The sequence below is a fragment of the Bacillus sp. PK3-037 genome, from assembly GCF_054161355.1.
Map to the genome: position 1 here is coordinate 2,416,764 of NZ_CP096408.1, position 57,671 is coordinate 2,474,434.

Consider the following 57,671-nt stretch of genomic DNA (forward strand, 5'->3'; position numbering starts at 1 on the left):
TTTCCAGCGCAGCTCTAGCAATCTCACTTGCAGTCATGCTCTCCCCGGCATGCTTTTTCAGCGCTCTTCCGGCTGCCAAAGCGTAATTGCCGCCTGATCCAATAGCCAGAATGCCGTCATCCGGCTCGATAACCTCACCAGTTCCCGATACGAGAAGCAAAGTATCTTGATTCATAACGATCAGCATGGCTTCAAGCTTTCTAAGCACTTTGTCGCTTCGCCATTCCTTTGCAAGCTCAACAGCAGCCCGTTTTAAGTTGCCATTATATTCTTCAAGTTTCGCTTCGAACTTTTCGAATAGAGTGAAAGCGTCTGCAACAGATCCCGCAAATCCTGCGAGAACCTTGCCGTTAAACAGTTTTCTTACTTTTCTCGCAGTATGTTTCATGACAACAGCCTGACCAAATGTAACTTGACCGTCTCCGGACATTGCGCTTCGTCCCTTATGCTGTACTGCAAAGATTGTGGTCGCATGAAAAGATGACATAAAGGGCCTCCTTTAATTTTTCTTAAAAGCTCTTGGATGGTGAGACATATATGTGTTTCTCAACATTTCCTTCGAAACGTGCGTGTATATCTGTGTCGAAGACAGATTGGAATGCCCGAGCAGTTCTTGAACGCTCCTCAAATCTGCTCCTTCGTTTAATAGATGAGTGGCGAACGTATGTCGAAGCATATGCGGATGGATATGTAAAGTGCCGGACGCTTTTTTGACAAGCCCGCTTAAAATGTGCCTAATGCCTCGGGCTGTAAGCGGTCCGCCTCTTTGATTCACGAATAATAGATCATGAGGTTCTTTTGCTTTTTTCAGCAAGCACTGTCTTCCGCTATTCATATATAAATTCAACGCTTCGCGGGCGTAAGACCCAAAAGGGATATATCGCTGCTTCTTGCCTTTCCCGTGAACAAGCACTGTATCCATAAATAAATCAAGATCATGAACACTTATGGAAGAGCATTCACTGACCCTCATTCCGGTGGCATAGAGAAGCTCTAATAGCGCTTGATCCCTCATGCCGGTCGGCTGGCTTATATCTGAAACTTCAAACAGTTCCTCAAGCTCTTTTTGATATAGAAACTTCGGTATCCGTTTCTCTTGTTTCGGCAGATGAACAAGCTGGAACGGATTATCATCAACAAGCTTTTCTCGCATCAGAAATTTGTAAAAGCTTCTCAATGCAGAAATTTTTTTGCTGATTGTTCTTCTTGATAAACCCTTTTCATAGGCTTCCGTCAAAAAAATCCTAGTATCTTGATATGCAACTTCTTCAAATCCATTTATACCTTGAACGCGCAGGAAAGTCTCGAATTCTTCAATTGAATCCACATAATTCACAATAGTATATTGTGAATAATTTTTTTCAATTTGTAAATATTCAACGAATAACTTTACGAAATTCTTAACATTTTCCATGCCAAATACCTCCCCAGGAAGGGCTTTTAAATGGTATCACAAATCGCGATCAAGTTGCAATCAATACCTATATTGTTTTCGAAATTGTTTGAATTGTCTCGATCGCCCGATTTGCGTACTGTTCATTACGCTCTTTTTTATTTTTAATTTTAACAGGCAAATCTTTCAAAAGCCCAAAGTTTGCATTCATCGGCTGGAAGTTCTTCTGGTTTGTTGTTGTAATATAGTGAGCCATACTGCCTATTGCTGTTTCCTGAGGAAAAGTGACAAGCTCTTCTCCTAAAACAAGTTTAGCCGCATTAATACCTGCTACAAGCCCAGAAGCAGCCGATTCCACATATCCTTCTACTCCCGTCATTTGTCCTGCGAAGAACAAATCGTTCCGTTTTTTAAATTGGTAAGTCGGTTTTAACAAGCTTGGAGAATTAATGAATGTATTTCTGTGCATGACACCGTATCTGACGATTTCCACATTTTCAAGTCCGGGAATCAATTTGAGAACTTCCTTTTGGTCTCCCCATTTTAAATGAGTTTGGAATCCTACAATATTATAGAGAGTTCCCGCCGCATCATCCTGTCTGAGCTGAACGACTGCATATGGACGTTTTCCGGTAACAGGATGCTCTAATCCCACTGGCTTCATCGGTCCGAAAAGCATTGTTTTCTTTCCTCGTTTTGCCATTACTTCAATCGGCATGCAGCCCTCAAAGAAAATCTCTTTTTCAAACTCTTTTAACGGCACAGTTTCCGCTGATGTCAAAGCTTCATGAAAACGGTCAAACTCTTCTTCTGTCATCGGGCAGTTTAGATAAGCCGCTTCTCCCTTGTCATAACGGGATTTCAAATACACTTTATCCATATCAAGGCTGTCTTTCTCTACGATAGGCGCTGCTGCATCATAGAAGTATAAATAGTCCTCTCCAGTAAGCTCTTTTAACTGTGCAGACAATGATTCTGAAGTTAACGGACCAGTTGCGATAATCGTTGGCCCTTCAGGTATTTCTGTTACTTCCTCATTAACGACGGTAACGTTGGGATGGTTTTTCACCCGGTTTGTCACACTTGCCGCAAATTCATGCCGGTCTACAGCGAGTGCGCCGCCGGCAGGCACTGAGCATTCGTCAGCCGCAGCAATAATTGCTGAATCAAGCGCACGCATTTCTTCTTTTAGTACACCTACAGCGTTAGCAAGTGTATTGGAGCGTAAAGAGTTGCTGCATACCAGTTCTGCAAATTTATCAGTATGATGGGCAGGCGTCTGTTTGACTGGGCGCATTTCATATAATCTGACTTGAATCCCCCGTTTGGCAAGCTGCCACGCCGCTTCACTGCCTGCGAGTCCGGCTCCGATTACATTCACTGTTTGTTGGTTCATCTTTCACATCTCCTAGTTTATTATTCATTGTCTTCTTTTAACACACAAAGAAGGTGAGCAAGACCCTGCTCACCGCTACTTCTGTGGTTCTTCCTTATAATCGCATTCCACGCATTGGACTTGTATGCCTTTTTTGAGTTTTTTCTCAACAAGCATTTTTCCGCATTTCGGACATTTTCGTTCAATTGGTTTGTCCCAGGAAACGAATTCACAGTCCGGATAACGGTCACAGCCGTAAAAAACCCGTTTCTTTTTCGATTTTCGCTCAACAATATTTCCTTCTCCGCAGCTCGGACACTTCACACCGATTTGTTTAACAATCGGCTTTGTATTTCGGCAATCGGGGAAATTGGAGCAAGCTAAGAATTTACCGTATCGGCCCATTTTATATACCATAGGAGAACTGCATAATTCACAATCTTCTCCGGCATATTCTGGTTCAATTTCAACTTCCTTCATTTCTGATTCGGCTTTTTTCACGCGCTTTTCAAAATCGGTATAGAAGTTATCAATAATCTGTACCCATTCTATATTGCCTTCCTCAACATTATCAAGGTCTTTTTCCATTTTTGCCGTAAACTCAACGTTAATGATTTCAGGGAAAAATTCCATAATCAGCTCAAGCACGATCTGCCCTAATTCTGTGGGAACAAACCGTTTATTATCCAGACCAACATACCCGCGCCGCTGAATCGTATCAAGCGTCGGAGCATAAGTGGAAGGACGGCCGATCCCGAGTTCTTCAAGCGTTTTAACCAAACGGGCCTCAGTATAACGCGGAGGCGGCTGGGTAAAATGCTGTTCCGGTTCTATGTCCTTAGATAAAACAGTGTCTCCCTCTTGCAAGTCAGGCAGCATCCGGTCTTTTTCTTCCAATTGATCGTCTTTGCCTTCAACATACACTTTCATAAACCCGGAAAACTTGACTTTACTTCCGTTTGCACGAAAAGTCAAACCGTTGTTTGTCAAATCAACACTCATTGTATCTAAAACAGCAGATGCCATTTGGCTGGCAACAAAGCGCTCCCAAATTAATTTATACAGTCTCAGCTGATCTCTGCCAAGGACTGCTTTTAATTCACTTGGTTTTCTGAGAACCGACGTCGGACGGATCGCTTCGTGGGCATCCTGAGCATTTTCATTCTTTTTAGCGGGCTTTCTTTTGCCGCCTAAGTACTCTTTTCCGTACGTTTGATCAATAAACGCTGCCGCTTCATCAACTGCTGTATTGGAAATGCGTGTTGAATCCGTTCTCATATATGTGATCAGACCGACAGTTCCTTCTTTTCCAAGATCAATTCCTTCATATAATTGCTGCGCAATCATCATCGTTTTCTTCGCTCTGAAATTGAGCTTACGCGCTGCTTCCTGCTGAAGGGTGGAAGTTGTAAATGGCAAGGCCGGATTACGTTTACGTTCCTTTTTAGTTACTTTTTCAACTGTATACTTATTGCCTTTGAGCTGAGAAAGTATGTCCTTTACATCCGCTTCACTCTTTAAAGGAAGTTTTTTGCCGTTTTTACCGAAAAAGCCCGCTTCAAACGTCTCCTGCCCTTTTAAGAACGTGCCGTCTATTGTCCAATACTCCTCTGGCTTAAAGTCGTTAATTTCCTTTTCACGATCAATAATTAACCGGAGGGCAACAGATTGAACACGGCCAGCGCTGAGTCCTTTTTTGACTTTTTTCCAAAGGATTGGGCTGATTTTATATCCGACGAGCCTGTCTAATATACGTCTCGCCTGCTGTGCATCCACCAAATCCATATTGATCATGCGGGGATGCTTAAATGATTCTTTAATTGCATCTTTCGTAATTTCGTTAAACACAACACGGCAGTCTGAATGAAGATCCAAATCAAGGCTGTGGGCCAAGTGCCATGCAATCGCTTCCCCTTCTCTGTCGGGGTCGGCTGCGAGATACACTTTTTTAGCTTTTTTGGCAGCCGTTTTCAGCTCTTTTAATACCGGACCTTTACCTCGAATGGTTATATATTTCGGTTCGAAATTTTGTTCTATGTCAACTCCCATTTGACTTTTTGGAAGATCCCGGACATGTCCCATTGATGCTTTCACTTTATATTTTTTACCTAAGTAACGTTCAATCGTTTTCGCCTTAGCGGGCGATTCCACGATGACTAGATAATCAGACATTTTCATCCCCCTCAAGAGGTGTTCTCTCTCTTCAAGTATTTCAAATTTTTTTTGTATTTGCAGCTGTCTTTATTTGGCTTTCAACATTTCATTCTTTATGATGAACGTCATTATTTAAATAGAAAACAATATGCAACTTTAAATCCTCACTATTATTAAATATTACAATGCTGTTTGTCAAACGATAATTCAAAAGGGTTCCGTATATTGAACGTTTTTCTCAGGAAGCTCTGCATAAATATCCTCTGCTGACCATATGGCTTTAGCCCCCTCTTGAATCAATTTTATAGGACCTCCGGCGTAAGGATCAAATACAGAACCGGGTACGGCAAATACTTCTCTCCCTTGTTCCAGCGCTTGGTATGCGGTAATCAAAGAACCGCTTTTTTCTTTGCCCTGCACAACAATAATGCCCTCACTTAACCCGCTGATGATACGGTTTCTCATAGGGAAATGCCATTTTTGGGGTGTGGTTTCAGGTGGATGCTCTGACAGAAGAAGATGGTGTTTAGCCATGTGTTCTGCTAATTGAAGATTTTCTCGAGGATAAATGTTCTGAAATCCGCCTGCGATGACTCCGATTGTCCGCCCCTTCGCCTTAATACTTGCAGCATGGGACAATCCGTCAATCCCAGACGCCAGCCCGCTGACAATCACCCACTTTTTCTGGCAAAGCTCTATTGTAAGATGATTGACAACCCGGATTCCATAGGCTGTCGGATGTCTCGTACCTACAATTCCTATTTTTCTCCCTTGAGAAAGAAGGGATATATCACCTTTTGCAAACAGCACGGGAGGCGGATCATAAATGGTTTTCAGCCAGAATGGATATTGATCTGAGGATATTGGGATGACTTTAATGCCTTGCTGATGATATACAGAGAGTAAATGCTGAAGCTTTGGATATTGTTCTTCTATTTTATTTTTTAGTGCCGCAGCTCTTACTTTGCCGCGTGAAGCTGTTTCTAATGCACATGAAGGATTTGACAGTGACATTGACGGATCAGCTTTCCACCATTTTAATAGAAGAGACGGGGATAGTAATTGGTTGATTCTGCAAGTGATTAAACAGGCAGCGGCCTGATCCAATATGAGAACCTCCTTTTAACAGCAAAAGCAGGAACAGCCAAGATGGCTGTCCCTTCTCTATTAATGAGTTTTGCACGTTTCAAATAAATTCTTTTCTTTCAACACTTTAATTAATGTTTCTCCCATGACAGAAGGTGTCTCTGCAACTTCGATTCCGCATTCATTAAGTGTTTTGATTTTTTCATCAGCCGTGCCTTTTCCGCCGGAAATGATGGCGCCTGCATGTCCCATTCGTTTCCCTGGAGGTGCTGTTTTACCGCCAATGAATCCGACTACCGGTTTTGTCATGTTGGCTTTTACCCACTCAGCAGCTTCCTCTTCAGCTGTACCGCCGATTTCGCCGATCATGATAACAGCGTGTGTTTCAGGATCTTCGTTAAACGCTTTTAAAACGTCAATGAAGTTGGTTCCATTTACAGGATCGCCGCCGATTCCAACGGCTGTAGACTGTCCTACACCCGCTTCTGAAAGCTGATGCACTGCTTCGTATGTTAATGTCCCTGAACGCGATACAACGCCTACATGACCCTTTTTATGGATATATCCGGGCATAATGCCGATTTTACATTCATCAGGCGTGATGACGCCAGGACAGTTCGGTCCTATTAATCTCGTTTTCTTGCCTTCCATGAAGCGTTTCACTTTTACCATATCTAAAACCGGGATATGCTCTGTAATGCAAATGACCAGATCAAGCTCCGCATCTACCGCTTCCATAATTGCATCAGCTGCAAACGGTGCCGGAACATAGATAACAGACGCATTTGCGCCAGTCGTATGAACTGCATCAGCCACTGTATTAAATACAGGTACCCCTTCCACTTCAGTCCCGCCTTTTCCAGGTGTCACACCGCCCACGATATTTGTGCCGTATTCAAGCATCTGCTTCGTATGGAATAAAGCGGTAGAACCTGTAATCCCTTGTACAATAACTCTTGTATCTTTATTGATAAAAACACTCATTATTTGGTCCCCTGCCTTTCATTCTTTCCTATACTAAAGATACGATTTTCTGCGCGCCGTCAGCCATGGATTCCGCAGATGTAATATTTAATCCTGATTCACTAAGGATTTTCTTCCCTAGATCCACGTTTGTTCCTTCAAGACGGACGACAAGCGGCAATGTTAAACCGACTTGTCTTGTCGCTTCAACAACCCCTTCTGCGATGACATCACATTTCATTATGCCTCCGAAAATGTTGACGAAAATCCCTTTAACATTTTGATCAGAAAGAATGATTTTAAATGCTTCCGTGACTTTTTCTGCTGTTGCGCCGCCCCCGACATCAAGGAAGTTGGCCGGTTCTCCTCCATAATGTTTAATGATATCCATCGTGGACATTGCTAGTCCAGCGCCGTTTACCATGCATCCGATATTTCCATCAAGGGAAATGTAACTCAGATCGTATTTAGACGCTTCAATTTCTTTTGGATCTTCTTCGTCCAAATCTCTGTATTCCATAATATCTTTTTGTCTGTATAATGCATTGCTGTCAAAATTTAATTTCGCATCAAGCGCCATCACATTCCCGTCTCCAGTTACAACGAGAGGATTGATTTCGGCGATTGAGCAGTCTTTCTCAACAAACGCTTTGTATAGTCCAAGCATAAATTTAGCAGCTTTCCCCACAAGCTCTTTTGGAATATTGATAGCGAATGCAATTTCTCTAGCTTGATAGCCTTGGAGGCCAACAGCCGGATCAATGACAGCCTTTTTGATTTTTTCCGGTGTTTTCTCTGCTACTTCTTCAATTTCTGTTCCGCCTTCTTCAGAGGCCATCAGAACAATTCTTGAAGTGGCACGGTCAAGCACTAATCCCACATAGTATTCCTTTTTAATATCGCAGCCTTCTTCAATAAGTAAGCGTTTTATTACTTGTCCGTCCGGACCCGTCTGATGCGTAACGAGGGTCTTACCTAAAAGTTCTTCGGCATACGCTTTTACTTCGTCTAATGATTTTGCTATTTTTACCCCACCAGCTTTGCCTCGACCGCCAGCATGAATTTGAGCCTTTACGACATAAACCGAGCTGGATAAGCTCTTTGCTTTTTCAACTGCTTCTTCTGCTGTAAAAGCCACTTTACCTTCAGGAACAGATACCCCATATTTTCTGAGGACTTCTTTTCCCTGGTACTCATGGATATTCATTTCCCATCCTCCTAACTTATGTAACAAAACTAAAAATAGACTGCGCTTTCATTCTATATAATACTGGAAGAATTGTCTAGAGTTCGATGCAAAATCTTAAAATCCTTCTAAACATTCAAACTTTTATTTTATTAAAAACATAAATTTCAAGCGGAGAATGGGGAATATTTTAGCTATTTTTTATTTTTTACACTTTCGTCCAATCTGTAAATGAAAGAAAAAATCTCGGCTACCGTTTCATAAAGTGCTTCCGGGATCTGGTCATCCACAGTCAAAGGGCGCATTAATTCGACAAGGGTCCGATCTTCTTGGATCGGGACCCCCGCCTTTTTAGCTTCTTTGATAATGTTGTCAGCAACATGTCCTTTCCCGGTTGCAATTACTCTTGGCGCCTTGTCTTTTTTTTCGTCATAATGCAGAGCTACAGCTTTTCTTAAAGGCGTTTGCTCGTTCATATTTTCAAATCCACTCCCTGATCACTCATGCTTGTTATGTATTGATCAATTGTAGCCTTTTCATCAGATTGAAGGCGTTTTTTAGCGTTAACTCCTGAAAGACTGTAGAACATTTCTTTGAGCGATTGCTTGAGGGCGGGCACCATTGGATCGATTGCCGGCTGAAGTTCAAAGTCCGTCTCAATTGTAATCGTCATGACTTGCTGCTGTATCAGGCAGTCAACAACTGTTTCTTTTAACGTATCTAATTGCAGTAAAAACAAGAGCCGGCAATGGGAAGGATCGAGCTTTCCATCCGCTTCTTTTTGTCCTTTAAACAGAACAGTCATGTCCTGAACCCCCGATTTTGAAAACATCGGAAATGACATCACAATTTGGCTGTAGGAAGGATGATCCTGCTGCATGAGAAGCTGACCGTTTAATTTATGGAAGAGCTGATCCGCTTCCTGTTTGACAGGTTCCGCTAACTCATGTGACGCTCTGGCAGCATGAAGAGCCATCTTAACTGATTGAATATCATCGGGCAGCACTGAAGCACCTTGTTCAAATGCTTTAATAAAAGCAAGCTCATCTCGAGCGCCTATTGCCATTTTCACTTTGGATAAGAAGGAAAGAACATCTGCCTTATCCGCCAAATTAGGAGCTGTCTGCTGAACAGCCTTTAAAAACACTTCTGCTTCTTGATCCGTGACTTGCGCGGCCTGCAAAGCAGATGCTGCTGCTTCAGGTTTATTTTGACTTGAGGAAACAACAGACTTTATCCAATTCGCTGCTTCTTTTACGATTGGATTGCCGTTTTTATCCGCAGCTTCCGTCAGTGTGGCCAGCAGCCTTCCTGCTTCTTTCATTGGAATGTCTGAGACAGTTTTAGCGGCACCGTCTCGTATGTTTCGCTGCTCCTGCGGGTTTGCAGGCGCCCAGTTTGCCTTTCCTGCGGAGCCGTCTGCTGCGCTAAGCTCCCGGTTTCCAGCTGTACTGACTGAAGAGGCAGATCTGTTATGATCCGTTAACGAGATAAGCTTCTCGATAAGACGTTCTGCATGGACATCTGTTTCGCTATTAAAAAGTGCCGTAACGGCTTCTTTTAGCTTTGTCAGCGCCTGGCTCGGCTGAGGATTTTGATGAATAGCCTGAATCAGCTGAGATAGGTGCTGATGGAGAGGTACAGGCGATTTGACAGCATGAACTCCGCTCAAAACATCGGGGTGAACGGGGAGATCCCGCTTTAAGGCAAATAAAACTGTTTCGATGGCTTTTTTTGTGTCTGTCGCAGGCAGCGTGTCCATCCAGCGGACGGCTGTTTTGATATCATTTTCTGTGACGGGTGTTTTGCTTTTCAGCATTGCGCCTGCCAGCATAAGGGATGCGTTTGACGGCTTCACTGAAATAGCGTTCAGAAGCTTGCCCGCTGCATCCTGAATGGTTTTGGGATTTTGGTCAAAGCTTTGAACAACCTGGAGACGGCCTGTCTGTTCCGCTGGTTTTTTTTCGTAGGAAAACCAGTAATACGCCTGAGGACGAAGCTGGGTTTCAAGTTTGCCTTGAATCGTTTGATTCCCTACTTGGATCAGCGCATGCTGGTCCCCTAATAAACGAAGCACTTTCCCTAAAAGGAGACGCTTTACGGTATTTGATTCGTCGGTTGTATTTGATGTTTCCTGCGGAGCTGCAGTGTTTCCAAAAAGGTTTTTGAGCGCCTGCTGTACATCATTTCGTATGTTCATTTCAAAAGGTGCCTCCTTGTCCATTAGATTATCTGTAAGATTGAACAGGAGCGAAAGTTTTCCGGTGCAAGTCGGTCGGTCCATAAGCTGCGAGCGCTTCAAGATGCTCTTTTGTCCCATAGCCTTTATTTTTATCAAAGCCGTACTGCGGATACTTTTCGGCGTATGCGCTCATCATCCGGTCTCTCGTTACTTTCGCAATACACGCACCTGCTGCGATAGACACGCTCTTGGCATCACCTTTTATAATTGAAGACTGAGACGTATCGAGCGGCAGTGTCATCGCGTCAACGAGCAAATAATCGGGTGTATCGGACAAATTGCGGATTGCTTCGACCATTGCCAATTTTGAGGCTTCATAAATATTGATCTCATCAATAACAGATGCTTCTACAATTCCTATGCCGACTGCCACAGCATCTTTCATAATGAGATCGTAATATTCCTCACGCTTTTTTTCTGTAAGCTTTTTTGAGTCTGTGAGCCCAAGTATTTCGCATTCCTCAGGAAGGATGACTGCGCTGGCGACAACCGGTCCTGCCAATGGGCCCCGGCCTACTTCGTCTACTCCTGCAATAAAACGAAACCCCTTGTTTCTCGCAAGCCTTTCATAGGAGGTCATATTCACCCACTGTTCTTTTAGCGCTTTTTCCTTTGCGTGCTTTTTCAGCCATTGCTCTACAAGCGCTTGTACGCTTTTTCTCGGATCATTTTCACACTGGGCAAGAAATGGGTCCTGGTCATCTCTTACCTCTTGCAGACGGTCTCTAATGTCTTTTACGGTTAATGTATTCACTTTCTCTTCTCCCTTACTGTATGTATCGGTCCTGTCAGGAAAAAATAAAGACCCGCATTTCAGCGCGTCTTTACATCGTCGGCTGCTCGAATGACAGCCTCCCGAACTTTTCTGTGCGGATATCACGAATGATCACTTCAGTCGTTTTATCGTAGTTAATAAGCCCACCGCTCATGAGGCAGCCGCGTTTTTCACCTATTGCATCAAACAGCTCCGCGATGTCTTCAGGTATCTCATCGAGCCCGTAGCGTTCTTTAAGCCGTTCAGGATAATGTTCTTCGAGAAAACGGAGGCCAAACACGGCAACATCCTGAAGATTGATAATCGAGTCTTTAATAGCCCCCGTGACTGCCAGCCTCAACCCGACAAGCTCGTCCTCAAATTTAGGCCATAAAATCCCCGGAGTGTCTAAAAGCTCTAATTCTTTCCCGACTTTGACCCATTGCTGAGATGTTGTGATACCGGGTCTGTCTCCGGTTTTCGCAATGTTTTTCTTTGCCAGCCGGTTGATAAGCGTTGATTTTCCGACGTTCGGAATGCCGATGATCAGCGCCCGGATCGCTCTTGGCTTTACACCTTTTGCTCTCATCCGGTCAAATTTCTCCTGCAGGATATCTTTTGAAGCCGGAACAATTTGATTTAATCCTTGGCCATTTACAGAATTAATGGACAGAGAGCGGATTCCTTGGTTCTCAAAGTGCTCTTTCCACTGCTGTGTGACTGCCGCATCTGCTTTGTCAGCTTTATTTAACAGCATAATTCTCGGCTTATTTTTTAAGATGTCTTCAATCATTGGGTTTCTTGATGACATCGGGATTCTGGCATCTACCAATTCATATACAATATCGATTAATTTTAATTTTTCGGTTACTTCCCGTCTTGCCTTTGCCATATGGCCAGGGAACCATTGGATTGTCATGTGACACGAACACCGCCTTTATCTTCTGAGTGTGCAAGATTCTTAGTTGTTCTTTATGTATTTTACGATGCCTGACCGGCATTTTCAAATTCTGTATAAAAAAAGAGCTTGTTACTGGTAACAAGCTCTTTTCGTTCGTTATCATTATCGTCTGATTTCTTTAATACGAGCCGCTTTTCCGCGAAGTTCACGCAGGTAGTAAAGCTTAGCACGGCGTACTTTACCGTAACGTACAACTTCGATTTTCGCGATTTTTGGTGTGTGTACAGGGAAAGTACGTTCAACGCCAACACCGTAAGAAATCTTACGAACTGTGAACGTTTCGCTGATTCCACCACCACGACGCTTAATCACAACACCTTCAAAGATCTGGATACGCTCACGGTTACCCTCAACAACTTTTACGTGTACACGTAAAGTGTCACCAGGACGGAACGTAGGAAGATCAGTACGAAGCTGTTCTTTTGTGATATCTTCAATTAGTTTTTGCATCGTTTTCAACTCCTTCCAACAGATGCTCTTGGCCACAAAACCCGGCACAGCGGAACATCGTTTTCAAGCTTAAACGGATAAGCCCGTTCAAGCCACAAGTAGTATCTTATCACAATTTCATAGCCTATGCAATAAAATCTATTCTTTTTCCCATTCAGAAATCCATTTTCTTTCTTGCTCTGTAAGCGGATAGTCTTTCAGAAGATCCGGGCGTCTTAAATAGGTTCTTCTGATCGATTCTTTATTCCGCCATTCTTTGATTTTAGCATGGTTTCCTGATAGAAGTGTTTCAGGCACTTTTAAACCTTTATAATCTGCCGGTCTTGTATAATGCGGATGCTCCAAGAGCCCCGTACTGAACGAATCCTCTATGTGGGAAGCCTCTTTGCCAAGCACACCCGGAAGCAGCCTGACGACACTGTCAGCAATCATCATCGCAGGCAGCTCACCGCCTGTCAGAACGAAGTCGCCAATTGATATTTCATCTGTCACCAAATGCTCGCGGATTCGCTCATCATAGCCTTCATAATGGCCGCAGATAAACAGCAAATGCTCTTCCTTTGCCAATTCCTCGGCTTTTTTTTGGGTGAAACGCTCACCTTGCGGGCAGACGAGGATAACGCGCGGCGGACTGTCGGCTTTTGAGGCCAGATCCTCAACCGCGTCAAAAACAGGCTGAGGCTTCAGAACCATACCTGCTCCGCCGCCGTAAGGATAATCATCCACTGTATTATGCTTGTTATCAGAATACTCCCGGAAATTGACGATCTGGAACTGCACTGCTTCTTTTTCTTGGGCTTTTTGAAGAATGGATGAATCGAGTACCCCTTCAAACATTTCAGGAAACAGCGTCAAAAAATCGATTTTCATTCGTCTATTAATCCTTCCATGAGTTGAATCTCAATTTTCTTTTCGCTGACATCAATCTGTTTGACGACTGATTCAATGTAAGGGATCAGCGCGTCTTTTTTACCTTTACGCCCGATTACCCATACATCATTGGCTCCCGGTGTTAAAATTTCTTTCACCTTTCCAATCAGTTCACCTTCTTCGGTAAAAACTTCACAGCCGATAATTTCGTGGAAATAAAATTCTCCTTCATTCAGCTCACCCAAATCCTCTTCAGGAACTTTGATGATGGCGTTTTTCAGTTCCTCTACTTCATCCAGGCTTTGTCTTTCTTTAAACTGCAGCAGATGAAATTGCTTATGCAGCCTGTACGTGTTTACCGTTACCTCTATCGGTTCTTGGCGTCCGTCCATAAACAAATACAGCGTGTTGCCCGGCTTGTACCGTTCTTCAGCAAAATCCGTTTTTGAAATGACCCGCACCTCGCCTTTAATTCCGTGGGTATTTACAATTTTACCGACATTAAACCATCGCTTTGTCATATAATCACCTCTGGCGAATTTCAATTACTGTTCCGTCTTTTATGACGATGGTGTTTGCTGCTGTTTTGTCATGCCAGTCATCTCCGACTTCAATGGTCAGCAGCGCATCGATTTCCTTTTCTTTCATTTCACTGCCAAGCGGTAATGTATGTACTTGGGTAATTTGAAAATCGATCATTTTCATATTATCTTTTCGTTTTTCTATTGCCTTTTTAAATTGTTCAATTACATCTGGGTTCTGCTGTTCTTTTTCATGTTTTCTAAGCTGAAAATAGAGCTGGCTGCATTCTCGTTCAAGCATTTGCTTCTTTTCTGTGAAAGTAGATAAAAGCTTTTCTTTGCTGCGCTCGGTTAAGACTTGCATAACGGCTACACGGTGAATAATTTGCATCGCACCAAGCTCCCTGCTTTTAAAACTTTTTCAAGACCAGACTTTTCTATCTTGTCTTATCTTCTATCAGTTTACCCGTTTTTTGCGTGTAAAAAAAGGGGAGGTGCCGGCCCTCTCCCTTTTAGTCAAATATTTCAAATTGAACTTTCTTAGAAGACTGTGCGCCAGCTGCAAATACAGCTGTTCGAATCGCTTTTGCAGTCCGGCCTTGCTTCCCGATAACTTTACCGGTATCTGACTTATGAACAGATAAGCGCAGCGCAATCTTTTGATCGGTTTCTTCTCTTATGACCCGAATGTCATCTGGATGATCAACAAGCGGCGTCACAATCGTGACAATCAAATCTTCCAAGTGTTGATCAGTCATTACTTGCCTTGTTTAGCGTTGTGGAATTTTTCCATGATTCCTTGGCTAGAGAACAAGTTACGAACTGTATCAGATGGTTTCGCACCAGTTTGAAGCCATTTAAGAGCAAGCTCTTCATCGATTTTTACTTCCGCTGGTTTTGCAACCGGGTTGTAAGTGCCGACTGTTTCGATGAAACGGCCGTCACGCGGTGAACGAGAATCTGCTACAACAATACGATAGAAAGGAGATTTTTTTGCTCCCATACGTTTTAAACGAATTTTTACTGCCATTTTACTAGCACCTCCGAAAATATTTCAACAAGATAGTATATTAACAATGATAAAAGTGTTTGTAAAGTGTTTTTTCTTAACAACGGTTTTATCATGTATAACCGATTACATAAAAGGTAACTTAAATCCTTTTTTCTTTCCTTTTGACATGTTTGTCATCTGCTTCATCATTTTTTTCATTTCGTCAAACTGCTTAAGCAGACGGTTGACTTCCTGTACGGACGTCCCGCTTCCTTTCGCAATCCGCTTGCGCCGGCTGGCATTAATGATATCCGGATGTTCTTTTTCAAGAACGGTCATCGATTTAATGATCGCTTCCACATGATTCAGCTGCTTTTCATCAACTTGAATATTTTTCAAGCCTTTCATCTTACCTGCACCCGGCATCATTTGCAGAAGCTCATCCAAAGGCCCCATGTTTCTGACCTGTCCGAGCTGCTCCAGAAAATCATCCAATGTGAAGCTCATTGTTCTCATTTTTTGTTCCAGCTCTTTGGCCTTGTCTTCATCGACGGTTGCCTGAGCTTTTTCAATCAATGTTAACACGTCACCCATGCCGAGAATCCTTGATGCCATGCGTTCAGGATGGAATGCTTCTAATGCATCAAGTTTTTCGCCTAAACCGGCGAATTTAATCGGCGTGTTTGTCACCGCACGAATGGAAAGTGCAGCACCCCCGCGCGTGTCTCCATCAAGCTTCGTTAACACAACACCGGTTAAACCGAGCTGTTCGTTAAAGCTTTTGGCTACATTCACGGCATCCTGCCCGGTCATTGAATCGACAACCAGAAAGATTTCTTCCGGATTCGCGATTTCTTTCACTTGGGTCAGTTCATCCATAAGCTCATGGTCGATATGCAAACGGCCTGCTGTATCCAAAATGACATAATCATAGTGTTCTTCCTTGGCTTTTTCGATAGCCTGCTTGGCTATTTCTACAGGGCTGACCTGATCACCAAGGGAAAAAACAGGCATGTCGAGCTGCTTGCCGAGCGTTTCCAGCTGCTTGATTGCAGCAGGACGGTAAATATCGGCAGCAACCAGCATCGGTTTGCGATTATGTTTTTTGCGCAGCAGATTTGCAAGCTTACCGCTTGTTGTCGTTTTACCGGCACCCTGGAGACCGACCATCATAATAACAGTCGGCGGTCTTTTCGCAACGGCGATTTTGCTCTCTTCGCCGCCCATCAGCTCAGTCAGTTCCTCTTTAACGACTTTAATGACCTGCTGGCCGGGCGTCAGACTTTTCATGACGTCTTGGCCTACAGCGCGTTCACTTACTTTTTTGACAAAATCCTTGACTACTTTAAAGTTAACGTCAGCCTCAAGCAGCGCAAGACGAACCTCACGCATCATATCTTTTACATCTTGTTCGCTGACTTTCCCTTTTCCGCGGATTTTAGAAATCGTCTGCTGCAGTCGGTCGGCTAATCCTTCAAATGCCATAGTTTGCCGCCTCCTAATCTAATTTCTCAAGCGCTTCAATCAGAGCTGTAATTTCTTCCTTTTCTTCAGTACCGGAAGCAAGCTCCTTCAGCTTATTAAACATCTCTTTACGCTCCTGAAACTTTTTCAAAAGGAGCAGCTTTTCTTCATATTGTTCAAGCATCGCTTCTGTTCGTTTGATGTTATCATAAACAGCTTGTCTTGAAACCTCATACTCTTCGGCTATTTCGCCAAGGGAGAAATCGTCCAAATAATAAAGAGACATATAGCTCTTCTGTTTAGACGTCAACAACGACTGATAAAAATCAAACAGATAATTCATTCTCGTTGTCTTTTCGAGCGACATATGAGCTCTCCCCTTTGTTAAGTCAAATCCCTTTACGATAACTTAGTTTACATGGTTTCATTGAGACTGTCAAGTTTTTATCTTGTCAAAGCATGCTGCTCTTTTTGCATAATAAGTAAATTCATCTTTTTCAAAAAAATTCATATAGACCTTCGTTAAAATACTCGAATTCTTGTTTAGATACTCGATAGCGGCAATAGCCTTCGTAAAAAGCATTGAGAAATGCTTCATTTGTGACGAAAGTTCTGATCGCTAATGATTCATCATATCGCGGATCTCCCGCCGATATTCCCTCAGCATCGATAAACAGATATACCTCTCCGTTTTTCACCAGCACATTATCAGTTGTGCAATCACCATGGATCATTGTCTGCTGAACAGGAACAGGCCTGTGCTGATCCAATCCCTTCAAAAGCCCCGAACTTCCTTCAGCTTGTCCTTTTTTGACATATACCCCGGCTCGTTTGATTTGCAGATCGAGCCAATCTATTTCCGGCTGTAAACTAGGGACAATTTCGGTTTCATGCAGCCGTTGCAGAAACTGGCCGAAGCTTTTGATCAGCTTTTTCTTTTCAGTATCCCCCTTTGCTTTTTTTAAAGCAGAAGTCAGTGTGATTCCGTCCTCAAATGACATTACGATATGGCTGGAATGCTGTTCCTGTATAAACCCATAATAAATAGGAACAGGCAGACGACGAGTTTCCATCAGCTTTTGTAAAACAAGGGCTTCTCTCATTAACCATTCCCGATACCTCTGTTGAGAAGAACTTTTCAGCAGAAATGCGTCTTGGCCGATCACTATTTTTCGGACGGTTGAAGTGCTTCCCTGTTCATCCAACAGCGACATGTGTTTTATCACGCCGATCTTACTTTCCAATTCAGCTTTCAGCGATTTGTCCAACAATCTGCACCCTCCATTCCGATACATCAATGCGTATAAAAAAACGAGTATAAAATCGTCCATTTTACACTCGTTTTTTATTCATTAATCGTCGGCTTTTTCCACTAAATCTGAAAAGAGGCCGTATACATACGATTCAGGATTAAATTCCTGGAGATCATCAACTTTTTCACCTAACCCGACTAGTTTAACCGGGATGTGAAGTTCGTTGCGGATCGCAAGGACGATACCGCCTTTTGCCGTACCGTCAAGCTTCGTTAAAGCAATGCCGGTAACATTTGTTGCTTTAGAGAACTCCTTCGCCTGTGCCATTGCGTTTTGTCCAGTGGTGGCATCAAGGGCGAGCAGCACCTCATGAGGCGCTTCGGGCACTTCTCTTTCGATAACGCGCTTCACCTTTTCGAGCTCCTTCATCAGGTTTACCTTATTTTGAAGACGCCCTGCCGTATCACAAATCAATACATCGGCCTCTCTCGCTTTGGCAGCGTGAACAGCATCATAGATGACAGCCGCAGGATCGCTGCCGGCCGCCTGCTTAATGACAGGCACACCCGTACGTTCTCCCCATACTTCAAGCTGTTCAATCGCTCCTGCTCTGAAAGTGTCTCCGGCAGCGAGTACAACAGACTTTCCTTCTTGCTTTAGTTTATGGGCAAGCTTTCCGATCGTTGTCGTTTTGCCGACTCCATTTACGCCGACTAGGAGAATGACATTTAAACGCCCTTCCTGAATGTTCAGCTCAGAAATTTGTTCGTCTCCGCTGTTATAAATCTCTACCAGCTTCTCAGAAATAACAGACTGCACTTCCTGCGGATCTTGAATATTTCTGCGTTTCACTTCTTTTTTGAGCTCGTCTATCAGCTCCATAACCGTTGTAAAACCGACATCAGCACTGATCAGGACCTCTTCAAGCTCTTCGAAGAAGTCCTCATCAATTTTACGGTAACGGGACACGAGATCATTCACTTTGTTTTGAAAGGAGTTTCTCGTTTTTTCAAGGCCGTCTTTAAACTTTTCAGATACGGAATCTGTCTGTTTTGTGATTTTCTCTTTTAATTTTTTAAAAAAACTCATCTTATAACCTCTTTCCTCGTTACTGAACGAATTCTTTTGTCTCTTCCAGCTTCACTGAGATGACCTTAGAAACACCGGATTCCTGCATCGTCACTCCGTAAAGCACATCAGCTTCCTCCATTGTGCCTTTTCTGTGGGTAATCACAATAAACTGGGTATCGGCACTGTATTTTTTCAAATACTGCGCAAACCGGAACACATTTGCTTCGTCAAGCGCGGCTTCTACCTCGTCTAGAACACAAAACGGCACAGGGCGCACCTTTAAAATTGAGAATAAGAGCGCAATGGCAGTAAGCGCACGCTCTCCGCCAGACAAAAGGTTTAAGTTTTGCAGTTTTTTCCCCGGCGGCTGCGCGATAATTTCCACTCCGGAATGCAGCAGATCATTCGGATCGGTGAGCCTTAATTCCGCTCGTCCTCCTCCGAATAAGGAGCGGAAGACTTGATCAAAGTGAGAACGGATTTGGACGAATGTATCATTAAAGCGTTTCGTCATCTCTTCGTCCATTTCCTCAATCACTTGGAACAGGGTATTTTTTGCTTCTGTTAAATCTTCTTTTTGCTCTGACAAGAATTGATAGCGTTCGTTAACCCTCTCAAACTCATCTATGCTTCCGAGGTTTACCGTTCCAAGCTCTTCTATTGCGAGTTTAATCAGCTTCACGCGCTTTCGTGCTTCCTCGGGATCTGTTTCAAGCTGGTATTTCTCTTTGGCTCCCTCAAAGGACAAGCTATATTCTTCCCGCAAGTATTGCAGCAAATTATCAAGCTCGACTTCCATTCGGCCTAGTTTTACTTCTTCGTCTTTTAAGAGCGTTGTTTTTTGTTTATACAGGCGCTTCATTTCTTTCAGCTCGCGCTCATACGTATCAAGCCCCTGCTGAAGTTTGATCCTCTGGTCACGCCTTAACGCAATCAATTCAATTGTTTTTGTTTTGTCATTCAATTTATGTTTCGCGGCCTCTTCCAGTTTTTCTTCGCCGCTTGTGCTTGATGACATTTCTGACGTTAAGAAGCTTAGGTCTTCTTTCGTCTCTTTTAAAGCAAGCTCTGTTTCTTGGAGCTCTTTCTTTAATCTAGCGAGGTTGTCCTCTTCGCTCTTACATGCTTGCTCTTTTTTCGCTGCTGCGATCTTCAGCTCAGTCAGCTCATTGGAGAGAGACTCTTTTGTAGAGGACTGTGTCTGTTTTTGTTTTGTCAGTCTATCAATATCCTCTTCAAGCTGTTTCATCTTTTCGGATACGGAAGAAAGCTTTTCTTCCAGCTCGCGTTTGCGCGCTTTCTTCTCTTGATCGCTTTCTGACAGAGCTGATTTTTCTTGATCATAGAGCTCTAAGTGAGTATTGATATTCTTCTCAGCGACTTGAAGCTCATACAGCTGGCCTTTCACATCCTGCTGCTTTACTCTTAAGCCTTCCCCGGCCTCTCTTAATTCAGCCAGTTTTTTCTCAATCTCCTGAATGGATTGCTTAAGGGTTTTGACCTCTTGTTCAAGCTGCGCTGTTTTTTCTTCCATCTCAGCGAGCCGCTGGGTGACATCCTCTAGTTCCCGGCTTCTTCCTAGCAGGGAATTGTTTTTCTTTTTAACGGCGCCCCCCGTCATTGAACCTCCAGGATTCACGACATCGCCCTCGAGAGTAACAATGCGGTAACGGTGTCCAAGCAGATTCGCAAGCTCATTTGCGCCTTTTAAATGCTCTGTAATCAGAACGGTGCCAAGCAGGTTTTGAATGATACGGCGATACGCCGGATCAAATGTGACAAGATCACTGGCAACCCCGAGAAATGACGGGTGCTGCTCCGCAGTTGCCGCGTCCCTGCTTTGAAGCTGACGGTCTTTAATGACAGAAAGCGGCAGAAATGTCGCCCGGCCGAACGAATTCTGTTTTAAATATTGAATCGCTTTACGGGCGGACTGTTCATCATCTGTTACGACATGCTGTGCTGAAGCTCCGAGTGCTATTTCAATGGCCGTTTCATACTTTTGTTCTGTTGAAATCAGCTCAAGGACTGCCCCGCGAATACCGCCAAGCCGCTCTTTCGCTTTCAGCACCTCTTTAACACCTTGATAAAAGCCGGAGAAATCTCCCTGCATCGTCTCAAGCATGTCTTTTTTCGATCTCGCCTGCTGGACGTATTGATATGCTTGGTAAAGAGCAGATTCATTTTTCTCATATTGACGCTTTTTCTGCTCGTATTTGACCTGCATTTCACGATACGCGCCGACTTGGCTGTGAATCTCCTGCTCTATGCGGGCAAACTCGGTTTCACATGCAGCTTTTTGGACGGAAATATCGCGCCGTTCCTGAAGATGCTTTTCATTATTATCAGCTAGCCTCTGCTGGGTAACAGCTGATTGGGACATCTGGTCATCAAGCAGCTGGAGCTCATTGCGAATCGACGCCTGGCTGTTTAACAGCTCAAAGTAATCGCTTTTCAGCTGTTCAATTTTCTCTTCGACATTTTCATTATGAAGACTGAGAGCCTGCTGCTTTTCCTTCACCTGTGCTTTTAAATCTTTCACTTCTGTCTGAAGCGTTTCGAAAACAGCTTCCTGCTTCGCAAGATCTTCTTTCAGCACAGCTTCTTTTTGCTGAAACTGTACGATGGCTTCTTCAAGCTGCTCTCGGTTTTGGACAGCGTTTTTTTTGCGTTCTTTCAGTACTTCTTTGCGCCCTTCCAGCTTTTCAAGCTCCTCACTTGTCACAAGCAAGACTTGCTGGAGCTCGTCCACTGATTCATCGAGCGCTTGAATTTTGTCTCGAGCATCTTCAATTTTCGCTTCTTTTGCTGAGATAGCAGACGATTCAGCAAGCTCTTCTTCCTTAGCGGCTTGCACTTTCTCCTGAAGGCTTGACCATTTGGCGTGCAGCTCTTCAATATCGTAAGCGGTCAGCGCAATTTCAACGTGCTCAAGCTCTCTCTTTTTCTCCAGGTAGTCTTTCGCGATTGAGGCCTGTATTTTAAGAGGTTCAACCTGGCCTTCCAGCTCGTGTAATATATCTTCTACCCGGTTTAAATTATCCTGGGTTTCAAACAGCTTGTTTTCTGCTTTTTTCTTTCTCGTTTTGTATTTGAGCACCCCTGCTGCTTCTTCAAAGATACTGCGGCGATCCTCCGCTTTGCTGCTCAGGATTTCTTCCACTTTCCCTTGGCTGATAATCGAAAATGCTTCTTTTCCAAGTCCTGAGTCCATAAATAAATCAATAATATCTTTTAAGCGGCACGGCTGATTGTTAATTAAAAATTCACTCTCGCCAGATCTGTACACACGTCTTGTGACACTGACCTCATGGAAGTCAATCGGCAAAAAATGATCGTCATTATCAAGCGTAAGTGTAACTTCGGCAAGATTTAACCGTTTTCTCGAATCACTGCCGGCAAAAATAATATCTTCCATTTTCCCGCCGCGAAGGGAACGTGCTGATTGTTCTCCAAGAACCCAGCGAATAGCGTCTGTGATATTGCTTTTTCCGCTTCCGTTCGGGCCGACAACCGCAGTGACGCCTTTTACAAAATCAACGGAAATCCGTTCTGCAAATGATTTAAATCCTATAACGTCTAAACGTTTGAGGAACATAGCGATCCTCCTTATGTAATAAGTATTTCAATTTTATCATAAACATGGATGAAATAAGACGGCAAACATACTGAAATCCCCCTTATAACTTAGGGGGATTTTATTGTTTCGTATGGTGTTTTTGCAATTTAGCTAGAGCTTCCTGAGCAGCGTGCTGTTCGGCTTCTTTCTTTGAACGGCCGTTTCCGACTCCGAGTGGTTCACCTTTTAGAGATACGATGGCTTCGAATTCACGGTTGTGGGCAGGTCCTTTTTCGTTGGATATTTTATACTCCAGCGAGCCCTTGCCGTCTCGCTGCACGTATTCCTGCAGCTGGCTTTTAAAATCCATCACATGAGAAAAAGCACCATCGTTTATTTTAGGGAACACATAGACTTTTAAGAAACTTTCGACCGGCTCTAATCCCTGGTCAAGATACAAGGCTCCGATAAATGCTTCGAAGACATCCGCCAAAAGTGCAGGACGTTTTCTGCCACCCGTCATTTCCTCGCCTTTCCCTAATAGGACAAGATCGCCGAATGACAGTTCGTGAGCCAATGAAACGAGAGACGGTTCGCATACAATCGCGGCTCTCAATTTCGTCAAATCTCCTTCACTCATAGCCGGATACTTGGCAAATAAGAATCTGGAGATCGTCAGTTCCAAAACAGCGTCACCTAAAAATTCAAGCCTTTCATTATCTTCATACGGCTTTTTCCGATGCTCATTCACATAAGATGAATGTGTAAATGCTTGATACAAAAGCTTTTCATTTTGAAAGTGAACCGAGATCCGTTCTTGAAACTCTTTAAATTGTTCTATTTTTTTATAGAACTTTTTCTTATCTTTATAATGTGAGTGTTTTGACATAGTAACCTCCATAGGCACATCAGGTTCACCGCGCTTCTCTGACTAAACCGGATACAGCGCGCGTAAAAGCGGCATGCTGTAATAACTGCACGAATAAAGGGCTAAAGCCCCGCGTTTCGGCGGGACTTTTAGCATCAGCTTATTGCTGGTTTTGTATGTAGTTCACAGCGTCGCCGACTGTTGCAATCTTTTCAGCATCTTCGTCAGAAATTTCCATATCAAACTCGTCTTCAAGTTCCATAACAAGCTCAACTACATCCAGGGAATCAGCACCTAAGTCTTCCTTGAAAGAAGCTTCAAGTTTGACGTCTGCTTCATCAACGCCAAGGCGATCTACGATGATTTTCGTTACACGCTCTAATGTATCTGCCATAGCAATTCACCTCCCCTCAAGTATTATAGTGGATTCGTTTTTAAAAAACTAGAGTAACTATGATGAAATTTTCGAGAAAAAACTTACATTACCATTCCGCCGTCAATATGAAGCGTCTGGCCTGTCATGTAACGCGCTCCCTCTGAAGCAAGAAACGTGACGACGCTGCTGACATCCCCGGGATCGCCAAAGCGAGCGAGCGGAATTTGTTTCAGCATTTCATCTTGAACGTCTTTGGCAAGCTTATCTGTCATATCAGTTGAGATAAATCCAGGCGCAATCGCATTGACTGTGATGTTGCGGCTTGCGAGTTCTTTAGCTGAAGACTTTGTTAAGCCGATCACACCTGCTTTTGCAGCCACGTAGTTGGCTTGTCCAGGATTCCCGCTGACGCCGACGATAGACGATACGTTAATAATCCGGCCTGAACGCTGCTTCATCATTTGTCTTGTCACAGCTTTCGTGCAGTTGAAAACACCCTTCAGGTTAATGTTAATGACATCATCCCACTCATCTTCTTTCATTCTCATGATGAGATTGTCTTTTGTAATTCCGGCGTTGTTCACTAGAATGTCAATCGTAGAGAAAACAGAAATCGCTTCTTTTATCATGTTTTGTACATCTTCAGGATTTGATACATCGGCTTTGACAGCAATTGCTTTTCTGCCCATTGATTTGATTTCATCTACGACTTCATTTGCTTTCGCTTCGCTGCCTGAGTAGTTAACGACAACGTTTGCACCGTTTTTGGCCAAGTCAAGGGCGATTGAACGGCCGATTCCGCGGGATGCGCCAGTGACAACAGCTGTTTTTTCATTAAGCATTCTCATTCTCCTCCTTAAGCGTTTGAATTGCCAGTTCAATCGTTTCCGGGTCTGATACGGCAATGGTTTTTAAGCGTCTGTTTACTTTTTTCACAAGGCCTGAAAGCACTTTGCCGGGACCGATTTCAATAAATGTCGTAACACCCTCTGCGATCAGCTTGTTAACAGTTTCCTCAAAACGAACCGGGGAGTACAGCTGCTCAATGAGTTTCTCTTTAATGTCTGCCTTATCTGTCATCACATCTGCAGAAACATTTGAGATCACCGGCACGTCTGCGTCTTTCAGTTCACAGGAGTCCAAGACTTCCTTCAGCTTATCAGCGGCAGGCTTCATCAGTTCAGAATGGAACGGACCGCTTACGTCAAGCGGAATCGCACGTTTAGCGCCGTTCTCTTTTGCCTGTTCAGATGCAAGCTCTACTCCTTTTGCCGTTCCGGAAATAACGATTTGTCCGGGACAGTTGAGGTTGGCAAGCTGCACAAGGTGGCCGTCCTCAGTGACTTTATCGGTTACTTGTTTCAATGCGTCGGCATCCATGCCGAGAATGGCCGCCATCGCTCCTTCTCCGGCCGGCACCGCTTCGTTCATGAACTCACCGCGTTTTCTGACAGTGTAAACAGCGTCTTTAAAGCTCATTGCGCCAGCCGCCACCAGTGCAGAATATTCTCCAAGGCTGTGTCCGGCTGTGAAATCAGGTGTAATGCCTGATTCTTTAAATTTTTCAAGCACCGCAATGCTAGTCGTCAGCAAAGCAGGCTGCGCATTGTATGTAAGGGTTAATTCTTTGGCATCACCTTCAAAAATCAGTGAGCTGAGCTTTGTTTCCAATGTTTCGTCCGCTTCATCGAACAGACGTTTCGCAGCTGGAACCTGATCATAAAGCTCTTTTCCCATGCCGATAAATTGAGATCCCTGACCAGGGAATAAAAATGCAATCTTACTCATGATGTAAAAACCTCCAGACTATTCATCTGTTTTTTCTTCTTTTACTTCTTCCTGAATGAGCGCAGCCATGTTTTGGCTGACCATCTCTCTGGCTTGGCGGATCGCATGGTAAACCGCACGGGCATCAGAAGAGCCGTGTGCCTTGATTACCGGCGCTTTCAAACCGAAAAGACTTGCTCCGCCGTATTCGGAATAATCCATTTTCATTTTCATTTCCTTCATCTTCGGCTTCAGCACAGCGGCCGCAAGCTTAGATGTAAAGTTTGACGTGAGCGCTTCTTTCATCATTTTAAAAATGGACATCGCAGAGCCTTCAAGCGTCTTGAGTGTAACATTCCCGGTAAATCCGTCCGTTACTACGACATCTGCTACATCGTCTAAAAGGTCCCGCGCTTCGACGTTTCCGATAAAGTTGATGTTTGCCTCTTTTAATAATTGGAACGTCTGCTTCGTCAATTCGTTTCCTTTTTTATCTTCTGTTCCGACATTCAAAAGTCCGACTCTCGGTGAAGTCACGCCTCGGACTTGCTGGGAATAAACAGAACCCATAATGGCGTATTGAACGAGATGCTCAGGCTTGGCATCCACATTGGCGCCGACATCAAGGAGCAGAAATCCGCCGCCTGATACAGTCGGCAGTGTCGGTGCAAGCGCAGGGCGGTCAATTCCTTTAATTCTTCCCACAATAAACAGGCCGGCTGTCATTAACGCGCCGGTATTTCCTGCTGAAATGCAGGCGTCAGCTCTGCCTTCCGCAACTTCCTGCGCCATCAGGACCATCGAAGAGTTCTTTTTTCTCCGCACGGCGCGGACCGGTTCGTCCGTAGGCTCAATCACTTCATCTGCGTGCAGCACCGTGATGCGGTCTGATGATGTTGTTAAATACGATTCTATTGTTGTCTTGTCACCGACAAGTGTAATATGAAGATCATCAAATGACTCTACACCCTTCATAACTCCGTCAATAACAGCTTTGGGAGCGTGGTCTCCTCCCATTGCATCTACAGCTATTCTCATGCATGCTCCACCTTTATGAATGTTTTGAACGGTACATGTCAAAGCGTCCGGAAAAAACAATTTCCTCTGCAACATAGCTGTTTACTTCGACAACCGTTCTTCCTTTATCTTTCTCAACCGCCTTCACTTTCGCTTTCGCAACGACGCGCTCACCCTGCTTTACCTGCCTGGTAAAGCGGATGTCTGCACTTGCAGTCAGCGCCAATTCGTCATCTATAATTGCAACGGCCAAAGAATTCGCCTGAGCAAATAAATGGTGTCCTCTCGCAATTTGATTCCGGCTGAATACATGCTCCTGTTTTATTTCTAAAATAGAAATCGCTTGATCATCCAGCTCAAGGTCAATAATTTCTCCGATGACTTCGTCTAGTGACAGGGACTTCACTTCATCTTCAAGCGTTTTCTCTGCCACGTTCTTAATTCTTTCTCTCAGCTCCGGTATGGAAAGCTCCAAGCGGTCCAAACGAATCGTCTGAATGCTTACTCCGAATTTTCCCGCTAATTCTTCATCTGTAATAAATGGGGTTGCTTTGATCGTCTGCTGAAGTAATTCCTGGCGTTCTTTCTTATTTCTTCTCATATCTAAACACCATCCGGCAAATTAAGACTAGGTACTAATAGTAGTATATAATTTCATAGATTGGAATGCAATGATTGTTTCTGGTTAAACACCAAAAACTTCTTGCCTCAGCTCAATTTTTCCCCATCCATGACTCCGCTTTTCAGCAAATGCTCTCTTAGCGCCCCATATTCAGGGTCGTTCCAGAATGCTTCCGAAGCCACCAGATTTGCAGCGTCCTGCCTTGCCGTTTCAAGCGCTCTGTAATCATGAACCATGTCCGCCACCTTAAAATCAGGCATTCCGCTTTGTTTTTTTCCAAAGAAATCTCCCGGGCCTCTCAGTTCCAAATCCTTTTCAGACAGTTCAAAGCCATCATTGGTTTCCGACATGATTCTCATCCGTTCTTTTCCTGTTTCTGATTTCGGATCAGCCATAAGAATGCAGTAGGATTGGTGCTCGCCGCGGCCGACTCGGCCGCGCAGCTGGTGAAGCTGGGACAAACCAAAGCGATCGGCGTCGTAAATGACCATAATCGTTGCATTCGGAACGTTCACTCCGACTTCAACAACAGTGGTTGATACGAGAATTTGACACGTATTCGCGCTGAATTCCCTCATCACCTGATCTTTTTCATCGGAATGCAGTTTTCCGTGCATAAGGCCGACGTTCCATTTTCCACGGAAAACCTCAGAAAGCATATTGTATACATCTATAGCGTTTTGCACATCAAGCTTGTCTGATTCTTCGATCAGCGGACAGATAATATACGCCTGTCTGCCCTGCTTTAATTCTTTTTCGACGAATGCCAGAATGCGGTCCAGCATGTCATGTTTCACCCAATAGGTCTCGATTTGTTTCCGCCCCGCCGGCATCTCATCAATGACGGAGACATCCATTTCACCGAAAACAGTAATCGCCAGGGTTCTCGGAATCGGAGTGGCTGTCATAAAGAGAACATCGGGATCCTGCCCTTTGTTCCGAAGCTTCTTCCGCTGTTCAACTCCAAATCGGTGCTGCTCATCCGTGATGACAAGACTTAGCGCTTTAAACTCGACCTCATCCTGGATTAAAGCATGGGTTCCTACAAGAATATCAATCTCTCCCGCAGCAAGCCGCTCAAGCAATTCCCTTCGGCGCTTCCCTTTTACAGAGCTTGTCAGAAGGGCGACATTGACATCCCACTTTTCAAACAGTGAAACAAGGGAATCAGCATGCTGTTCAGCAAGAATTTCTGTCGGGACCATAAGCGCTCCCTGATATCCGGATAAAATGGCCGCATAAAGCGCGATGGCAGCGACTGCCGTTTTTCCTGATCCGACGTCTCCTTGAAGAAGACGGTTCATTCTATATGGGGAAGACATGTCTGCTGTTATTTCGCGAAGCACGCGGGACTGGGCGTTGGTGAGAGGAAACGGGAGGCTTTTGACAAATGTCATGAGTTCTTCGTTTGAAAAACGCTGCCGTATCCCTTGTGACTGCTCTCTTTCCGCCTTTCGGAACGCCTGCATTTTCAACTGAAATAATAAAAATTCTTCGTAAACGAATCGGCGTCTGGCCAGCTTTAATGCTTCTCTTGTTTCTGGCTGGTGCATCGCTTTTAACGCTTGATGATAGTCCGGCAGCTTATAGCGAACTTTAAGATTTTCCGGGAGAGGATCAGGTATTGAGTCCGCATATTGGGTCAGCCCGTGCTGAATAAAACGTCTCATCATTTTGACGGTGACATTTTCTTTGACGGAATAGACTGGTTCAATGCTTTTATCCTCTTGATGCGGCCCATTTTTTAATTCCTGAACAGAAATGGTCTGACGATGCTTGTCCCATTTTCCGGAAATCGTCACAACAGAGCCCAGCGAAAGCTTTTTCTTTAAATAAGGACGGTTAAAACAAATGGCAGTGATTAAATAATGGCCGACAAGAAGGCGAAATGTCAGCCTGTTTCGTTTTTTTCCATAATAGGTAAGAGAAGGCTCTGAATGAACCTTCCCTTCAACTGTGACTCTTTCATCATGCTGTACTTCTTCTAAATCCCTCAGCTCGTAGTCATCATAGCGATAAGGGAAATAATTCAGAAGATCAGAAATGTCATAAATACCGAGTTCATTTAATGTTTTTTCTGTTTCCGGCCCAATGCCCTTAATGTTGGCTATACTAGTTTGCTGATGTTGTTTCACTTGAACCCAGCGCTCCTCCGAATATTTTTTTCTCTAATTCTCTTCCCGTCGGTGTGGCCGCTAAACCGCCCTGGCCTGTTTCTCTAAGGGCAGTGGGCATCGTTTGGCCGATTTTATACATCGCATCGATGACCTCGTCACATGGAATCCGGCTTGTAATGCCTGCTAATGCCATATCAGCAGCAATCATCGCGTTTGATGCGCCCATTGCATTTCGCTTCACACAAGGCACTTCAACAAGGCCCGCAACAGGATCACACACAAGGCCGAGCATATTTTTTAATGTAATGGCCATGGCCTCCGCACTTTGCTCAGGTGTTCCGCCTGCCATTTCAACAATTGCCGCAGCTGCCATGCCCGAGGCAGATCCTACCTCTGCCTGACACCCGCCGGCAGCACCGGAAATACTTGCATTATTTGCTACGACAAATCCGAAAGCTCCGGCCGTAAATAAAAAGCGGATCATTTGTTCTCTTGTCGGGTTCAGTTTTTCTTTCACGGCAAATAACGTACCCGGCACTACACCTGCAGATCCGGCAGTCGGTGTCGCACAGATTGTTCCCATGGCGGCATTCACTTCATTTGTTGCGACAGCTTTCGATACCGCGTCTAAAATCAGCGCTCCCGACAGGCTTTTTCCAGATCGAATGTAGGCCTGTAATTTAACGGCATCTCCGCCTGTTAAGCCCGTTTGACTCGTAACTCCTTCAAGCCCTTTTTGAACCGCCGCTTCCATAACAGTCAGATTGTGATCCATCTGCTGAAAAATTTCTTCTTTTGTTTTTTCTGTTACTTCCATCTCTTGAGCGATCATGATGTCAGAGATGGATATTTGCTTTTCTTTCGTTATCTCAATTAATTCTTTTACATTACGAAACATAACTGGCTCCTCCTGACCCTTCGCTAGTCAGCAATCTTTGTCACTTGAATAATATTCGGCAGCTTCGACAGCTCATCGAGAACATCATCGTCAATATTTTGATCCACTTCTATTGTCATCAGCGCAAGCTGACCAATATCCTTGCGGGCGACTTCCATATGGCCGACGTTGATTGAGAATTTCGCAAGGACATTGGCAACTCCTGCAATGGTGCCAAACTTGTCATTATGGACAACTAGAATGGCAGGGTGGTTTCCAGACAGACGGAGCTCAAAGCCGTTTAATTCTGTGATTTCAATTTTTCCTCCGCCTATCGAAATTCCCGTCAGTTCAAGTTCTCCCTTTTCATCAGAAATACTAATTCGAGCTGTGTTCGGGTGAACCGGAACAGCGTCTTCAACTCGAAACTCTATATCAATTCCTTTATCTTCTGCAATTTGTATAGCGGTTTTAATCCGTTCGTCAAATGTATCAAAATCAAGCAGACCGCCGATAATTGCCACATCTGTGCCGTGACCCTTATATGTTTCAGCAAAAGAGCCGTAAAAGGACACAACGATGCGCTCAGGCTCTCTGCCAAATAAACTTCTGGCCACTCTCCCGATTCTCGCCGCTCCTGCTGTATGCGAACTGGACGGACCGATCATAACCGGACCGATAATATCAAAAACGCTTCTGTATTTCATGCTATTCCTCCTTATGAAACAGAGCTTATAAGCGGCTTTGCTTCTAGACTAATTGATCGGATATAAAATGGCAAGCGGGCGCGTTACAGCGCTGCCGCACTTAAAAGCAGACATAAGAATAGAAGGGCGAATCGCCCTTCTATTCTGCAGAAACTATATACGAATACAGCGGCTGTTTTCCGTTGTGGATTTCAACCTCAATCTCTTCGTACTTGTCGTTGAGAAACGCTTCAAGCTCTTCAGCTTCTTCTTGAGACGCATCCTCTCCATAAAGAATGGTGACAATTTCGTCCTCTTCTCCGATCATTTCTGACAAGAGCATTTTTGCAGCACCCAGCTGATCTTCAGCACTGCCGATAATCGTTCCATTCAGAATTCCCATAAAGTCGCCTTTTTTTATGTCTTGTCCGTCAATATGAGTATCCCTGACTGAGTATGTCACCTGTCCGCTTTTTACTTGCTGAATGGCACTTAGCATATTGGTTTCATTTGCTTCAGGCTCTTGATCCGGATTAAATGCCAACAGCGCTGACATCCCTTGCGGAACCGTTTTGGCAGGAATGACAAAAACCTGTTCACCCATTACGCTGGCCGCTTGATTAGCAGCCATGATGATGTTGGAGTTATTCGGTAGGATAAACACCGTTTCTGCATTTACAGATTTCACGGCCTCGACAATATCCTCAGTGCTCGGGTTCATCGTCTGGCCGCCTTCAATCACAACGGAAGCGCCAATGCTTTTGAATAAATCAGAAATACCTTCTCCCATCACAACAGTCACAATGCCGTACGGCTGCTTTGCCGCTTTCTCGCTGTGAGCAGGCTCGCTGTCCTGGCTGATGATGGAAGTGTGCTGCTCTCTCATGTTTTCAATTTTGATTTTTATTAATTCACCGTAATTTTGAGCGTAGTTTAACACGTTTCCCGGCTCTTCAGCATGAATATGAACCTTCGCCAGAGACTCGTCTGCAATAACCAAAAGAGAATCACCAAATTGGCTGAGGTCATTTCTGAATGTGCCTTCATCAAATTCTCTTTTATTCTGATCGAGCCTTACCATCACTTCTGTACAGAAACCGAATTCAATATCATCTGTATTCATCATGCTCTGCGCGCTCTTATGATGCTCTGCGCTGACCATGTCATCAAGTGACGGAAGAACGGTTTTCTCAGGAACGGTCTCTCCTTTTAATGAAGCGAGGAAACCTTCATACACACAAAGCAGGCCTTTGCCTCCGCTGTCAACGACTCCTACTTCCTTCAGGACAGGCAGCAATTCTGGTGTCCGGTTTAAGGATGCCTCAGCTTCCTTTGTCACCGATGTCATCAGCGCAATGATATCGGTTTCTTTTTCCGCCAGGGCCACCGCTTGTTTCGCAGCATCTTTTGCAACTGTTAAGATGGTGCCCTCCACAGGCTTCATGACTGCTTTGTAAGCCATATCGACACCGGCTTGCAGCGCGGCGGCAAACTCTTTTGCATTAATTTCTTTTTTTGTTTCAATGCTTTTACTGAATCCTCGGAACAATTGGGACAGGATGACTCCTGAATTCCCTCTTGCCCCCATGAGCAATCCTTTAGATAACGCGGAGCCCACTTTACCGATATCAGTTGTCTCTAAATGCTCCACTTCTCTTGCTCCGGAAGTCATTGACAGGTTCATGTTTGTTCCCGTATCACCGTCCGGCACCGGAAACACGTTGAGCGCGTCAACCGCACTCGCGTTTTGCGACAGATTCTGTGCACCTGCAAGAATCATCTCGGCAAAGGTTCTGCCGTCTAATGTTCTGATAGACAATCCTACTCCTCCTAACTACGGGTTCGTCACTCGTACGCCTTGGACATAAATATTGACAGAGTCCACTGCAAGTCCGACTGTTTGATTTACTGTGTACTTTACTTTTGTTTGGACGTTATGTGCCACTTCAGAAATTTTTGTGCCGTAGCTGACAATGATATACATGTCAATATGTATCTGTTCTGCTTCTTGGCGAACTTGAACACCTCTGCTGAAATTCTCTTTCCGAAGGATTTCAGTCAGTCCGTCTTTAATTTGGTTTTTAGAGGCCATTCCAACGATGCCGTAACAGTCAATCGCAGCGCCGCCGGCAACCATTGCAATGACTTCATTCGATATATCAATCTGCCCGTATTTGGTTCTTAATTCAATGGACACACTAGTTCCTCCTTCGAATGCATAGAGTTACAGCTATTCTACTATATGAATTCCATTATGAAAAGAAAAGACGCGACAAACGCTGCACGTCTCTTTACATATACTATAGCGCCGCTGTTTGTGCAAGATGTCAAGTGAATTTTCTTGAAAGATGATGAAACAATAGTTGCAAACGTTTTTTAGCTGTGGTAAATTATTTAAAGTATCCATATCGAAAGCATCTAAGAACATATGAAAGTGAAAAAGTAGATGTTTTGTGCAAGTGAGGAGGGAAACAAATGGCACGTAAATGCGTTATCACAGGTAAAAAAACAACAGCTGGGAATAACCGTTCTCACGCAATGAACGCTTCTAAGCGCACTTGGGGCGCGAATCTTCAAAAGGTTCGTATCCTTGTGAACGGAAAACCTAAAAAAGTATATGTATCTGCTCGAGCTTTGAAATCCGGTAAAGTTGAGCGTGTATAACAAAATGAACGCCTGCCCTGATATGTGGCAGGCGTTTTTATGTGGTGAAAGGGGGCTTTAACCCCTGGGCTTTAATCTTTTCTAAATGAGCCCAGCATCGCCCGGACAATTCCTCCTAAAAACTTCGGCAATTTAATGGTGTAAAATTTCATTTTTGTCCCCTCCTATAAGTCCCGTAACCGCCTGTTCATCGCTTTAAGGTTCATTAATTTCAACAAATGAGTGAAAGCAGAAGCTAATCCGTGCTTCTTATCATTATTAATATGCCTTTCGCAAACGAAAAAGTACCTCGTGAATGAATGAGTTCGTTACTAATACATAGTGTTGAACCAAGCGTAATATGACACTTATTTAGCGGATATTTAAAACCGGTGAGAGTCAGCTCATTTACTTCTTCTGTAAATGGGATGAAGGAGATATACCGTTTGTTTTGATCGATAAGAAGAGAATATTCGCCTGGAGAGAACATCTGAATATCATTCTGTTTGTCTATAAGCTTCATTTTCGAATTTGTTTTTACTCCCCTGTACAGCAGCTGAATATTTCCTAAAAAGTGATCTGCTCTGCCTCCCGTAATTCCGAAGATTTGAATGACATCCGGCTGCTTTTCCAGGGCCCAATCAAGAGCGAGGTCTAAATCAGTTTGATCTTTTTCTGCCTGGTACACATGGAGAGCGGGCGCGGCTTTTTCGATTTGCCGGCGTTCCTGCTCCGTAATGCTGTCAAAATCTCCGAAAGCTTCATCAGGAATGATGCCGGCATCTAAAAGCGTGACTGTGCCCTTGTCAACCCCGACCCAGATCGTGTGATCAGCCGTATAACCAGTCAGGTCAGGGATCAAATCTTTTGGGCCTCCCGCAACGATATTGATTTTTCTCATCTCTTTTTCCTTTCTGCTTCTGGGTACAGGAAAAAGAGCTCGGGCTAAATACGCCCGGCTCTTTCTCCTGCTGCTTATTTGCTTCCTCTTATCTCAGAAATAGCTTTTTCGCGGTCAGTTTGGCCATAAACAGCAGAACCGGCAACAAGTAAATTTGCGCCCGCTTCGATGACTAGCGGGGCTGTTTCTTTGTTGACGCCGCCGTCTACTTCAATTAGCAGATCATGTTTCCCTTTTTCCTCCGCCATTCGTTTCACTTCTTTTATTTTCGGAAGAACAGAATGAATAAATTTCTGTCCGCCAAATCCAGGGTTCACCGTCATTAAGAGAACGAGATCAAGTTCTTCAAAAATATGCTCAATTACTTGAACAGGTGTATGCGGATTCAGGACAACGCCAGCTTTTACACCCTGCTCTTTCATAAGCTGGATTGTCCGGTGAAGGTGCGGACAGGCTTCGGCATGTACAGACAGGATATCTGCTCCAGCTTTTGCGAAAGCCGGGATATAACGATCCGGCTCTTCAATCATTAAATGTACATCCAGGGGCAGTTTCGTCACCGGACGAATGGCTTCTACAATCAACGGCCCAATCGTAATATTCGGGACAAAATGGCCGTCCATGACATCAACATGAATGTAATCGGCTCCGCCTTTTTCTACATCTTGAATCTCTTTGCCTAAAGCGGCAAAATCAGCGGAAAGAATAGAAGGTGCAATCTTTACCATGATCTAATACCTCGGCTTTCTGTCTTTGATCTCTGTGATAAATTCAACATAATGGTCGTAGCGGTACTGCTTTAATTCCCCTTCTTCAACAGCTTGTTTGACTGCACATTTCGGCTCTTTCAAATGCAGACATCCTCTGAATTTGCATGATGCGCTTTTTTCTCTGATGTCAGGGAAGGTGTAGCCCAACTCTCCTTCTTCAATGTCTGTAAACTCAAGAGAGCTGAAACCCGGCGTATCCGCAACCAGACCTCCGGACGTGTGAATGAGCTCCACATGGCGGGTTGTGTGCTTCCCGCGGCCTAAATGCTCGGAAATCTCGTTTGTTCTCAAACCCAGCTCGGGACTGATCGCGTTGAGAAGCGAGGATTTTCCAACCCCCGACTGGCCGGCAAAGACCGTTGTTTTGCCGCGGAAATGCGGGATGATCTCCGTTAAACTGTCTTGATCCTTAGAAGAGGTAAGATATACGTCATAACCAATGTTCCGGTAGTCTTCAGCATACGCTTGAATGAGCTTTTGTGTATGTTGATCTTCAATTAAATCCATTTTTGTAATACAAATAATCGGCTGGATGTCATTCGCTTCTACGAGAACCAAGAAACGGTCGAGCAATGCTGTGCTGAAAGATGGCTGCATCGCCGAGAAAACAAGCACCGCTTGATCAACGTTGCAGATCGGCGGCCTGATAAGTTCATTGGTTCTTTCTTTAATCTCCAGAAGATATCCTTCTTTATTATTTTCAGCTTGATAAACAACATAATCACCGACCAAAGGGGTGATTTTATTTTTTCTGAAAATGCCTCTTCCTCTGCATTGTATAACTTTTCCGTTATTTGAATCCTCTGATTCATCCAGTACGTAATAAAAGCCGCTTAGCGCTTTAATGATTTTGCCCTCAGGCATATTTTCCCTCCTTGTTATTCATCTTTCGGATACTCAATTGTTTTGTAGCTGACGACTTTATTATTTACCATCACTTGATAGTACCCTTTTTGGCCAGGTTCAATCTTCAGTTCGATTGTCCGTTCTACGGGCTCTTTCATCTTAAAATGTTCGTAAGTGTCAGAAATGCTGTGGTCCGCGTCGTCAATCGCGATTTGCACCTCCAGCTCGTCCCCTTCGTTTTCAGGCTCATATGGAATCTTGACTTTTTCTTTCACTGTTTTCGCCGGTTTCTTCTCAGGTCCGAGAGAAAATGTCACTTCGACCTCATTTCCCGGCTTTAGCGCCGTTCCCGCTGCCGGTTTTTGTTTGACAACCTGTCCTTCCGGAACGTCATCTGAGTACGCTTCTTTTTCCACCAGCTTGAGCCCGTTATCTTCCAGATATCCTGAGGCTGCTTCCTTACTGTATGTTTTTAAGTCTCTGAGCGTAATATCTTCCGGCCCGATGCTGACTGTGAGCTTAACTTGATCTTCGTCCGGCACAAGTTCGGTCCCCGCTGACGGATTCTGGTCTATGACAGTGCCGGCGTCTTTCTCATCATTATTTACTTCATCCACCGTTACATTTTTAAAGCCCTGTTCCTTTAACACTTTTTTTGCCTTGTCGACTGATTGATCCGTCACATCACCGATCTGCTTTTTTGCTTTACCTGTACTCTTATAAAGCGTAACCGTTGCTCCTTCTTTAACAGTGGACTCTGCTTTAGGATCGGTTTTGACCATCAGGCCTTCTTCGATCTTCTCATCTGAGATTTCCAAAACGTCTGAATCTACCTGCAAGCCTTCTTTTTCTAGAAGATCTGCCGCTTTCTCATATTCCATCCCTGCTACATCGGGTATTTTGACATCCTTAGGCATAAAAAGAGAAGGAAAAACAGTGACGGCGAGAACTCCTGCCGTGATAAAAATCAGGCATATGGTGAGCAAAATCCACGGCCATTTTTTTCTCTTTGCTTTTTTCTTCGTTTGGTTTTCTTGAGGAAATGTCATGTCAGCTTCGGTTTCATTAGAAGCTTTCGCAAGCTCTTCATCCTTAATAATGGGAATCGCTTTCGTCATTTCTTCATCATCTTGAATCGTAAATTTCTTTTCGTTGAGCCTGTCCGCGTCAAAAGCTGTTCGAATATCTTCTTCCATATCTTCAGCAGTTTCATAGCGATGAAAAGGATCTTTGGCGGTTGCCTTTAATATGATGTTTTCAACGCTTTGGGGTACTGAGGGATTCCACCTTTTCGCTGAAGGGGTTTCAGCCTGAAGATGCTTTAAGGCGATGCTGACAGCCGATTCTCCATCAAACGGGATTCGGCCGGTTAACAGCTCAAATAAGACAATCCCAAGCGCATAAATATCTGATTTTTTTGTGGCCAGACCGCCCCGCGCCTGTTCGGGGGATAAATAATGGACTGAGCCCAGCACAGAATTGGTGTGGGTGATTGTTGTCGAAGTCAGTGCAGTCGCAATTCCAAAATCCGTTACTTTGATATTGCCCATATGGTCGATCAAAATGTTATGCGGTTTAATATCCCTGTGGACAATATGATTTTGGTGGGCATGGGCAATGGCTGAGACAATTTGCTCCATGATGCTGAGCGCTTCTTTGGGGTGAAGCGGCCCATTTGCTGTTATGTATTCTTTTAGCGTCATGCCCTCTACATATTCCATGACAATATAGTAAATATCATCTTCCTCGCCCAAATCATAAATGCTGACAATATTCGGGTGATCAAGGCTTGATGCCGATTGGGCTTCTCTTCGGAAACGCCTGATAAACTCATTGTCATTCACATAGTCAAACCGCAGGATTTTGATTGCGACTTCACGATCAAGAATAATGTCCTCAGCTAAATAAACGTTGGCCATTCCCCCGCCGCCTATGGCACGGAGAATCTGGTAACGCCCGCTGATTCGCTTGCCGATTAGCACTGATCTTCACCCTCTTCAACATGTAAAGCAAGCTCAAGCAACACTGCTGTAATATTGTCTTCCCCGCCATTCTCATTGGCTTTGTCCACAAGCAGGTTTACTTTTTCCTGAGGAGCTGAATCGCTTTGCAGGATGTCTTTTAATTCAGTGACTTCCACTTTATTCGTCAGTCCATCAGAACATAAAAGGAGTTTGTCTCCGGGTTCAATTTCGAAAGAACGTGCATCAATACTGACAGATTGATCTGTTCCGAGCGCCTTCGTCAGCACATTTTTGCGCGGATGATGCTCAGCATCTTCTCTGGAGATTTCACCAGTGCGAACCAGTTCATTCACAAGAGAATGATCCTCTGTCACCTGAACGAAAAGATCGTCCTGAAGCAAATAGCATCTGCTGTCGCCTATATGAGCAACGGAAACCGTTTTGCCTGTGAAAAGAGCGCATACAATGGTTGTTCCCATGCCTTGGCATTCTTCGTGCGCTTGGGCATGATCGTAAATCTTGCTGTTTACCGCGAGAATCTGCTCAATGAGCCACTCTTCACACTCTGACGGCGCTGCAGGAATCGTATCTGCCTCATTCCATTTCTCTCCCATGGCTTTCACAGCCATCTTGCTTGCAACATCTCCAGCAAGATGGCCGCCCATGCCATCAGCGACAACCGCTAATACAAAATCGTCTTTCCCCTTATAAATACCCGCATCATCTTCATTATGCTGGCGGATTTTCCCTGTATCTGTTTTTAAGGCTGTTAACAACCCTCATCACCTCGTCTCGTCTTGACGCTCCTTCGCGCGAAGCTGACCGCAGGCTGCGTCAATGTCATGGCCTTGCTCTCTTCGGATCGTGACATTTACTCCGCGGGATTTCAGCGTTTTCTCAAAAGCAAAAATGTGCTCGCGCGGTGTGCGGACATAATCCCGTTCAGGCACATAGTTTACCGGAATCAAGTTCACGTGGCATTTTACGCCTTCCAGCAAGTCTGCAAGCTCTTCAGCGTGCTCGACCTGGTCGTTTACGCCGCCGAACAGACCGTATTCAAAGCTGATCCGGCGTCCTGTTTTATTAATGTAATATTTAACGGCTTCCATTAAATCAGGCAGCTTGTACGCTCTGTTAATCGGCATCAAACGGCTTCTGATTTCTGTATTTGGCGCGTGCAGAGAAATCGCAAAGTTAATCTGCATTTGCTGATCAGCGAATTCGTAAATTTTCGGGATGATTCCGCTTGTAGAAACAGTAATATGGCGGGCACCGATATTCAGTCCCTTATCATGGTTAATGATTTTTAAGAAGGCAAGCATTTCGTTAAAGTTATCAAATGGTTCGCCAATTCCCATGATGACGACAGAGCTGACGCGTTCATCCGTTTCATCCAGCGCTTTTTGAACTTTCACCACTTGAGCGACAATTTCGCCCGCTTCAAGATTTCGTTTTAAGCCGCCGAGCGTTGATGCGCAGAAAGTGCAGCCAATGCGGCAGCCGACTTGTGTCGTTACACATACAGAATTACCATACTCGTGTCTCATTAAAACGGTTTCGATTGTATAACCGTCGTGAAGCTCGAATAAAAACTTCATCGTACCATCTTGAGAAGTTTGTTTAACTGCTGTTTTCAGCGTCGTTAATACGAAATGAGTGTTTAATTTCTCACGCAGATCCTTTGACAGGTTTGTCATTTCGTCAAAAGAAGATACTCGTTTTTCGTAAAGCCATTCAAAAATCTGTGCCGCGCGGAACGGTTTCTCTCCGTTGTCTGTCAGCCATTGTTTGATTTCGTCTAATTCAAAAGAATAAATTGAAGGATGCTCTGTCCGCAATTCTTTTCTGATCTTTGTTTTTTTAAGTTCTGTCATTGCTTATCCCTTCTTTCTCATGCTGCAAATAAAGAAACCATCTGTTCCGAAATAATGCGGAAGGATTTGAAGCCTCCCATCCCGAACAAAGGGTCTCGCCTTTTCGGGCAGCCGCTTTTCAAGAAACAAATCGGGTTCAAAATCAGGATGTTCTTGTATAAACGCATGGATAACTTCTTCATTTTCTGTCCGATCCATTGTACACGTACTGTAGACAAGAGTGCCACCTTTTTTTACTAATGGCGCAATTTCCCTTAAGATAGACAGCTGGATTTCAGCAAGCCGGGAGCTGTCATTCGGGGTTTTGGTGTATTTCATATCCGGCTTTCTTCTGATCACGCCGAAGCCTGAGCATGGAGCGTCAACCAAAATACGGTCAAACTGTTCACTTTTAAACGTTTCTCCCGCTTTTCTCGCGTCCATTGTTTTCGCATCAATAATGGAAAGGCCAAGCCGTTCTGACGCTTCTTTGATCAGCTTCACCTTATGTTTGTGAAGGTCAAGCGATGTCACACTTCCCTTGTTCTCCATTAATTCAGCGATATGGGCTGACTTTCCGCCCGGCGCCGCGCACGCATCAAGCACCGTTTCACCTGGCTTAGGGTCAAGTGCCCGGGCAACCAGCATGGAACTTTCATCCTGGATGGACACTTCACCGGTCTGGAAGAAGTGAGTTCCGGCGATTGTTCCCTTTACAAGCTTCACAGCGTCCTCGGCGAGATCTCCTTTTTCCGCTTCGATTCCTTCAGCTGCCATTTGATCAAGTATCTCTGCCCTGTCTGTTTTCATTTGATTAACACGCAGCGTTTGCTTAGGCGGAATGAGATGAATGCGGCAAATCTTTTCAGCTGCATCAAATCCGTATGCGTCTGCCCACTCTTTCACAAGCCATTCGGGATGGCTTGTTTCTGTCGCAAGCCTGAGAACAGGATCTTCGATAGCATCAAAAGAAGGTACTCCTTCACGCTGAATAGAGCGAAGCACGCCGTTGACAAATGAGGCAATGCCTTTATGCCCTCGGTTTTTAGCAATCTCTACCGCTTCATGGATGACTGCCCGGTCAGGAATTTTCTCTAAATATTCCATTTGATATAAGGACAGGCGCAGAAGCTGGATAACCCACGGCTTCACCTTTTGCGGCTTGTTGATAAACGGCTTGAGCATATAATCCAGCGCGATTTTGTTTTGCAATGTACCGTACACGAGTTCAGTCAAAAGCCCCCGGTCCTGATCGCTCAGTTTATTGGATTTAATAACCGATTTCAGGAGCAGGTTACTGTATGACTGATTTTGTTCTAATTTGACCAGCGCCTCCAGCGCAATATCGCGAACGCTATTTGTTTTCATTGTGTACTCCTAACATATCACCTGTCTCAACATGAGCGCCACGGACGAAGTCTTCGCCTCGCATGCGTTTTTTGCCGGCAGGCTGCAGCTCTGTTAATAACAGTGCCGTATCGTTTCCTGTGGCGACGATAATCCCTTCTTTTTCAATAGCAATAACTGTGCCGGGCTCGGCTTTTGCCGGTGCCGCTGTTTTCTTGGCCGCCCACACTTTCAGGTTTTGTCCATTTAAAGTCGTATAGGCAACAGGCCATGGGTTTAAACCTCGAACTTGATTGTAAAGCTCTTCTCCCGCTCTGGACCAGTCAATCAGCTCTTGTTCTCTTTTAATGTTTGGCGCATACGTCGCTTTCTCGTCATCCTGCTTTTCAGGTGATATGTCGCCGGCTATAACTTGAGGAACTGTTTCAGACAGAAGCTTCGCGCCAGCAACGCTTAATTTATCGTGCAAGGTTCCGACATTGTCGGTTTCTTCAATGTCTACTTCCACTTTAGAAATCATATCGCCTGCATCTAATTTTTCCACCATGTACATAATGGTAACTCCGGTTTTTTTCTTTCCTTGGAGAATGGAATAATGGATAGGAGCCCCGCCTCTCAGTTCAGGCAAAAGAGACGCATGGACATTAATGCATCCGTACTTAGGGCTGTCGAGAAGCTCTTTAGGCAGAATTTGCCCAAACGCTGCCGTCACAATAAGATCCGGTTTTAATGCCAGCACCTTTTCAATTTCTTCTTTCAGTCTGACTTTTTCAGGCTGAAGAACCGGGATACCGTGACGCAAAGCTTCTTCCTTCACCGGCGGAGGCGTGAGCACTTTTTTTCTGCCCTTCGGACGGTCCGGCTGCGTGACGACCCCCACTACTTCATATCCGTCATCTAACAGGGTTTTTAACACAGGAACTGAAAAATCGGGTGTTCCCATAAACACGATTCTCGTCATCAAATCATCCTTCCATATCCGCTAGTTCATCTTCTGTATAATATTTACTTATTTTTGATGTGAACAGCACGCCGTCCAAGTGGTCCATTTCATGCTGCACGGCTCTCGCGAAAAAGCCTCTTGCTTCAAGAATAAACGGTTTTCCCTGACGGTTATACGCCCGCACTTTCACATAATCGGCACGTGTGACATCTCCGTAGACGCCGGGAAAGCTCAAGCATCCTTCAACTCCGGTTTGCTCGCCGCTTTGTTCAAGAATTTCCGGATTCACAAGGTCAATTCTGCCGCTTTCTTCTCCGATATCAACGACAGCCGCTCTTTTTAAAATACCGATCTGCGGCGCTGCCAGTCCGACTCCATCCATTTCGAGCATGGTATCGTACATATCATCAAGCAGTTTTTTTAGCTTCTTATCAAAAACAGTCACGGTTTCCGCAGGCGTTTCCAAAACCTCCGCGGGATGTGTGACGACCTTTTTTACTGCCAATTCATTACCCTCCAAGACGTGAGATCTTACATCATCATATAAGGATTCATATCAATTGAAATCATTACATGTTTTTGTTCAATTTCGCGTTTATAATGTTCCAGTATCTTCTTCAATAAAGCTGATATCTGGGTTTCCTGTTTGTATTTTATCACGCATTGATAGCGATATCTATCTTTGATCCTGGCGATCGGCGATGCGCTTGGACCGAGTATTTTCGTATCCGCCCCGCAGTTTGCTTTCAGAAAGTGTGCGATTTTCTCAGCCGTTACAGCCGCTTTTGCCACTTCCTCGTGAGAAACAGTCACAAGAGCCAAATAGTAATACGGCGGGTAGGATTGCTCCCTCCTGTGTGCCATTTCTTGCTGATAAAACGTTTCATAATCATGCGTTTTCGTCAGCTGGATGCTGTAATGGGACGGTGTATACGTTTGAATGATGACATTGCCGGGTTTTTCATGTCTTCCCGCGCGGCCGCTGACTTGTGTTAGCAGCTGAAACGTTTTTTCGGCAGATCTGAAATCAGGAATGTGCAGTGTTGTGTCAGCGCTTAAGACTCCGACAAGTGTCACATTCGGAAAATCAAGCCCTTTCGCAATCATTTGCGTTCCGAGAAGAATATCTGCTTTGCCTTCTCCGAAAGCAGACAATAATTTTTCATGGGCACCTTTCCGAGAGGTCGTATCAACATCCATCCGTATGACTCTTGCATGTGGCAGCACCTTTGTTAATTCTTCTTCCACTCTTTGTGTTCCCGTTCCGAAAAAACGGATATGATCGCTCCCGCATTCAGGACAAGTATGCGGAACAGGCTCTTCATGTCCGCAATAATGGCATTTCATCCTCTGACCGGAACGGTGATACGTCATGGAAATGTCGCAGTGAGGGCATTGCGGGACATATCCGCAGTCCCTGCACATCACAAAGGAGGAATAGCCCCTTTTATTTAAAAACAGCACAGCCTGTTCACCCTTGGCAATGGTTTCTTCAAGCTTTTCCATCAATTCTATTGAAAACATAGAGCGATTGCCGTTTCTGAGCTCCTCTCTCATATCCACAAGCGAAACCTCAGGCATCACTTGGTGATTGACGCGGTGTTTCAGCGAAAGCAGCTCGTACACTCCTTTTTGCGCCCGTGCATATGACTCTAACGTCGGTGTAGCACTACCTAACACAACCGGACAGCGGTGGTGCTCCGCCCTCTTGATCGCTACCTCTTTCGCATGGTAGCGCGGCATTTCCTCTTGTTTATAGGATGATTCATGCTCCTCATCGATGATAATCATCCCGAGATTTTCAAACGGGGCAAAAATAGCGGACCTCGCGCCCACGACAAGCCGTACTTCCTTGCGGTGGATTTTGCGCCACTCGTCATACTTTTCACCAGTGGATAACCCGCTGTGCATGACTGCAACCTGAGAGCCGAAACGGCCCTTGAAGCGATTGACCATCTGCGGCGTCAGCGAGATTTCCGGTACGAGGACGATGGCTTCTTTTCCTTTCGCCAGTACTTTTTCAATCGATTGCAGATAAATTTCTGTTTTTCCGCTTCCTGTCACGCCGTGAAGAAGGAACACTTTATGCTCATCGTTGTCCAAGGTCTGACGTATTGGCTCAAAGGCAGCGCTCTGTTCGTCTGTCAGCGGGAGCGGTTCTGTTTTTTTGAACATTTTGTCCTGATAGGGATCTCTGTAAACCTCTTCATAGCTTTCCTTCAAAAGCCCCTTTTGGATCAGGGTTTTGATGGTCGCAGAGCTCGCATCCGTTTTGTTGCACAATTCCGCCGCAGGGATTTTCACCCCTTCCGGCTCAGCGATGAAAAAGTGAAGAATTGCCTGCTGCTTTGCTGCTTGGCGGGATAATCCCTCAGCCTGCTTGGCAAGCTCTTCTTTACTCGCATTTGCCTGAATGTGCCTGACCATTTTTTTATTGGCTTTTTGCGCGACTTTATACGTCACGTCAATGTTGCCTTTTTGAACATGCTTTTGAATCATTTTCAGCGTATCGTGATCGGGTATATCCGAATACAGCAGAGTCTTTGTTTCAGAAAACAGCCGTTCTACCTGCGGCGGGATATCCGCACCTTCCGCAATCTTCAGCTCTTTTTCATATTTTGCCTTTAATGCGGCAGGCAGCATCGCTTGAAGCGCCGTAATCTTAAAAGACAGCGTTTTGTCTGACAGCCATGAAGACAAATTCATCAGCTCTTCTGTCAAAACAGGCGTAAGATCTAATAAATTCTCCACTTCTTTGACAGATTTACCTGAGAGATCAGACGTATCTTTGACAGCTGTCACAAACCCTTGAATTTTACGGGGGCCAAACGGAACAATGACCCTCATTCCCGTTTTGATCATACCTTTAAGATGGTCTGGGATTTTGTAATCAAACGGCCTGTCTATATTTTTGGTGCTGACATCAACGATGACTTCGGCAAAATTCATGAGTGCTCTCCGGTTTGTTTTAAGAAGGCTGCGACTTCTCCAAGAATGTCAAACGAAACATTGAGCTTAGACATCTTCGGCAGCTCGCGTTTGCGCCCGTCTTTGAAAAAGAGCGTCACAATATTCGTATCAGCACCAAAACCGGCCCCTGCCGCTTTCACATCATTCGCCACAATCATGTCAAGATTTTTGGCAGAAAGCTTTTTGCGGGCGTAATGTTCCACATCTTGTGTCTCAGCAGCAAAACCGACTAACAGCTGATGCTGTTTTTTCTCGCCCAGTTCTTTTAAGATGTCGACCGTTCTGTTTAATTCAAGGGTCATTCCGCCGTCTTGCTTTTTCATTTTTTGGTCAAATACTGTTTTTGGCGTAAAATCGGCAACAGCAGCTGTTTTTATGACGACGTCGCTTCTCTCATACACAGAGAGCACCGCATCGCGCATGTCCGCAGCCGATTGGACAGAGATAAACTGAGAAAGCCCTTTAGGGACATCAAGAGAAACCGGCCCTGAGATCAAGGTCACGTTTGCACCAAGCCGCACCGCAGCCTCAGCTAATGCGTATCCCATTTTACCCGTCGATTTATTCGTGAAAAAACGCACAGGATCAACTGCCTCCCGTGTCGGGCCTGCTGTGATCACCACTTGTTTGCCTTCTAAAGGCGCGTCTTTTTCTTCTGCAAAATGCTTTTCCGCAAGCTCTACGATGTTTTCGGGTTCTTCCAATCTTCCTTTTCCAACGTAACCGCATGCTAAATAGCCCTCGCTCGGCTCAATAAAACGAAAACCATCCTGATAAAGGACAGAAATATTGCGTTTGACTGCCGGATGGTCATACATATGCACATTCATGGCGGGCGCAATCCATACCGGCGCTGTTGCCGCTAATAAGGTTGTTGTCAGCATATCATCAGCAATGCCGTTGGCCAGTTTTCCAATCACATTGGCCGTAGCCGGCGCAACAATAATCAGGTCGGCCCAGTCAGCTGCGTCTATATGAGAGATGACGCTTGGATTTTGTTCTTTAAATGTATCTGTATATACTTCATGGCGGCTCAATGCCTGAAATGTCAGCGGTGAAACGAACTGGCACGCAGATTCAGTCATAATGACTTTAACATTTGCCCCTGCCTGCACCAGCTTGCTTGTCAGCGCACAGGCTTTATAAACAGCGATGCCTCCGCTCACGCAAAGCAACACATTTCGATTGTTCAGCAATGACTTCTCCCCCTCTGCAATTTAAAACAGCACGGAAAAAAATAACAACCTACATGATATAGGTTGCTACTTGTGCTACTATTCGCGGTCTTCCTTTTCAAACGAAAGCAGGCCTGCATCAATTTCTTCTAAAGCTTTGCCTACATATTTGTGTGAAATCGTATGTTCAATCATCTGGTCTTTTTTGATTTGCATTTCACGCGCGCGTCTAGCAGAAACGGTTACGAGCGTGTATTTCGAATCCAATTTATTCATTAATGAGTCAATTGACGGATCTAACATCAGTTATTCAACCTCCAGCATTTTCTTATATCTTGGTGCAACGCGCTCACGCTTCAAATGTTCAGCGAGAACGATTGCTTTGATTTTGTCGCAAGCCGTTTCGACATTATCATTTTCTACGACGTAATCATATGCGTCCATCATTTCGATCTCAGCTTTTGCGGCTTTCATGCGATTTTCAATCAGAGCATCTGTTTCCGTTCCTCTTGTCACAATTCTGTTCTTCAGTTCAGAAAGACTCGGAGGCGCAAGGAAAATAAACAGACCTTCCGGGAAAGCATTTCTCACTTGAAGAGCGCCTTGAACTTCGATTTCTAAAAAGACGTCTTTTCCTTCTTGGAGCGTCTGTTCAACATAATCGACAGGAGTGCCGTAATAATTGCCGACATATTCTGCCCATTCAAGCAGTTTATTGTTTGCAATCATTTGCTCAAATTCTTCTCTCGTTTTGAAAAAATAATCGACTCCGTTCACTTCGCCCTCTCGCGGGTTTCTCGTTGTTACTGAAATCGAATACTCGAATTTTGTATCTTCTTGCGAAAAAATCGCTTGCCGAACCGTTCCTTTACCAACTCCTGAGGGACCTGAGAGAACGATTAATAAACCTCTTTCTTTCATGCGGCAATTATCCCTGCCCTTCATCCATAATTTCTTCTTTAACAGAAAGTCTGTGTGCAACTGTCTCAGGCTGGACGGCAGATAAGATAATGTGATCACTATCCATGACGACAACTGCACGGGTTCTTCGTCCGTATGTAGCGTCAATTAGCATTCCGCGGTCTCTTGCATCCTGGATCATCCGTTTGATTGGCGCAGACTCCGGGCTGACAATCGAAATCATCCGATTGGCGGAGATAATATTGCCAAATCCGATATTAATCAGTTTAATCGTCATCTTCTACGTTCCCCCTGTAAAATAGACGTCTCTAGTTTAGCCTAGCAAGTCCGTCTGTAAACAATACGCACAGTCACTATTCTATATTTTGCACTTGTTCTTTTATTTTTTCAATAGAACTTTTCATTTCGACGACAAGCTTTGTGATCTGGTGATCATTTGCTTTTGAGCCGATTGTATTTGCTTCCCGATTCAGCTCCTGGACAAGAAAGTCGAGTTTGCGCCCGACAGCTCCGCCTTCAGCTAATATATCACGAAACTGAGCGAAGTGGCTCTTCAGTCTTGTGATCTCTTCTGTAATATCAGAGCGATCTGCAAAAATAGCGCATTCTGTAACAAGCCGGCTCTCATCCAACACGTCTTCGGTCCATTCCTTTATTCTGGCGTACAGCCGTTCCCTGTAACGAGATACCGCATCGGCTGCCAAAGATTCGGTCTTTTCGGCCAGCTCTTCAAGCTGGTCAATATGCATCAGACAGTCTTTGGCTAAAAGCAGCCCCTCTTTTTCGCGCATCTCACAGAGTCCTTTTACGGCTTCCTCTGCAGCAGCTGTTATTAACTCCTCAAGCTTTTCATTTTGAGTCTGTTCCTCATGAATCTGGACGACATGATCAAGCTTGAAGAAGTCCATGACATCAGGCTCTGCGGACAATTGATATCGCTTTTTCATATCCTCTGCAGCGGCGACAAACTCATCGAGAAGCGGCCAATCAATGTCAAGCCTTCTCTCTACAAGCATATCACTGTCAACGGAGACGAAAAGCTCAATTCTTCCGCGCTGTATGTACTGCAGAATCGTCTGTTTCAGCTTATCTTCTAAATATAGCAAAGGCCTTGGCAAACGAGCGTTCACTTCTTTAAACCTGTAATTCACAGATTTAAGTTCAACGCTTACAGAGAGATCATCTTGTGTTTTGCTTGCACTGCCGAAGCCTGTCATACTTCGTATCATAAATAAAACACCCTATTTCTTCCCTGTTCTCAAAATAAAAGGGCAATAGACATGCTATTACCCCTAAGATTATATCATATGAATTTATTTTTTTCTTGTCAAAAGTGACCCCGCCAGCAAAAAAGTAGGGATGGCCGACATGCCGATGACCAGCATCCAGTCTCCCGGCGTGATGGCAACCGTATGGAAAATCGGCTGAAGCGGCGGATAGTAAATGACCACCAGCATCAGTAAAATCGATGACAATACAGCGCCGATCAGATACAAGTTTTCAAACGGATTTCTGGAAAAAACGGACGTTTCGCTCCGGCAGTCAAATACGTGAATGAGCTGAGCCAGCACCAACGTCGCAAACGCAATTGTCTGCGCATAAGACAAATTCTCAGGATTGCGGTGATACACGATGATAAAAGCCAAAATCGTGGCAGCACCGATTAAAAATCCTCTGGAGACCACCTTCCATCCAAGCTTGCGGGCAAACACCCCTTCTTTCGGGTGACGCGGCTTCCGCTTCATCACGTCTCCTTCCGGCTGATCCATGCCGAGCGCCATCGCCGGCAATCCATCTGTCACCAAGTTGACCCACAAAATCTGAATCGGCACGAGCGGCAAAGGAAGGGCAAGCAGCATGGCGAAAAGCATGACCAAAATTTCTCCTACGTTAGAAGCCAGCAGGTATCGGATAAATTTTCTAATATTTTCATAGATGTTTCTGCCTTCTTTAATCGCTGATTTAATGGTTGCAAAATTATCATCTACGAGTATGAGGGATGATGCTTCCTTCGCCACATCCGTTCCTGTAATACCCATGGCAACGCCGATATCAGCCTGTTTGATAGCCGGCGCGTCATTGACGCCGTCTCCTGTCATTGCAACGATATGTCCGTTTTCCTGATACGCTTTGACAATTTTCAATTTATGCTCAGGAGAAACGCGGGCAAACACATACACATCCTCCACTACGTCAGAAAGCTCTTCTTGTGAAAGCTCATTCAGCATCTGGCCGTCCATGATTTTTCCGCTTTTCGGGAGGAGGCGCAAATCTTTCGCTATAGCTTTTGCTGTCTCAACATGATCCCCTGTAATCATAACGGTCTTAATTCCCGCTTCTCGGCATTCTTTAATCGCCTGTCTGACTTCGGGGCGCGGCGGGTCTATGATGCCTGAAAGGCCAAGCATTGTCAGGTCTTTTTCCGCCTGCTCCATTGACGGTGTTTCCCCTGCTTTTACCGGTCTATAAGCAACCGCAATCGTTCGGAGCGCCTGGGAAGCCAATTGCCGTAATACTGCCTCTGTTTCTGCTTTTCTCTCATTTGAGAAAGGAGCGGCAGAGCCGTCATAATAAATACGGGCGGACCGCTGCATCAGTACATCCGGCGCGCCTTTCGTAATGATATAGCGCTTTCTGTCCTGATCCTCTACAATGACAGTCATCATTTTTCGTGCAGAATCAAACGGAAACTCCTCAACCACACGGTAATGGGATTCCACAAACTCCTTTGAAAAGCCGCCTTTTCTTGCCGCGGTGAGCAGCGCTCCCTCTGTCGGATCTCCGTCAAGCACATAGTCACCGTTTCTTTTCCCAATATTCGAGTTGTTACAAAGCGCTCCGAACAACAGCATTTGCTCCAGCGGCTTATGCTCATTCACACTGACCTCTTTATCGTTCAGTGTGAAGCCTCCATTCGGATCGTAGCCCGTGCCAGACACTCTCCACGTTTTTCCTCCGGACCATACATGTGTGACCGTCATTTTGTTTTGCGTCATTGTTCCTGTTTTGTCTGAACAAATAATAGAGGCACACCCAAGCGTCTCAACCGCCGGAAGCTTTCTCACGATTGATTTTTGCTTGATCATACGCTGTACACCCAATGACAGCGCTACTGTCACAATGGCTGGCAGCCCTTCTGGGATGGCGGCTACCGCTAGCGAAACACCGGCTAAAAACATACTGTACAGATCGTGTCCCTGGATCACGCCGACAGCGACAACAAGCACAGTGAGCAGCAAAGCGACAACAATTAAAATTTTCCCGAGCTGCTCGAGCCTTCTTTGCAGCGGGGTTGACAGGGTTCCCGCCGATTCAAGCATGTCAGCGATTTTCCCCATAGCCGTGTTCATCCCTGTACCGACGACAACACCGACACCGCTGCCTCGGGTGACGATGGTTCCCATAAAGGCCATATTCGTAATATCCCCCAGCGACACATCGGGCTTTTTCAATTTATCCGCATGTTTCACAACCGGGATTGACTCTCCGGTTAACGCTGATTCTTCAATTTCCAGGCTTTTCGCTTCGACAATTCGGACATCTGCTCCTATCCGGTCGCCGCTTGTAAACTTCACAATGTCGCCCGGCACCAGTTCTTTCGAAGGAATCTTTGTCCAGCTTCCTTCCCTGAGCGCCATCACATGAGGAGTTGACAGCTCTTTTAACGCCTGCAGAGATTGCTCTGCACGCCGTTCTTGAAAGAACCCAAGTATGCCATTCACAAACACAATCGCAATAATCGCAACCGCGTCCACATATTCACCAAGAAACCCTGAAATTAATGTTGCCGCAAGCAGCACAAGCACCATGAAATCTTTAAACTGCGCCAAAAACAAGATAAGCGCTGATGTTTTTTTTCCTTCTTGAAGCTCGTTTGGCCCATGCTTGTCGAGGCGTTTTTTCACCTCTTTTTCAGTTAATCCTTGTTTCATGGACGTATTTGTTGCCTCTAATAAGTCTGTTTGTCCCATTTCATGAAACTTCATTCCGCTCGTCCACTCCCCTGCTCTCTTATAGAGATATCACTCTATAAGCATGCTTATTCTGACTCGTCCCATTTCATGCTATAATTATCGAATGCAGGAAGAATGAGAGGGTGTATTATATATGTCGTTTGATGGCATGTTTACATACGGAATGACACACGAACTGAACGAGCGAATAATGGGCGGACGGATCACGAAAGTCCATCAGCCTTATAAGCACGATGTGATTTTTCACATCCGCGCCAATGGAAAAAACCAAAAGCTTTTATTATCGGCACACCCAAGCTATTCACGGGTGCATATCACGGCCCAAACGTATGAAAACCCGAGTGAACCGCCGATGTTTTGCATGCTGCTAAGAAAGCATATTGAAGGCGGATTTATTGAAAAAATTGAACAGGCGGGCCTTGACCGCATTATGATTTTTCATATTAAAAGCCGTAATGAAATCGGCGATGAAACGCATCGAAAGCTTTATGTCGAAATTATGGGCCGCCACAGCAATATCATTCTGACGGACGGAGAGGAAAATGCGATCATCGACGGGCTGAAACATCTATCGCAGTCAATGAACAGCTATCGCACCGTACTGCCGGGCTACGATTATAAGCTTCCGCCTGCCCAGGATAAGATCTCACCGCTAGAAGCGACTGAAGATGACATGTTGCGTCATCTCAGTTTTCAAGAAGGACGGCTAGATAAACAAATTGTTGACCATTTTTCCGGTGTTTCTCCGCTCTTCGCAAAAGAAGCTGTCCACAGAGCGGGCCTTGCCAACAAAGTGACACTGCCAAAAGCGTTGCTGGAGCTCTTTGCAGAGGTAAGGGAGCACCGTTTCAACCCTAACATCACGACTGTTAACGGGAAGGAATATTTTTATCTGCTGGAGCTGACTCACCTTAAAGGAGAAGCACGCCGCTTCGATTCATTAAGTGAGCTGCTGGACCGTTTTTATTTCGGAAAAGCTGAGCGGGACCGGGTTAAACAGCAGGCTCAGGATCTTGAGCGGTTCGTTGTGAATGAGCGGAAAAAGAACGCCAACAAAATCAAAAAACTGGAAAAAACACTGGAGTATTCGGAAAACGCTAAGGAATTCCAGCTTTACGGGGAGCTGCTGACCGCAAATTTATATATGATGAAAAAAGGCGACAAGCAGGCTGAAGTCATCAACTACTATGATGAGGAAAATCCGACAATCGCCATCCCGCTGAATCCGAACAAGACGCCTTCAGAGAATGCACAGGCCTATTTCACTAAGTATCAGAAGGCGAAAAACTCAGTTGCCGTTGTCGAAGAACAGATCAGGCTGGCTCAGCAAGAAATCGAATACTTCGACCAGCTGATTCAGCAACTGTCGTCCGCTTCTCCGCGTGATATCAGTGAAATCAGAGAAGAGCTTGTGGAAGGGAAATATTTACGTCCTAAGCAGCAAAAAGGGCAGAAAAAACAAAAACAGAACAACCCTGTTTTAGAAACATACGAATCCTCTTCCGGTCACACTATTTTAGTCGGCAAAAACAACCGTCAAAACGAGTATTTAACGACCAAAGCAGCTGCCAGAGACGACATATGGCTTCATACGAAGGATATCCCGGGCTCCCATGTTGTCATCAGGAGCAGCGAGCCGGATGAACAAACAATTATTGAAGCCGCCACAATTGCAGCTTATTTTTCAAAAGCAAAAGATTCAAGTTCTGTGCCTGTTGATTATACAAAAATCAGGCACGTCAAAAAGCCGAACGGCGCAAAGCCCGGATTCGTGACTTATGACAGCCAGCATACCGTCTTTGTCACGCCTGATGCGGATACTGTCATCAGACTGAAAAAAAGCTGATTTATATAAAGAAAAGCCAGAGCAGCAACTGCTCTGGCTTATTTATTTCTTCTGATCTGATAAAGCCTGTCTACTTCGCTGACAAAGTCGCCGTCAATGAGCATGTCCACTTTTTCAGCAAGTTCCTTCGTATGCTTTGGACTGGCTCCGTTTGTCGAAACAGAAACCGTAACATGCCCTCTTTTTACGATTTTCGGCATGTACACATTGCCCAGCTCAGCGTCACTGGCACAGTTGACAAGCTGGGAAGGCGATGCATTTTGAGCGATCTCTTTATTCACAGCGGCGTCATCCGTCGCGGCAATAATCAAAAAAGCGTCGAGATAATCCTCTTTCTCAATCTTCCGGCTCAGCCACTTGATTTGGCGATTGTCTGCCATCTGCCTGATTTCCGGTTCCGCAACCGGACTGACAAGCGTAATATCCGCTCCCTCAGAAAGCACTGTTTTTAACCTTCTGAGCGCAATACTGCCGCCCCCTGCGATTACAACCTTTTTCTTCTGCAAACTAATGTGAAGCGGGAGCATATGAGCCTCCGTCAAAATTAAATTGCCCCTCATGGTTGTCAGCAGTTTCTTTTACACGATTTAAAAATGCCTTTTTCACATGCGGGTCGAAACCGATATAAGAAGAGAGGTAGACATTTGGATTTTTGGCCTTCAATTTCTGGACCTCGCGTTCAATCTCATTCATCAGCATCCCGGTAAACAGCAAATACGGAACAATAAAGGTCGTCACGCCGTCATCTTTTTTCAGCTCAGAAAAAACCTCTTTGTAATTGGGACCGCATGCTGTCATAAAACATGGAATCACTTCCTTGACGGGCATGATGTTTTGAAGCAAGCCGGCAATGCCGGTTACGTCTCTTTTTACATCTGGATCTGAGCTTCCCCTGCCGATGAGCACAACCCTGGCGTTTTCGTACGGAACGCCTATGTCTTTAACACGATGATAGACAGCTTTGACAACTTCTTCGTCAATCCCAATCGGACTTCCGTATGAGATATGGACTGAAGGATACCGGGACGCGGCACGGGCAATTTCTTCCGGAATATCATGTTTTGCATGAGCAGCCGTTAAAAGAAGCAGAGGCACCACTGCGATATGAGTGGCGCCTTGCTTCACACATGCTTCAAACCCTGTCTCAATTGCCGGCTCCTGCAACTCTAAAAAACTGATTTCCTGAACAGGCGCAGAGATGTGCGCTTTGCATCCTTCCAAAAATGCAGCGGCCTCTTGCTGAGCCTTTTTTACCCGGCTGCCGTGGCCGACATATAAAATCGCTTGTTTCATTTACAACGCCTCGCTTAAATCTTGTTTTTTCAGCTCAGATTCAAACCATTCCAGCTTATAGTGATAATTTACAACATTTCCAACAACAATTAAACTCGGATTTTTAATGTCTTCTTTTTTCACCGTTTCTGAAAGGGTGTCAACTGTACAAAAAACAGATTTTTGCTTCTCCGTTGTTCCCCAATGAATAAACGCTGCCGGAGTAGAACCGTCCCGGCCGTTTTCCAGGAGTTTTTTTTCGATCTGCTGCACATTTTTAATGCCCATATAGATGACAAGTGTATCAATCCCTGTGGCCAGCGCTTTCCACTTTTCCTCAAAATCCTCTTCTTTTTTATAATGCCCCGTTACAAAAGCCACGTTAGAGCCCGCGTCCCGATGAGTGACAGGAATCCCGGCATAAGCAGCCGCCGCGATTCCCGATGTAATACCGGGGACAATTTCAAACGGAATGCCATTTTCAGAAAGGCATTCCGCTTCTTCCCCTCCTCTGCCGAACACAAATGGATCTCCGCCTTTCAATCTGACAACGATTTTCCCTTTTTGCGCATACTTCACAAGAAACCGATTGATGGTTTCCTGCTTCATTGTATGAAAATCTGGAAGCTTCCCGCAGTAGATCAGGTCCGCCTGCTCCTTGGCATATTGCAAAATCTCTTTATTTACTAATCTGTCATATAGGATTACATCAGCTTTTTCAATGGCTTTCAGCGCTTTAATTGTCAGCAGATCAGGATCTCCGGGACCCGCTCCTACAATATATACTTTCCCCATCGTCTTTCCCCCGATCTATTCGAGTTCTTCCAGAACGTTCGCTGTGATGTTGTTCTTATTTGCATTTTCGGCATCTGAGAAGAACACAGCTGAGCGGCGTTTAGCTCAGTTGCTGCTTTACAAACTCGATCAGCTGATTTTTGCACTCTTCACGATCATATTGTCCTGAGTCAAGGACGAGCTCAGGCGCTTCCGGTTCTTCATAAGGAGAATCAATGCCTGTGAAGAACGGAATTTCTCCGTTTCTTGCTTTTTTGTAGAGCCCTTTTGGATCTCTTTGTTCACAAATATCGAGGTCGCATTTAATATAAACTTCGTTAAATTCGCCTGCTTCCACAAGCTCGCGGACCTGGTCTCTGTCCTCACGGAAAGGAGAGATAAAAGCAGTAATGACAATGGTGCCCTGCTGCACAAAAAGTTTCGCTACCTCTCCGATTCGGCGGATGTTTTCTTTTCGGTCTTCATCAGAAAAACCGAGATCTTTATTTAAACCGTGGCGAATGTTGTCACCATCCAGCACAATAACTTGGTAGCCTTGCTCAAAAAGTTCTCTCGCAGCAGCATTGGCAATGGTTGATTTGCCTGAACCGCTTAAACCCGTCAGCCAGAGAATAGAGCTTTTATGCTTGTTTTTTTGCTGATACTCTTCTTTTGTAATAGAGGCTTCATGCCATACGATATCGCGATTTGTCACTGCCAGTCCCCCTTATGAAACGCCTGCTTCTTCTTTTTTCTTCATGCCTTTGATTAACACCTCTACAACTTCTGCGCGGCTGAATTCTGCAGGCGGCAGTACACCGTCTCTCAGCATCCCTCTCACCTTGGTGCCTGATAAAATCACGTGGTGCTCTCTGCCGTGCGGGCACGTTTTCGCTGTACCCATATTTCCGCATTTTTCGCAGAAGAAGCTGTGCTCGAATTTCAGCGGTGTAATGCCGAGTTCTTCAGGTTTAAATGTGTCAAACAGCTCCTGGGCCTCGTACGTGCCGTAATAATCACCAACACCGGCGTGATCGCGGCCGACAATGAAATGCGTGCAGCCGTAGTTTTTTCTGACAAGCGCATGGAAAATCGCTTCTCTCGGACCGGCATAACGCATTGCAGCCAAGAAAACACCAAGGAACACACGATCTTTCGGGTAATAGTTGTCAAGAAGCACTTGATAGCTTTCCATCCGGACATCAGCGGGGATGTCATCAGATTTTGTTTCGCCGACAAGCGGGTTTAAAAACAAACCGTCCACTGTCTCAAGAGCCGTTTTTTGAATATATTCATGCGCTCTGTGAACAGGATTTCTCGTTTGGAAACCGACAATTGTTTCCCAGCCTTTTTCTGCAAACTGGCGTCTTGTTTCCGTCGGTTCAAATGTAAACTCAGGGAATTGTTTGGAAGCTTTTTTAATCAGTGTGATCGGACCGCCGACATATGTATCACCGCGGCTGAACAGCTTTTTCACACCCGGATGAGCCTGATCATCCGTTTTATACACGTTAACAGCTTCTTTTTGTTTGTCAGGCACGTATAAGTCTTCGATTTGGATAACGCCGTATGTTTCTCCGTCATACGTTAATTTTACTGTTTCGCCGACTGACAGTTCGGCTGCTTTTTGTGCATCTACCGGCAGCGTGATCGGAATAGACCATACAACACCGGAAGCAAGACGCATGTTTTCAACAACAGATACGTAATCTTTCTCATTAAAGAAGCCTTCGATCGGGCTGTATCCGCCGATTCCGATCAATTCCAGGTCGGCAAAAGAAATCAAATCAAGTTCAATTTCTTTCTGAATGCCGCTTAAGTCATATGACTCATTTACTCGATTCACCAGTTTTCCTCCATGTGGTGCTAAGCTCATAATATTCATTTCCTCCTAGTTAACAGATAAAACAACTCAGATTAATAGTTAGATTCCCCCGCCTTGATCATGGACAGAGCGTCTCTCTTTACGAATGGCTTTTGTCAGGCTGACGGCACCGCCTGCCGCTAAAAGCACACTTACCATGATAAAGATTGAATAATAATCCGCCTTTAAAAACATAGATACAAGCAGATAGGAGATGGATAAAGATAAAAACGGCGACACGATCCATACTTTCAGCATCGTTTGAACGACTTGTTTATGAAATACGTTTGGGCCGTTTTTCGCCATGCCTATTCCGATAATAGACGATGACGTTACTTGCGCCAAGGGCACCGGCATTCCAAATATAGAACTGATGATCACCAGCCCTGCTCCTGTTCCGGATAGGAGAATGCCTTCCCCTTTTGAAAACCGCGTGATTTTCTTCCCGTTTGTTTCTAACACCCTGCGGCCTAAGATCAGTGCGCCCAGGGCTACAAAAACTCCCCCATACAGGGTTCCTTTCGCTACATCCAGTACGCCGGCAGCTACTAACGGGCCAACAGCATTCGCCACATTGTTCATGCCAGCAGAGAATGCTTCAAAAAAACCAGCGCATAGCAAAAGGATGCCAAGGATGTTTTGTTTACGGGAAGACGTAATTTCGATCTTAAAATAACGAAACAGCTTTGCTACAAAAAATGTAAAACCAAAAGCGAACAGCGGAACGAAAATCCAAAATGAAACAATAATCAGAAGATTGTTTACAAACAATACTTTATACGCAACTCCCACACCGACAACCGCCCCGACCGTGACTTCACTTGTCGATAAAGGAATGCCGAGCAGATTAGCTGTAAAAAGCGACAGTGCAGCAGACCCGATAATGATGCAAACAATCGTCAGCGTGATCGTCTGTTCCGGGATAATCCCAGAGCTGATGGTTTTCACAACTTCGCCCCCGCCAATGACAGCCCCGGCCAGAACA

The 57,671-nt window shown here is 44.8% G+C and carries 58 protein-coding genes (2 of these 58 cut by a window edge); 2 read left to right on the forward strand and 56 right to left on the reverse strand.

The annotated features are described in order from the left end of the window. From clpQ to M1D69_RS12485, 33 genes are all read right to left on the reverse strand, one after another. A protein-coding gene (gene clpQ, locus M1D69_RS12325) for an ATP-dependent protease subunit ClpQ (protein WP_014663962.1) crosses the window boundary here: on the reverse strand, positions 1-487 show its 5' portion. Its footprint begins 59 nt before the window's first position; the window shows 487 of its 546 coding nt (coding positions 1-487); the start codon lies at positions 485-487; the stop codon falls past the left edge of the window. 12 nt (positions 488-499) lie between these two features. Then, positions 500-1,414 carry a tyrosine recombinase XerC gene (xerC, locus tag M1D69_RS12330; protein WP_458105932.1) on the reverse strand — a complete coding sequence of 305 codons (915 nt, stop codon included), beginning with the start codon at positions 1,412-1,414 and terminating at the stop codon, positions 500-502. Between the two features lie 67 nt (positions 1,415-1,481). Continuing rightward, the gene (gene trmFO, locus M1D69_RS12335) at positions 1,482-2,789 is read right to left on the reverse strand and encodes an FADH(2)-oxidizing methylenetetrahydrofolate--tRNA-(uracil(54)-C(5))-methyltransferase TrmFO (protein ID WP_024121391.1); all 1,308 of its coding nucleotides are present in this window, start codon (positions 2,787-2,789) and stop codon (positions 1,482-1,484) included. Positions 2,790-2,864: 75 nt separating this feature from the next. Then, on the reverse strand, positions 2,865-4,940 hold the full coding sequence (gene topA, locus M1D69_RS12340; RefSeq protein ID WP_044155905.1) for a type I DNA topoisomerase: 2,076 nt from the start codon (positions 4,938-4,940) through the stop codon (positions 2,865-2,867). Positions 4,941-5,129: 189 nt separating this feature from the next. Further along, positions 5,130-6,029, reverse strand: coding sequence for a DNA-processing protein DprA (gene dprA, locus M1D69_RS12345; RefSeq protein WP_458105931.1), 900 nt, complete (start codon positions 6,027-6,029; stop codon positions 5,130-5,132). A gap of 60 nt (positions 6,030-6,089) precedes the next feature. After that, positions 6,090-6,992, reverse strand: coding sequence for a succinate--CoA ligase subunit alpha (gene sucD / locus M1D69_RS12350; protein WP_024121388.1), 903 nt, complete (start codon positions 6,990-6,992; stop codon positions 6,090-6,092). A gap of 28 nt (positions 6,993-7,020) precedes the next feature. Then, entirely contained in the window at positions 7,021-8,178 is a 1,158-nt protein-coding gene (gene sucC, locus M1D69_RS12355; protein WP_003238568.1) for an ADP-forming succinate--CoA ligase subunit beta, read from the reverse strand. Between the two features lie 173 nt (positions 8,179-8,351). After that, positions 8,352-8,633 (reverse strand): FlhB-like flagellar biosynthesis protein, encoded by a 282-nt coding sequence (locus M1D69_RS12360; RefSeq protein ID WP_458105930.1) that lies wholly within the window; start codon positions 8,631-8,633, stop codon positions 8,352-8,354. Next, on the reverse strand, positions 8,630-10,357 hold the full coding sequence (locus M1D69_RS12365) for a hypothetical protein (RefSeq protein WP_458105929.1): 1,728 nt from the start codon (positions 10,355-10,357) through the stop codon (positions 8,630-8,632). Before M1D69_RS12365 ends, M1D69_RS12360 begins: the two co-directional genes overlap by 4 nt. A gap of 28 nt (positions 10,358-10,385) precedes the next feature. Continuing rightward, on the reverse strand, positions 10,386-11,153 hold the full coding sequence (locus M1D69_RS12370) for a ribonuclease HII (protein WP_458105928.1): 768 nt from the start codon (positions 11,151-11,153) through the stop codon (positions 10,386-10,388). A gap of 70 nt (positions 11,154-11,223) precedes the next feature. Next, positions 11,224-12,072, reverse strand: coding sequence for a ribosome biogenesis GTPase YlqF (gene ylqF / locus M1D69_RS12375; protein ID WP_010334231.1), 849 nt, complete (start codon positions 12,070-12,072; stop codon positions 11,224-11,226). 144 nt (positions 12,073-12,216) lie between these two features. Then, positions 12,217-12,564 (reverse strand): 50S ribosomal protein L19, encoded by a 348-nt coding sequence (rplS, locus tag M1D69_RS12380; RefSeq protein ID WP_010334229.1) that lies wholly within the window; start codon positions 12,562-12,564, stop codon positions 12,217-12,219. 138 nt (positions 12,565-12,702) lie between these two features. Next, complete coding sequence (trmD, locus tag M1D69_RS12385) at positions 12,703-13,434, reverse strand: tRNA (guanosine(37)-N1)-methyltransferase TrmD (protein ID WP_458105927.1); 732 nt, start codon at positions 13,432-13,434, stop codon at positions 12,703-12,705. Further along, positions 13,431-13,955, reverse strand: coding sequence for a ribosome maturation factor RimM (gene rimM / locus M1D69_RS12390; protein WP_458105926.1), 525 nt, complete (start codon positions 13,953-13,955; stop codon positions 13,431-13,433). Before rimM ends, trmD begins: the two co-directional genes overlap by 4 nt. Positions 13,956-13,959: 4 nt before the next feature. After that, a complete protein-coding gene (locus tag M1D69_RS12395) occupies positions 13,960-14,346 on the reverse strand; it encodes a YlqD family protein (RefSeq protein WP_458105925.1) in 387 nt (128 codons plus the stop codon). A 121-nt stretch (positions 14,347-14,467) separates the two neighbouring features. After that, on the reverse strand, positions 14,468-14,713 hold the full coding sequence (locus M1D69_RS12400; RefSeq protein ID WP_024121381.1) for a KH domain-containing protein: 246 nt from the start codon (positions 14,711-14,713) through the stop codon (positions 14,468-14,470). Further along, positions 14,713-14,985 carry a 30S ribosomal protein S16 gene (rpsP, locus tag M1D69_RS12405; RefSeq protein WP_003220815.1) on the reverse strand — a complete coding sequence of 91 codons (273 nt, stop codon included), beginning with the start codon at positions 14,983-14,985 and terminating at the stop codon, positions 14,713-14,715. The genes M1D69_RS12400 and rpsP overlap by 1 nt, the downstream gene beginning before the upstream one ends. A 105-nt stretch (positions 14,986-15,090) precedes the next feature. Further along, on the reverse strand, positions 15,091-16,431 hold the full coding sequence (gene ffh, locus M1D69_RS12410) for a signal recognition particle protein (RefSeq protein ID WP_458105924.1): 1,341 nt from the start codon (positions 16,429-16,431) through the stop codon (positions 15,091-15,093). A gap of 13 nt (positions 16,432-16,444) precedes the next feature. Next, entirely contained in the window at positions 16,445-16,777 is a 333-nt protein-coding gene (locus tag M1D69_RS12415) for a putative DNA-binding protein (RefSeq protein WP_044155914.1), read from the reverse strand. A 130-nt stretch (positions 16,778-16,907) separates the two neighbouring features. Next, a complete protein-coding gene (locus M1D69_RS12420) occupies positions 16,908-17,678 on the reverse strand; it encodes a phosphotransferase family protein (RefSeq protein WP_458106156.1) in 771 nt (256 codons plus the stop codon). Positions 17,679-17,762: 84 nt separating this feature from the next. After that, complete coding sequence (gene ftsY, locus M1D69_RS12425; protein ID WP_458105923.1) at positions 17,763-18,752, reverse strand: signal recognition particle-docking protein FtsY; 990 nt, start codon at positions 18,750-18,752, stop codon at positions 17,763-17,765. A 19-nt stretch (positions 18,753-18,771) separates the two neighbouring features. After that, entirely contained in the window at positions 18,772-22,332 is a 3,561-nt protein-coding gene (gene smc / locus M1D69_RS12430) for a chromosome segregation protein SMC (RefSeq protein ID WP_458105922.1), read from the reverse strand. Positions 22,333-22,432: 100 nt separating this feature from the next. Next, on the reverse strand, positions 22,433-23,182 hold the full coding sequence (gene rncS / locus M1D69_RS12435) for a ribonuclease III (protein WP_010334220.1): 750 nt from the start codon (positions 23,180-23,182) through the stop codon (positions 22,433-22,435). Positions 23,183-23,321: 139 nt separating this feature from the next. Then, positions 23,322-23,555: an acyl carrier protein gene (gene acpP / locus M1D69_RS12440; RefSeq protein WP_003154310.1), complete on the reverse strand. Its 234-nt coding sequence runs from the start codon at positions 23,553-23,555 to the stop codon at positions 23,322-23,324. 83 nt (positions 23,556-23,638) lie between these two features. Then, on the reverse strand, positions 23,639-24,379 hold the full coding sequence (gene fabG / locus M1D69_RS12445; protein ID WP_024121375.1) for a 3-oxoacyl-[acyl-carrier-protein] reductase: 741 nt from the start codon (positions 24,377-24,379) through the stop codon (positions 23,639-23,641). Continuing rightward, positions 24,372-25,325, reverse strand: a complete 954-nt coding sequence (gene fabD / locus M1D69_RS12450; RefSeq protein WP_024121374.1) for an ACP S-malonyltransferase — start codon at positions 25,323-25,325, stop codon at positions 24,372-24,374. Before fabD ends, fabG begins: the two co-directional genes overlap by 8 nt. A gap of 18 nt (positions 25,326-25,343) precedes the next feature. Continuing rightward, on the reverse strand, positions 25,344-26,342 hold the full coding sequence (gene plsX / locus M1D69_RS12455; protein ID WP_458105921.1) for a phosphate acyltransferase PlsX: 999 nt from the start codon (positions 26,340-26,342) through the stop codon (positions 25,344-25,346). A gap of 13 nt (positions 26,343-26,355) precedes the next feature. Further along, complete coding sequence (gene fapR, locus M1D69_RS12460; RefSeq protein WP_458105920.1) at positions 26,356-26,922, reverse strand: transcription factor FapR; 567 nt, start codon at positions 26,920-26,922, stop codon at positions 26,356-26,358. 107 nt (positions 26,923-27,029) lie between these two features. Next, entirely contained in the window at positions 27,030-29,078 is a 2,049-nt protein-coding gene (gene recG, locus M1D69_RS12465) for an ATP-dependent DNA helicase RecG (RefSeq protein ID WP_044155924.1), read from the reverse strand. Further along, entirely contained in the window at positions 29,056-29,958 is a 903-nt protein-coding gene (sdaAA, locus tag M1D69_RS12470) for an L-serine ammonia-lyase, iron-sulfur-dependent, subunit alpha (protein ID WP_044155925.1), read from the reverse strand. Before sdaAA ends, recG begins: the two co-directional genes overlap by 23 nt. Positions 29,959-29,981: 23 nt before the next feature. After that, on the reverse strand, positions 29,982-30,644 hold the full coding sequence (gene sdaAB, locus M1D69_RS12475) for an L-serine ammonia-lyase, iron-sulfur-dependent subunit beta (RefSeq protein WP_024121369.1): 663 nt from the start codon (positions 30,642-30,644) through the stop codon (positions 29,982-29,984). Between the two features lie 139 nt (positions 30,645-30,783). Continuing rightward, the gene (locus M1D69_RS12480; RefSeq protein WP_458105919.1) at positions 30,784-32,442 is read right to left on the reverse strand and encodes a DAK2 domain-containing protein; all 1,659 of its coding nucleotides are present in this window, start codon (positions 32,440-32,442) and stop codon (positions 30,784-30,786) included. A 15-nt stretch (positions 32,443-32,457) separates the two neighbouring features. Continuing rightward, positions 32,458-32,820: an Asp23/Gls24 family envelope stress response protein gene (locus M1D69_RS12485; RefSeq protein WP_024121367.1), complete on the reverse strand. Its 363-nt coding sequence runs from the start codon at positions 32,818-32,820 to the stop codon at positions 32,458-32,460. A gap of 278 nt (positions 32,821-33,098) precedes the next feature. Here M1D69_RS12485 and rpmB point away from each other — a divergent pair, with 278 nt between their 5' ends. Further along, positions 33,099-33,287 (forward strand): 50S ribosomal protein L28, encoded by a 189-nt coding sequence (gene rpmB, locus M1D69_RS12490; protein ID WP_003221548.1) that lies wholly within the window; start codon positions 33,099-33,101, stop codon positions 33,285-33,287. 71 nt (positions 33,288-33,358) lie between these two features. On the opposite strand, the gene spoVM is transcribed toward rpmB, so the two are convergent. The 17 genes from spoVM to M1D69_RS12575 form a co-directional block, all read right to left on the reverse strand. Then, the gene (gene spoVM, locus M1D69_RS12495; RefSeq protein WP_003221545.1) at positions 33,359-33,439 is read right to left on the reverse strand and encodes a stage V sporulation protein SpoVM; all 81 of its coding nucleotides are present in this window, start codon (positions 33,437-33,439) and stop codon (positions 33,359-33,361) included. Between the two features lie 83 nt (positions 33,440-33,522). Further along, positions 33,523-34,167, reverse strand: coding sequence for a thiamine diphosphokinase (locus tag M1D69_RS12500; protein ID WP_044155927.1), 645 nt, complete (start codon positions 34,165-34,167; stop codon positions 33,523-33,525). A gap of 74 nt (positions 34,168-34,241) precedes the next feature. Next, a complete protein-coding gene (rpe, locus tag M1D69_RS12505; protein ID WP_101861202.1) occupies positions 34,242-34,895 on the reverse strand; it encodes a ribulose-phosphate 3-epimerase in 654 nt (217 codons plus the stop codon). Between the two features lie 3 nt (positions 34,896-34,898). Then, positions 34,899-35,801, reverse strand: a complete 903-nt coding sequence (gene rsgA, locus M1D69_RS12510) for a ribosome small subunit-dependent GTPase A (RefSeq protein WP_024121364.1) — start codon at positions 35,799-35,801, stop codon at positions 34,899-34,901. 14 nt (positions 35,802-35,815) lie between these two features. Next, entirely contained in the window at positions 35,816-37,765 is a 1,950-nt protein-coding gene (pknB, locus tag M1D69_RS12515; RefSeq protein ID WP_458105918.1) for a Stk1 family PASTA domain-containing Ser/Thr kinase, read from the reverse strand. After that, positions 37,759-38,523 (reverse strand): protein-serine/threonine phosphatase PrpC, encoded by a 765-nt coding sequence (prpC, locus tag M1D69_RS12520; protein ID WP_458105917.1) that lies wholly within the window; start codon positions 38,521-38,523, stop codon positions 37,759-37,761. Before prpC ends, pknB begins: the two co-directional genes overlap by 7 nt. 6 nt (positions 38,524-38,529) lie before the next feature. Then, complete coding sequence (gene rlmN, locus M1D69_RS12525; protein ID WP_458105916.1) at positions 38,530-39,621, reverse strand: 23S rRNA (adenine(2503)-C(2))-methyltransferase RlmN; 1,092 nt, start codon at positions 39,619-39,621, stop codon at positions 38,530-38,532. 3 nt (positions 39,622-39,624) lie between these two features. Next, a complete protein-coding gene (gene rsmB / locus M1D69_RS12530) occupies positions 39,625-40,968 on the reverse strand; it encodes a 16S rRNA (cytosine(967)-C(5))-methyltransferase RsmB (protein ID WP_458105915.1) in 1,344 nt (447 codons plus the stop codon). After that, the gene (fmt, locus tag M1D69_RS12535) at positions 40,955-41,908 is read right to left on the reverse strand and encodes a methionyl-tRNA formyltransferase (RefSeq protein WP_458105914.1); all 954 of its coding nucleotides are present in this window, start codon (positions 41,906-41,908) and stop codon (positions 40,955-40,957) included. The genes rsmB and fmt overlap by 14 nt, the downstream gene beginning before the upstream one ends. Before the next feature lie 4 nt (positions 41,909-41,912). Next, positions 41,913-42,395: a peptide deformylase gene (gene def, locus M1D69_RS12540; RefSeq protein ID WP_024121358.1), complete on the reverse strand. Its 483-nt coding sequence runs from the start codon at positions 42,393-42,395 to the stop codon at positions 41,913-41,915. Between the two features lie 26 nt (positions 42,396-42,421). After that, positions 42,422-44,839 carry a primosomal protein N' gene (gene priA, locus M1D69_RS12545; protein ID WP_458105913.1) on the reverse strand — a complete coding sequence of 806 codons (2,418 nt, stop codon included), beginning with the start codon at positions 44,837-44,839 and terminating at the stop codon, positions 42,422-42,424. Next, entirely contained in the window at positions 44,836-46,056 is a 1,221-nt protein-coding gene (gene coaBC, locus M1D69_RS12550) for a bifunctional phosphopantothenoylcysteine decarboxylase/phosphopantothenate--cysteine ligase CoaBC (RefSeq protein WP_458105912.1), read from the reverse strand. Before coaBC ends, priA begins: the two co-directional genes overlap by 4 nt. A gap of 78 nt (positions 46,057-46,134) precedes the next feature. Next, entirely contained in the window at positions 46,135-46,338 is a 204-nt protein-coding gene (gene rpoZ / locus M1D69_RS12555; protein WP_003221520.1) for a DNA-directed RNA polymerase subunit omega, read from the reverse strand. 3 nt (positions 46,339-46,341) lie between these two features. Beyond that, entirely contained in the window at positions 46,342-46,956 is a 615-nt protein-coding gene (gmk, locus tag M1D69_RS12560) for a guanylate kinase (RefSeq protein ID WP_024121355.1), read from the reverse strand. A 7-nt stretch (positions 46,957-46,963) separates the two neighbouring features. Beyond that, positions 46,964-47,233, reverse strand: coding sequence for an extracellular matrix/biofilm regulator RemA (gene remA / locus M1D69_RS12565; RefSeq protein WP_003154355.1), 270 nt, complete (start codon positions 47,231-47,233; stop codon positions 46,964-46,966). A gap of 76 nt (positions 47,234-47,309) precedes the next feature. Next, positions 47,310-48,185: a YicC/YloC family endoribonuclease gene (locus M1D69_RS12570; protein ID WP_024121354.1), complete on the reverse strand. Its 876-nt coding sequence runs from the start codon at positions 48,183-48,185 to the stop codon at positions 47,310-47,312. An 84-nt stretch (positions 48,186-48,269) separates the two neighbouring features. Next, entirely contained in the window at positions 48,270-50,942 is a 2,673-nt protein-coding gene (locus tag M1D69_RS12575) for a calcium-translocating P-type ATPase, SERCA-type (RefSeq protein WP_458105911.1), read from the reverse strand. 121 nt (positions 50,943-51,063) lie between these two features. On the opposite strand from M1D69_RS12575, the gene rqcH reads away from it, so the two are divergent. Further along, on the forward strand, positions 51,064-52,776 hold the full coding sequence (rqcH, locus tag M1D69_RS12580; protein ID WP_458105910.1) for a tRNA modification protein RqcH: 1,713 nt from the start codon (positions 51,064-51,066) through the stop codon (positions 52,774-52,776). Positions 52,777-52,814: 38 nt separating this feature from the next. Here the strand turns inward: rqcH and sirC are convergent, their stop codons facing one another. The 6 genes from sirC to cysP form a co-directional block, all read right to left on the reverse strand. Beyond that, on the reverse strand, positions 52,815-53,303 hold the full coding sequence (gene sirC, locus M1D69_RS12585; RefSeq protein ID WP_193660641.1) for a precorrin-2 dehydrogenase: 489 nt from the start codon (positions 53,301-53,303) through the stop codon (positions 52,815-52,817). Then, positions 53,284-54,069, reverse strand: a complete 786-nt coding sequence (gene sirB, locus M1D69_RS12590; RefSeq protein ID WP_458105909.1) for a sirohydrochlorin chelatase — start codon at positions 54,067-54,069, stop codon at positions 53,284-53,286. The genes sirC and sirB overlap by 20 nt, the downstream gene beginning before the upstream one ends. After that, complete coding sequence (gene cobA / locus M1D69_RS12595; protein ID WP_458105908.1) at positions 54,070-54,843, reverse strand: uroporphyrinogen-III C-methyltransferase; 774 nt, start codon at positions 54,841-54,843, stop codon at positions 54,070-54,072. Between the two features lie 100 nt (positions 54,844-54,943). After that, the gene (cysC, locus tag M1D69_RS12600) at positions 54,944-55,537 is read right to left on the reverse strand and encodes an adenylyl-sulfate kinase (protein ID WP_458105907.1); all 594 of its coding nucleotides are present in this window, start codon (positions 55,535-55,537) and stop codon (positions 54,944-54,946) included. A 12-nt stretch (positions 55,538-55,549) separates the two neighbouring features. After that, positions 55,550-56,698, reverse strand: coding sequence for a sulfate adenylyltransferase (gene sat, locus M1D69_RS12605; RefSeq protein WP_458105906.1), 1,149 nt, complete (start codon positions 56,696-56,698; stop codon positions 55,550-55,552). A gap of 48 nt (positions 56,699-56,746) precedes the next feature. Then, positions 56,747-57,671, reverse strand: the 3' portion of a protein-coding gene (gene cysP, locus M1D69_RS12610; protein ID WP_458105905.1) for a sulfate permease. It continues 140 nt past the right edge of the window; only the last 925 of its 1,065 coding nucleotides appear in the window; its start codon lies beyond the right edge, outside the window; its stop codon occupies positions 56,747-56,749.

Bases quoted from the DNA above. Each gene is read 5' to 3' on its own strand.
- rncS (WP_010334220.1), bottom strand. From the start codon at position 23,182: ATGTCAAAACACTCACATTATAAAGATAAGAAAAAGTTCTATAAAAAA.
- sdaAB (WP_024121369.1), bottom strand. From the start codon at position 30,644: ATGAAATACAGAAGCGTTTTTGATATTATCGGTCCGGTTATGATCGGT.
- gmk (WP_024121355.1), bottom strand. From the start codon at position 46,956: ATGAAAGAAAGAGGTTTATTAATCGTTCTCTCAGGTCCCTCAGGAGTT.
- sdaAA (WP_044155925.1), bottom strand. From the start codon at position 29,958: ATGTTTCGTAATGTAAAAGAATTAATTGAGATAACGAAAGAAAAGCAA.
- sirB (WP_458105909.1), bottom strand. From the start codon at position 54,069: ATGAAACAAGCGATTTTATATGTCGGCCACGGCAGCCGGGTAAAAAAG.
- rpmB (WP_003221548.1), top strand. From the start codon at position 33,099: ATGGCACGTAAATGCGTTATCACAGGTAAAAAAACAACAGCTGGGAAT.
- rimM (WP_458105926.1), bottom strand. From the start codon at position 13,955: ATGACAAAGCGATGGTTTAATGTCGGTAAAATTGTAAATACCCACGGA.
- ftsY (WP_458105923.1), bottom strand. From the start codon at position 18,752: ATGAGTTTTTTTAAAAAATTAAAAGAGAAAATCACAAAACAGACAGAT.
- rplS (WP_010334229.1), bottom strand. From the start codon at position 12,564: ATGCAAAAACTAATTGAAGATATCACAAAAGAACAGCTTCGTACTGAT.
- sucD (WP_024121388.1), bottom strand. From the start codon at position 6,992: ATGAGTGTTTTTATCAATAAAGATACAAGAGTTATTGTACAAGGGATT.
- fmt (WP_458105914.1), bottom strand. From the start codon at position 41,908: ATGACGAGAATCGTGTTTATGGGAACACCCGATTTTTCAGTTCCTGTG.
- M1D69_RS12400 (WP_024121381.1), bottom strand. From the start codon at position 14,713: ATGACTGATCAACACTTGGAAGATTTGATTGTCACGATTGTGACGCCG.
- cobA (WP_458105908.1), bottom strand. From the start codon at position 54,843: ATGGGGAAAGTATATATTGTAGGAGCGGGTCCCGGAGATCCTGATCTG.
- sat (WP_458105906.1), bottom strand. From the start codon at position 56,698: ATGAGCTTAGCACCACATGGAGGAAAACTGGTGAATCGAGTAAATGAG.
- plsX (WP_458105921.1), bottom strand. From the start codon at position 26,342: ATGAGAATAGCTGTAGATGCAATGGGAGGAGACCACGCTCCCAAAGCT.
- acpP (WP_003154310.1), bottom strand. From the start codon at position 23,555: ATGGCAGATACATTAGAGCGTGTAACGAAAATCATCGTAGATCGCCTT.
- ffh (WP_458105924.1), bottom strand. From the start codon at position 16,431: ATGGCATTTGAAGGATTAGCCGACCGACTGCAGCAGACGATTTCTAAA.
- M1D69_RS12570 (WP_024121354.1), bottom strand. From the start codon at position 48,185: ATGATACGAAGTATGACAGGCTTCGGCAGTGCAAGCAAAACACAAGAT.
- smc (WP_458105922.1), bottom strand. From the start codon at position 22,332: ATGTTCCTCAAACGTTTAGACGTTATAGGATTTAAATCATTTGCAGAA.
- M1D69_RS12365 (WP_458105929.1), bottom strand. From the start codon at position 10,357: ATGAACATACGAAATGATGTACAGCAGGCGCTCAAAAACCTTTTTGGA.
- M1D69_RS12395 (WP_458105925.1), bottom strand. From the start codon at position 14,346: ATGCAAATTATTCACCGTGTAGCCGTTATGCAAGTCTTAACCGAGCGC.
- ylqF (WP_010334231.1), bottom strand. From the start codon at position 12,072: ATGACAATCCAATGGTTCCCTGGCCATATGGCAAAGGCAAGACGGGAA.
- M1D69_RS12575 (WP_458105911.1), bottom strand. From the start codon at position 50,942: ATGAAGTTTCATGAAATGGGACAAACAGACTTATTAGAGGCAACAAAT.
- rpe (WP_101861202.1), bottom strand. From the start codon at position 34,895: ATGGTAAAGATTGCACCTTCTATTCTTTCCGCTGATTTTGCCGCTTTA.
- rqcH (WP_458105910.1), top strand. From the start codon at position 51,064: ATGTCGTTTGATGGCATGTTTACATACGGAATGACACACGAACTGAAC.
- rpsP (WP_003220815.1), bottom strand. From the start codon at position 14,985: ATGGCAGTAAAAATTCGTTTAAAACGTATGGGAGCAAAAAAATCTCCT.
- trmFO (WP_024121391.1), bottom strand. From the start codon at position 2,789: ATGAACCAACAAACAGTGAATGTAATCGGAGCCGGACTCGCAGGCAGT.
- rsgA (WP_024121364.1), bottom strand. From the start codon at position 35,801: ATGCCTGAGGGCAAAATCATTAAAGCGCTAAGCGGCTTTTATTACGTA.
- M1D69_RS12500 (WP_044155927.1), bottom strand. From the start codon at position 34,167: ATGAGAAAAATCAATATCGTTGCGGGAGGCCCAAAAGATTTGATCCCT.
- sirC (WP_193660641.1), bottom strand. From the start codon at position 53,303: ATGCTCCCGCTTCACATTAGTTTGCAGAAGAAAAAGGTTGTAATCGCA.
- rlmN (WP_458105916.1), bottom strand. From the start codon at position 39,621: ATGACAGAACTTAAAAAAACAAAGATCAGAAAAGAATTGCGGACAGAG.
- rpoZ (WP_003221520.1), bottom strand. From the start codon at position 46,338: ATGTTAGATCCGTCAATTGACTCATTAATGAATAAATTGGATTCGAAA.
- fapR (WP_458105920.1), bottom strand. From the start codon at position 26,922: ATGAGAAGAAATAAGAAAGAACGCCAGGAATTACTTCAGCAGACGATC.
- topA (WP_044155905.1), bottom strand. From the start codon at position 4,940: ATGTCTGATTATCTAGTCATCGTGGAATCGCCCGCTAAGGCGAAAACG.
- remA (WP_003154355.1), bottom strand. From the start codon at position 47,233: ATGACGATTAAACTGATTAATATCGGATTTGGCAATATTATCTCCGCC.
- sucC (WP_003238568.1), bottom strand. From the start codon at position 8,178: ATGAATATCCATGAGTACCAGGGAAAAGAAGTCCTCAGAAAATATGGG.
- M1D69_RS12360 (WP_458105930.1), bottom strand. From the start codon at position 8,633: ATGAACGAGCAAACGCCTTTAAGAAAAGCTGTAGCTCTGCATTATGAC.
- M1D69_RS12415 (WP_044155914.1), bottom strand. From the start codon at position 16,777: ATGTCGCTCGAAAAGACAACGAGAATGAATTATCTGTTTGATTTTTAT.
- rsmB (WP_458105915.1), bottom strand. From the start codon at position 40,968: ATGAAAACAAATAGCGTTCGCGATATTGCGCTGGAGGCGCTGGTCAAA.
- trmD (WP_458105927.1), bottom strand. From the start codon at position 13,434: ATGAAAATCGATTTTTTGACGCTGTTTCCTGAAATGTTTGAAGGGGTA.
- xerC (WP_458105932.1), bottom strand. From the start codon at position 1,414: ATGGAAAATGTTAAGAATTTCGTAAAGTTATTCGTTGAATATTTACAA.
- fabG (WP_024121375.1), bottom strand. From the start codon at position 24,379: ATGCTTAATGAAAAAACAGCTGTTGTCACTGGCGCATCCCGCGGAATC.
- fabD (WP_024121374.1), bottom strand. From the start codon at position 25,325: ATGAGTAAGATTGCATTTTTATTCCCTGGTCAGGGATCTCAATTTATC.
- priA (WP_458105913.1), bottom strand. From the start codon at position 44,839: ATGAATTTTGCCGAAGTCATCGTTGATGTCAGCACCAAAAATATAGAC.
- spoVM (WP_003221545.1), bottom strand. From the start codon at position 33,439: ATGAAATTTTACACCATTAAATTGCCGAAGTTTTTAGGAGGAATTGTC.